At 46.3% G+C, this 57671-nt stretch carries 47 protein-coding genes and 1 pseudogene (2 of these 48 cut by a window edge); 29 read left to right on the forward strand and 19 right to left on the reverse strand.

The features are described 5' to 3' along the window. The 4 genes from ACFS7Z_RS01780 to ACFS7Z_RS01795 form a co-directional block, all read left to right on the forward strand. Positions 1-2243 carry the 3' portion of a M4 family metallopeptidase gene (locus ACFS7Z_RS01780; RefSeq protein ID WP_377479958.1) on the forward strand. The gene continues 871 nt to the left of window position 1, outside the view, so 2243 of the gene's 3114 nt are visible here — the last part of the coding sequence; its start codon lies off the left edge, out of view; its stop codon occupies positions 2241-2243. Between the two features lie 285 nt (positions 2244-2528). Next, complete coding sequence (locus ACFS7Z_RS01785; protein ID WP_377479961.1) at positions 2529-3371, forward strand: prephenate dehydrogenase; 843 nt, start codon at positions 2529-2531, stop codon at positions 3369-3371. 99 nt (positions 3372-3470) lie between these two features. Beyond that, complete coding sequence (locus ACFS7Z_RS01790) at positions 3471-4187, forward strand: 3-ketoacyl-ACP reductase (protein ID WP_377479964.1); 717 nt, start codon at positions 3471-3473, stop codon at positions 4185-4187. Positions 4188-4654: 467 nt separating this feature from the next. Beyond that, on the forward strand, positions 4655-5569 hold the full coding sequence (locus ACFS7Z_RS01795; protein ID WP_377479968.1) for a YsnF/AvaK domain-containing protein: 915 nt from the start codon (positions 4655-4657) through the stop codon (positions 5567-5569). A gap of 103 nt (positions 5570-5672) precedes the next feature. Here ACFS7Z_RS01795 and ACFS7Z_RS01800 read toward each other — a convergent pair. Both ACFS7Z_RS01800 and ACFS7Z_RS01805 read right to left on the reverse strand, forming a co-directional pair. After that, positions 5673-5831 (reverse strand): annotated as a pseudogene (locus ACFS7Z_RS01800) (SelT/SelW/SelH family protein); the annotation flags it as partial. Positions 5832-5894: 63 nt separating this feature from the next. Next, entirely contained in the window at positions 5895-8438 is a 2544-nt protein-coding gene (locus ACFS7Z_RS01805) for a family 20 glycosylhydrolase (protein WP_377479970.1), read from the reverse strand. A 399-nt stretch (positions 8439-8837) separates the two neighbouring features. Between ACFS7Z_RS01805 and ACFS7Z_RS01810 the strand changes: the two genes are divergently transcribed. Then, complete coding sequence (locus ACFS7Z_RS01810) at positions 8838-10010, forward strand: Gfo/Idh/MocA family protein (RefSeq protein WP_377479973.1); 1173 nt, start codon at positions 8838-8840, stop codon at positions 10008-10010. A 78-nt stretch (positions 10011-10088) separates the two neighbouring features. Here the strand turns inward: ACFS7Z_RS01810 and ACFS7Z_RS01815 are convergent, their stop codons facing one another. The 3 genes from ACFS7Z_RS01815 to ACFS7Z_RS01825 form a co-directional block, all read right to left on the reverse strand. Next, positions 10089-10853 carry an MBL fold metallo-hydrolase gene (locus ACFS7Z_RS01815; RefSeq protein ID WP_377479976.1) on the reverse strand — a complete coding sequence of 255 codons (765 nt, stop codon included), beginning with the start codon at positions 10851-10853 and terminating at the stop codon, positions 10089-10091. A gap of 185 nt (positions 10854-11038) precedes the next feature. Beyond that, a complete protein-coding gene (locus tag ACFS7Z_RS01820; protein ID WP_377479979.1) occupies positions 11039-12391 on the reverse strand; it encodes a hypothetical protein in 1353 nt (450 codons plus the stop codon). Between the two features lie 53 nt (positions 12392-12444). Then, on the reverse strand, positions 12445-13239 hold the full coding sequence (locus ACFS7Z_RS01825) for a thymidylate synthase (RefSeq protein ID WP_377479982.1): 795 nt from the start codon (positions 13237-13239) through the stop codon (positions 12445-12447). 193 nt (positions 13240-13432) lie between these two features. Between ACFS7Z_RS01825 and ACFS7Z_RS01830 the strand changes: the two genes are divergently transcribed. The 4 genes from ACFS7Z_RS01830 to ACFS7Z_RS01845 all read left to right on the forward strand — a co-directional run bounded on the left by ACFS7Z_RS01830 (position 13433) and on the right by ACFS7Z_RS01845 (position 19133). Then, on the forward strand, positions 13433-15688 hold the full coding sequence (locus ACFS7Z_RS01830; RefSeq protein WP_377479985.1) for an efflux RND transporter permease subunit: 2256 nt from the start codon (positions 13433-13435) through the stop codon (positions 15686-15688). Positions 15689-15750: 62 nt separating this feature from the next. Continuing rightward, on the forward strand, positions 15751-16323 hold the full coding sequence (locus ACFS7Z_RS01835; protein WP_377479988.1) for a hypothetical protein: 573 nt from the start codon (positions 15751-15753) through the stop codon (positions 16321-16323). A gap of 208 nt (positions 16324-16531) precedes the next feature. Beyond that, the gene (locus tag ACFS7Z_RS01840) at positions 16532-18475 is read left to right on the forward strand and encodes an AAA domain-containing protein (RefSeq protein WP_377479991.1); all 1944 of its coding nucleotides are present in this window, start codon (positions 16532-16534) and stop codon (positions 18473-18475) included. A 145-nt stretch (positions 18476-18620) separates the two neighbouring features. After that, positions 18621-19133, forward strand: coding sequence for an FKBP-type peptidyl-prolyl cis-trans isomerase (locus tag ACFS7Z_RS01845; RefSeq protein ID WP_377479995.1), 513 nt, complete (start codon positions 18621-18623; stop codon positions 19131-19133). An 86-nt stretch (positions 19134-19219) separates the two neighbouring features. Here the strand turns inward: ACFS7Z_RS01845 and ACFS7Z_RS01850 are convergent, their stop codons facing one another. Continuing rightward, positions 19220-19804: an acyl carrier protein phosphodiesterase gene (locus tag ACFS7Z_RS01850; protein WP_377479998.1), complete on the reverse strand. Its 585-nt coding sequence runs from the start codon at positions 19802-19804 to the stop codon at positions 19220-19222. A gap of 147 nt (positions 19805-19951) precedes the next feature. Here ACFS7Z_RS01850 and ACFS7Z_RS01855 point away from each other — a divergent pair, with 147 nt between their 5' ends. Together ACFS7Z_RS01855 and ACFS7Z_RS01860 are read left to right on the forward strand one after the other, a co-directional pair. Continuing rightward, positions 19952-20452: a pyridoxamine 5'-phosphate oxidase family protein gene (locus ACFS7Z_RS01855; protein WP_377480001.1), complete on the forward strand. Its 501-nt coding sequence runs from the start codon at positions 19952-19954 to the stop codon at positions 20450-20452. Positions 20453-20632: 180 nt separating this feature from the next. After that, the gene (locus ACFS7Z_RS01860; RefSeq protein ID WP_377480003.1) at positions 20633-21373 is read left to right on the forward strand and encodes a spheroidene monooxygenase; all 741 of its coding nucleotides are present in this window, start codon (positions 20633-20635) and stop codon (positions 21371-21373) included. An 11-nt stretch (positions 21374-21384) separates the two neighbouring features. On the opposite strand, the gene ACFS7Z_RS01865 is transcribed toward ACFS7Z_RS01860, so the two are convergent. Next, complete coding sequence (locus tag ACFS7Z_RS01865; RefSeq protein WP_377480005.1) at positions 21385-22095, reverse strand: DUF1003 domain-containing protein; 711 nt, start codon at positions 22093-22095, stop codon at positions 21385-21387. Positions 22096-22222: 127 nt separating this feature from the next. Continuing rightward, positions 22223-22882: a DsbA family protein gene (locus ACFS7Z_RS01870; RefSeq protein WP_377480008.1), complete on the reverse strand. Its 660-nt coding sequence runs from the start codon at positions 22880-22882 to the stop codon at positions 22223-22225. A 214-nt stretch (positions 22883-23096) separates the two neighbouring features. On the opposite strand from ACFS7Z_RS01870, the gene ACFS7Z_RS01875 reads away from it, so the two are divergent. Then, the gene (locus ACFS7Z_RS01875) at positions 23097-26060 is read left to right on the forward strand and encodes a leucine--tRNA ligase (protein ID WP_377480011.1); all 2964 of its coding nucleotides are present in this window, start codon (positions 23097-23099) and stop codon (positions 26058-26060) included. A 150-nt stretch (positions 26061-26210) separates the two neighbouring features. On the opposite strand, the gene ACFS7Z_RS01880 is transcribed toward ACFS7Z_RS01875, so the two are convergent. From ACFS7Z_RS01880 to ispG, 4 genes are all read right to left on the reverse strand, one after another. After that, positions 26211-26717: a MarR family winged helix-turn-helix transcriptional regulator gene (locus tag ACFS7Z_RS01880; protein WP_377480014.1), complete on the reverse strand. Its 507-nt coding sequence runs from the start codon at positions 26715-26717 to the stop codon at positions 26211-26213. Positions 26718-26934: 217 nt separating this feature from the next. Next, the gene (locus tag ACFS7Z_RS01885; protein ID WP_377480017.1) at positions 26935-27297 is read right to left on the reverse strand and encodes an MmcQ/YjbR family DNA-binding protein; all 363 of its coding nucleotides are present in this window, start codon (positions 27295-27297) and stop codon (positions 26935-26937) included. Positions 27298-27299: 2 nt separating this feature from the next. Next, complete coding sequence (locus ACFS7Z_RS01890; RefSeq protein WP_377480020.1) at positions 27300-27464, reverse strand: DUF6728 family protein; 165 nt, start codon at positions 27462-27464, stop codon at positions 27300-27302. A gap of 151 nt (positions 27465-27615) precedes the next feature. Next, positions 27616-29589, reverse strand: a complete 1974-nt coding sequence (ispG, locus tag ACFS7Z_RS01895) for a (E)-4-hydroxy-3-methylbut-2-enyl-diphosphate synthase (protein ID WP_377480024.1) — start codon at positions 29587-29589, stop codon at positions 27616-27618. A gap of 121 nt (positions 29590-29710) precedes the next feature. On the opposite strand from ispG, the gene ACFS7Z_RS01900 reads away from it, so the two are divergent. Next, positions 29711-30235 (forward strand): flavodoxin family protein, encoded by a 525-nt coding sequence (locus ACFS7Z_RS01900; protein ID WP_377480027.1) that lies wholly within the window; start codon positions 29711-29713, stop codon positions 30233-30235. Beyond that, on the forward strand, positions 30232-30609 hold the full coding sequence (locus ACFS7Z_RS01905; RefSeq protein WP_377480030.1) for a hypothetical protein: 378 nt from the start codon (positions 30232-30234) through the stop codon (positions 30607-30609). The genes ACFS7Z_RS01900 and ACFS7Z_RS01905 overlap by 4 nt, the downstream gene beginning before the upstream one ends. Before the next feature lie 129 nt (positions 30610-30738). Here the strand turns inward: ACFS7Z_RS01905 and ACFS7Z_RS01910 are convergent, their stop codons facing one another. Then, positions 30739-32931, reverse strand: a complete 2193-nt coding sequence (locus tag ACFS7Z_RS01910) for a glutamine synthetase III family protein (RefSeq protein WP_377480033.1) — start codon at positions 32929-32931, stop codon at positions 30739-30741. Positions 32932-33402: 471 nt separating this feature from the next. Here ACFS7Z_RS01910 and mtaB point away from each other — a divergent pair, with 471 nt between their 5' ends. Continuing rightward, a complete protein-coding gene (mtaB, locus tag ACFS7Z_RS01915) occupies positions 33403-34722 on the forward strand; it encodes a tRNA (N(6)-L-threonylcarbamoyladenosine(37)-C(2))-methylthiotransferase MtaB (RefSeq protein WP_377480036.1) in 1320 nt (439 codons plus the stop codon). Positions 34723-34791: 69 nt separating this feature from the next. After that, positions 34792-35397: an OmpH family outer membrane protein gene (locus ACFS7Z_RS01920; RefSeq protein WP_377480040.1), complete on the forward strand. Its 606-nt coding sequence runs from the start codon at positions 34792-34794 to the stop codon at positions 35395-35397. 75 nt (positions 35398-35472) lie between these two features. Here ACFS7Z_RS01920 and ACFS7Z_RS01925 read toward each other — a convergent pair whose 3' ends face one another. Further along, on the reverse strand, positions 35473-36714 hold the full coding sequence (locus tag ACFS7Z_RS01925; RefSeq protein WP_377480043.1) for an ABC transporter permease: 1242 nt from the start codon (positions 36712-36714) through the stop codon (positions 35473-35475). A gap of 132 nt (positions 36715-36846) precedes the next feature. On the opposite strand from ACFS7Z_RS01925, the gene ACFS7Z_RS01930 reads away from it, so the two are divergent. Next, the gene (locus ACFS7Z_RS01930; RefSeq protein ID WP_377480045.1) at positions 36847-38112 is read left to right on the forward strand and encodes an asparagine synthetase B; all 1266 of its coding nucleotides are present in this window, start codon (positions 36847-36849) and stop codon (positions 38110-38112) included. Positions 38113-38235: 123 nt separating this feature from the next. Here the strand turns inward: ACFS7Z_RS01930 and miaE are convergent, their stop codons facing one another. The 3 genes from miaE to lpxK all read right to left on the reverse strand — a co-directional run bounded on the left by miaE (position 38236) and on the right by lpxK (position 41997). Beyond that, positions 38236-38841 (reverse strand): tRNA-(ms[2]io[6]A)-hydroxylase, encoded by a 606-nt coding sequence (gene miaE / locus ACFS7Z_RS01935; protein WP_377480048.1) that lies wholly within the window; start codon positions 38839-38841, stop codon positions 38236-38238. A gap of 66 nt (positions 38842-38907) precedes the next feature. Then, the gene (locus tag ACFS7Z_RS01940) at positions 38908-40866 is read right to left on the reverse strand and encodes a putative porin (RefSeq protein WP_377480051.1); all 1959 of its coding nucleotides are present in this window, start codon (positions 40864-40866) and stop codon (positions 38908-38910) included. Between the two features lie 69 nt (positions 40867-40935). Next, complete coding sequence (gene lpxK / locus ACFS7Z_RS01945) at positions 40936-41997, reverse strand: tetraacyldisaccharide 4'-kinase (protein ID WP_377480054.1); 1062 nt, start codon at positions 41995-41997, stop codon at positions 40936-40938. Between the two features lie 71 nt (positions 41998-42068). Between lpxK and ACFS7Z_RS01950 the strand changes: the two genes are divergently transcribed. The 11 genes from ACFS7Z_RS01950 (at position 42069) to groL (ending at position 54415) form a co-directional block, all read left to right on the forward strand. Continuing rightward, positions 42069-43169 carry a Nif3-like dinuclear metal center hexameric protein gene (locus ACFS7Z_RS01950; protein ID WP_377480057.1) on the forward strand — a complete coding sequence of 367 codons (1101 nt, stop codon included), beginning with the start codon at positions 42069-42071 and terminating at the stop codon, positions 43167-43169. Between the two features lie 3 nt (positions 43170-43172). Next, on the forward strand, positions 43173-43904 hold the full coding sequence (locus ACFS7Z_RS01955; protein ID WP_377480061.1) for a zinc ribbon domain-containing protein: 732 nt from the start codon (positions 43173-43175) through the stop codon (positions 43902-43904). 46 nt (positions 43905-43950) lie between these two features. After that, positions 43951-45423, forward strand: coding sequence for a tetratricopeptide repeat protein (locus tag ACFS7Z_RS01960; RefSeq protein WP_377480063.1), 1473 nt, complete (start codon positions 43951-43953; stop codon positions 45421-45423). Positions 45424-45528: 105 nt separating this feature from the next. Next, the gene (locus tag ACFS7Z_RS01965) at positions 45529-46821 is read left to right on the forward strand and encodes an anthranilate synthase component I family protein (protein ID WP_377480067.1); all 1293 of its coding nucleotides are present in this window, start codon (positions 45529-45531) and stop codon (positions 46819-46821) included. Positions 46822-47040: 219 nt separating this feature from the next. Next, complete coding sequence (miaB, locus tag ACFS7Z_RS01970) at positions 47041-48471, forward strand: tRNA (N6-isopentenyl adenosine(37)-C2)-methylthiotransferase MiaB (RefSeq protein ID WP_377480070.1); 1431 nt, start codon at positions 47041-47043, stop codon at positions 48469-48471. Between the two features lie 88 nt (positions 48472-48559). Continuing rightward, a complete protein-coding gene (locus tag ACFS7Z_RS01975; protein WP_377480073.1) occupies positions 48560-49846 on the forward strand; it encodes a sigma-54 interaction domain-containing protein in 1287 nt (428 codons plus the stop codon). Continuing rightward, positions 49830-50357 (forward strand): LptE family protein, encoded by a 528-nt coding sequence (locus tag ACFS7Z_RS01980; protein WP_377480076.1) that lies wholly within the window; start codon positions 49830-49832, stop codon positions 50355-50357. The genes ACFS7Z_RS01975 and ACFS7Z_RS01980 overlap by 17 nt, the downstream gene beginning before the upstream one ends. A gap of 30 nt (positions 50358-50387) precedes the next feature. Next, positions 50388-51794 carry a hypothetical protein gene (locus ACFS7Z_RS01985; protein WP_377480079.1) on the forward strand — a complete coding sequence of 469 codons (1407 nt, stop codon included), beginning with the start codon at positions 50388-50390 and terminating at the stop codon, positions 51792-51794. Between the two features lies 1 nt (position 51795). After that, positions 51796-52194 (forward strand): preprotein translocase subunit SecG, encoded by a 399-nt coding sequence (gene secG / locus ACFS7Z_RS01990; RefSeq protein WP_377480082.1) that lies wholly within the window; start codon positions 51796-51798, stop codon positions 52192-52194. A gap of 255 nt (positions 52195-52449) precedes the next feature. Further along, positions 52450-52740 carry a co-chaperone GroES gene (gene groES / locus ACFS7Z_RS01995; RefSeq protein ID WP_377480085.1) on the forward strand — a complete coding sequence of 97 codons (291 nt, stop codon included), beginning with the start codon at positions 52450-52452 and terminating at the stop codon, positions 52738-52740. A gap of 40 nt (positions 52741-52780) precedes the next feature. Then, a complete protein-coding gene (gene groL / locus ACFS7Z_RS02000) occupies positions 52781-54415 on the forward strand; it encodes a chaperonin GroEL (RefSeq protein WP_377480088.1) in 1635 nt (544 codons plus the stop codon). A 207-nt stretch (positions 54416-54622) separates the two neighbouring features. Here groL and ACFS7Z_RS02005 read toward each other — a convergent pair whose 3' ends face one another. Both ACFS7Z_RS02005 and ACFS7Z_RS02010 read right to left on the reverse strand, forming a co-directional pair. Beyond that, positions 54623-55228, reverse strand: a complete 606-nt coding sequence (locus tag ACFS7Z_RS02005; protein ID WP_377480091.1) for a hypothetical protein — start codon at positions 55226-55228, stop codon at positions 54623-54625. A 305-nt stretch (positions 55229-55533) separates the two neighbouring features. Next, the gene (locus ACFS7Z_RS02010; protein WP_377480094.1) at positions 55534-56976 is read right to left on the reverse strand and encodes a peptide MFS transporter; all 1443 of its coding nucleotides are present in this window, start codon (positions 56974-56976) and stop codon (positions 55534-55536) included. A 591-nt stretch (positions 56977-57567) separates the two neighbouring features. Here ACFS7Z_RS02010 and pckA point away from each other — a divergent pair. Beyond that, a protein-coding gene (pckA, locus tag ACFS7Z_RS02015) for a phosphoenolpyruvate carboxykinase (ATP) (RefSeq protein ID WP_377480097.1) crosses the window boundary here: on the forward strand, positions 57568-57671 show its beginning. 1510 nt of this gene lie beyond the right edge of the window; 104 of the gene's 1614 nt are visible here — the first part of the coding sequence; its start codon is at positions 57568-57570; the stop codon falls past the right edge of the window.

The following is a 57671-nucleotide window of genomic DNA, read 5'->3' on the forward strand; positions in this document are numbered from 1 at the left end:
ACAACAGCTGGACAGACGGCGAATTTAACAACACGGCCAAAGACAATGCGGCGCTCGATGCACATTGGGCAGCCCAGAAAACGTACGATTACTTTAAAAACCGCCATAACCGCAACAGCTATGATAATGCCGGAGCAAAAATCAAAAGCTATGTGCACTATGACAAGAGTTATGAGAATGCTTTCTGGAACGGTTCTGTGATGACGTACGGCGACGGAGCAACGCGTTTCGACGCGCTGACCAGCCTGGATGTGGGAGCGCACGAAATTGGCCACGCTGTTTGCTCCAGCACGGCAAGCCTGGTTTACAGCAATGAGTCTGGGGCGCTGAATGAGGGCTTATCTGATATATGGGCAGCTGCTGTTGAGCAGTATGCGGCACCAACAAAGGCCACCTGGCTGATTGGGGAAGACATCGACAAGCAGCGCCCTGCACTCCGTTCTATGAGCGATCCGAATGCAGAAGGACAACCCGACACCTACAAAGGCACCCACTGGTACAGCGGCACAGAGGACAATGGCGGCGTGCACACAAACAGTGGTGTACTGAATTACTGGTTTTACCTGCTTTCAGTAGGCAAGTCTGGCACCAATGATCACGGCACTACTTTTAGTGTATCTGGTATAGGCATAACAGATGCAGCAAAGATAGTGTACCGTATGGAAACTGTTTACCTTACCTCTAACTCCGGTTATGCTGATGCCCGCACCTATTCTATACAGGCGGCAACTGATCTTTTCGGACAGGGTTCTAACCAGGTGCTCCAGGCTACTAATGCCTGGCACGCTGTGGGAGTAGGTGGCAAGTTTGGAGAGTTAACCTATTGTGCTTCTAAAGGTAAAAGCAATGCAGACGAGTGGATAGCCGGCGTAAAGGTGGGCAGTTTCAGCAATACTTCAACCGCGGCCGGTTATTCAGACTTCACAGGTAAAACCATCAGCCTCTCTGCAGGTGGCACCTATGCCTTTACCCTTACCCCCGGCTACACCGCCACTGCTTACAACGAATACTGGAAAGTATGGATAGACTATAACAAGGATGGCAATTTTGAGGATGCCGGCGAACTTGTGTATGATGCTGGAAAACTTAACGCAACAGCTGTATCCGGTAACATAACAGTTTCTTCTGCAGCATCCGGCACTACGCGGATGCGGGTTTCCATGAAGTATAATGGCGCGCAAACAGTCTGCGAAACGTTTAACTATGGGGAGGTAGAAGATTATGCCGTCAGCTTTACTGCTCCTGCTACTTGTGCAGTACCGGCAAGTTTAGCGGCTACAAATATTACGGCCTCATCGGCTTCTTTGTCCTGGGCAGCAGTTTCCGGCGCAAGCAGTTACAGTGTTCGATTCCGTATTGTGGGCACCACCACCTGGAGCTCCAGCACCTTGACCGGAACATCTGCAAACGCCACCGGATTGGCTGCGGCTAAGCAGTATGAATTCCAGGTGAGCAGTACCTGTTCCAGCGGCACATCTGCCTTCTCTGCCTCTAAAACCTTTACTACTGGCGCTGCCGTTGTAAGCTATTGCGCCTCTAAGGGTGGCAATGCCAGCTACGAATGGATAGATTTAGTAGAGTTTGGCGGGTTTAAGAACGTGACGGGCAACGACGGCGGGTATAAAGACTTCACCAGCCTTACTGCTAACGTGGCGCGCGGAAGCAGCAACACCATCTACATCAGTACCGGCTTCTCCAGCACTGCCTACACGGAATATTGGAAAGTATGGATCGATTTTAACCAGGATGGTGACTTTGAGGATGCCGGTGAAATGGTGGTAAGTGGTTCCTCTACCAGCAGCTCAACCTTAAGTGCTTCTGTTAATGTGCCTTCTGCCGCATTGTTAGGTAAAACGAGAATGCGGGTGTCCATGAAGTACAATGCTGCTCAGACAGCTTGTGAAAGCTTTGGCTACGGAGAGGTGGAAGATTATAGTGTGAACATCACGAACACATTTCAGGGTATTGTCGGTACACAGAGCCTAGAGGTAAAGTCTCTTGGCAATGAAGTGTCGCAGGATGTTGTTGTATACCCTAATCCTGCTGCCAGCCACATCTTTGTATCAACTCCTGCTAAAGAGGCAACTGTAAGCGTGTTGAGTATGACTGGTGCAGCCTTGCTGAAGGTGGAACTCCGCCACGGAAGTACTGACATCAATGTCTCATCCCTTCCGTCAGGCATATATTTACTGGAAGTACACGATGGACAGAAGCGACATTACCAGCGCATTGTAAAACAATAACATAGGGCTCTAAATTTTTAAAACCCCTGACTGGCACTGCTGGTCAGGGGTTTTAAGTTTTCAGGTGTTACACTTAATCACGTCCTTAAACCAGTATATAGCCCTCAGATACTGTCTTGTGTAAACCTAAAGGCAGAAGAATGTGCCCTACTGATTTTCATTTAAGACCCGATCAGGCTTTACTTTCAGAATTCGTTTCTACATTTGTGATTATTGATGTGTATTAACTACGGCAAACAATTAAGTGCTTACTTTACTGAATGCTTTGCCTCATTCCCTATCAGCATGATTGTTTGCGTCATCGGACTTGGCCTATTAGGTGGCTCTTTTGCCTTAGGTTTAAAAGCCAGGAAAACTCCTGTTACTATATTAGGTGTAGATAGTAATCCCTTACACGCCAGGCAAGCTTATAACAGAGGAATTGCTGATAAAATACTTTCCCTGGAAGAAGCTGTAATGCGCGCTGATCTGGTGGTGCTGGCCACACCGGTTAATGTTATACTGCACCAACTGCCTGCTGTACTGGACAAACTGCCTGCGAACGCCACTATCATTGACTTTGGTTCTACCAAGCAGCAACTCTGTGAAGCCGTGGCAGCGCATCCAAAGAGAAATCAGTTTGTAGCAACGCACCCTATTGCCGGGACAGAGTATTCGGGTCCTGAGGCCGCCTTTGCTTCTTTGCTCCATGGCAAAACCATGATCATCTGTGAAAAGGAAAAATCTCGTCCGGCCTCCCTTGCCCTTGTCGAAGCGCTTTGCCATTCCCTCACCATGCCGCTACGCTATATGCCGGCCGCTGAACACGATCTCCATTTTGCCTATGTCTCCCACCTGAGCCACATCAGCTCTTTTGCCCTCGGCTTAACGGTGCTGGATAAAGAGAAAAACCAAAAGAACATCTTTGATATGGCGGGAAGCGGTTTCTCTTCTACTGTACGCCTGGCCAAAAGCTCCCCACAGATGTGGGGGCCCATCTTCACCCAGAACCGTGAAAATGTATCGGAGGCACTGGCCGGCTATATTGCGCAACTGCAGCAGTTTAAAGAGGCAATTGATGCGCAGGATGAAGAGCTGACAAAGGCAATGATGGCTAAAGCCAACGACATTAGGAAGATTCTGGGATAAAGCTCCATTCTTTTTTACCCCCTGTGTCTTCAATATCTATTCCTTTTTATCTCCGTATATTTGTAGCTACAAACATTTATTTTTCAAAAATACTATATTATGGAATCATTAGCAGGAAAAGTAGCCCTTGTAACCGGAGCTGGTAAAGGCATAGGCAGGGCAATAGCTGTGGCTTTAGCCAAAGAAGGAGTACTTGTAGGGTTGCTTGCCCGCACCGAAAGCCAGTTAGAAGAAGTTGCCAACGAAGTGACCGCTGCAGGTGTGAAAGCAGCTGTGGTGACGGCCGATGTAGCCAGTATTGCAGCAGTGAACAGCGCAGTGGCGCAGGTAAAACAGGAATTAGGCACTATCGATATCCTGATAAATAATGCCGGCACTGCCACCTTCGGTAAGTTTTTGGAACTAGAGCCTGCAGAATGGGAGAAAAACATACAGGTAAATCTGATGGGCGTTTATTATACCACCCGTGCTGTATTGCCTGATATGATAGCGCGCGCTACTGGAGATATCATCAATATTTCTTCTACAGCAGGACAAAAAGGCTCGGCCGTTACAAGTGCCTATAGTGCCTCAAAATTTGCCGTAATGGGCCTATCAGAGTCTTTGATGCAGGAAGTTCGCAAACATAACATCCGCGTTAGCGCCCTTACGCCAAGCACAGTTGTAACAGATTTAGCACAGAACAACAATTTGATCAGCGGAGACCCTGAGCGGGTGATGCACCCGGAGGATTTGGCAGAGTTCATCATAGGACAGTTAAAGCTTAACCGGCGTGTCTTCATTAAGGAAGCCGGCCTTTGGTCTACAAATCCTTAACAGATTCAATTTTATAGTAAAGAAAAGAGCTGCATCCTTTAAAGGAGCGGCTCTTTTCTTTATACCCTATCATGTTTTTTTTCATAGCGATACTTCTTCCTGGTAAAAGTCTTAGACGCGGTAATTCGAGTCAAAATAAGTACTTGGAAGTAGGCTCATGTATGGGTATAGAATACAATTTAATTACTATCTGATAAGCCTGCCTGTGTATTATTTGTTAAACTATGAGAATTCATTAGAAGTTGAATTTTAGTAATATATGTTAAAACAAACAAAATCTGGAACATAACCTTTATTTCCTTACTATAATTGCTATATTCAGTTTTTTAGTAAATATTTTATTTCCAAACTATACCAGAACCTGTGCGTATGAATCATCATACAATTTTAACTAATCTAATATTGAGAACTGCCTGCACCTGCTGGCGTTCCCTATGAAAACATTTTTTTAACTTAAGAATAGAACCATGTCACATACAGTAGTAGGGGTTTTTGACACCTCACAGGAAGCACAAACAGCCTTACAACATTTAGTTAGCGGCGGCTTTGACAGAAGTAACATAGATATTGCACCTAATACTTCCGGAACAGATGGTACCGGAAGGGATAAGGATAAGGATGATGATAGCATAGGTTCTTTCTTCAGAAACCTTTTTGGTAGCGATGATGATCGTTCTGACCGTTACTCCAGTTATGCCCGCACAGGAGCAATAGTAACGGTACATGCTAAATCAGCACAGGAAGCCGATAGGGCTGCAGATATACTTGATGAGTATGGCGCCGTAAATCTTGACGAGCGTTCAACAGGGTATACAGCCGGAGCAACTGCAACGGATACTACCAGAACAGATACAACTAGAACAGATACTACCGGCAATGGAACCTCTATTCCGGTGATTGAAGAAGAAATGCACATTGGGAAGCGTACTATAGAAACAGGTGGTGTGCGTGTGCGCAGCAGGGTTATAGAACGTCCTATTGAAGAACATCTGCGCCTGCGTGAGGAGCATGTGCATGTTGAGCGTAACCCTGTTAACCGTGCTGCTACACCAGGTGACTTAAATTCCTTTAAAGAAGGAGAAATAGAAATGACAGAACATGCTGAAATACCTATGGTTGACAAAGAAGCCCGTGTGGTGGAAGAAGTAAACATAGGTATGGATGTGGAAGAGCACGATGAAGCTATCCGTGATACTGTTCGCAAAACGGATGTAGACATCGAAAAGCTTAGTGAAACTGAACTTAGAAACCGTCGCACAGACAGTGACAGTAATCTTAGTGACGATGAACTTAGACGCCGTCGCACAGATGGTGACAGTAACCTAAGTGACGATGAAATCAGACGTCGCCGCACTGACGGAGACACCTCTAGAGGCCTATAGAAATAGACAAATCATTATCATAAAAAAGGCGGAGACTATCAAAGTCTCCGCCTTTTTTGTTTAATCAGCTAAACTCACTAAACTGCCTAAAAACCAAATTGTTTCACTTTCTGTCACTGTGACCTAACGGCCTTTCCGGCGCTATCCGATCCCGAATCAACTGCTTCAGCTCTTTTGATTCTGGGAAGCGGCCTTGCTCCTTTCGGGAGTAAACCAACTCGCCATCCAGTCGCACATCAAAGACGCCTCCCGTGCCTGGAACAAGTGCTACTCGCCATTGGTATTTATCAACTGCTGACTATCAGAATGGTATCGACTGTATAGACTACTTATTTTCTACCGTTGTGACTCTGCCTGCTCTGCCTGTAGAATCGAAAACTGTTAGCTTGATGGTACCTTTTTCAGCAATTGGACCCGTGTACAGCTTGCTGCTTTTGGTTGGCTCTGATCCATTGGTCGTGTACCGCACTTCCATACCTGGCAGCTGTACATTGGCTACAACCTTCCTGTTCTCCACCTTTGCTCCTGCAGTTGGAATGCGGTAGTTGAAGCCTCCGGCATAATGGTTCAGGCGTGGCAACTCCCGCTTACCTAGAATATTCACGAACTCCGACCATGCCTGGTTATAAGCTGTCTCACCTTTCTTGGCATCTGTTTCTGTTGCCCAAACTGGGTCTGGTGCCCAGGCTCTTTCTACTAATCCCAGTAGCTTAGGCAGCAGCATGTACTCTAGTCGCTCCGGGGTTCTGATATGTTCCGTCCACAGAGGCGCCTGCAGGCCCACGATATTTTTCTTTCCTGCCTCCGTTAAGCGCTCCTTACCAGCAAATGCACCCGGCTTAATAGGATTGTTCTCCGTATCCACCTTCATGTTCTTCATATAATCATATGGGATGAAGTAGAAAGGCTTATCTACATCCAGATAACCGCCCCAGTTTAAACCAGGCTCCTCATATGCTTTCTGATAAGCCAGGTCAAGGTACATGTTGGTGACGTTCGTTAGCACCACTTTATAGCCGGCATTGGCTAGCCTGTAAGCCAAGTCTATGTTGCTGCCCAGGTTGTTCCAGACATCAGCATGAAAGTTTTCATTCGCAAAATCAGGGTTAGCAATATAAGTGGTCTTACCATTCTGTGTGACCTTTCTCATGCCAATCTCCTCCCAACCTGACAGGTACAGATTACGCTCCTTCAGCATATCGTTTACTTTCCCGAAGTAGTAGTACCAAAGGTCATCGGTGTTCTTTACTTTGGGGTTGGTGGCTATCAGCTTCTGCACTGACGGCGACTTCTCCCAAACCCCTGGTGGCACTTCATCCCCACCAAAGTGTATGGTTTTGATAGGCGCACCAGCCTCTTTGTACATCGCCAGAATCTCGTCTGTCACTTTCTCCAGGAAGGCATAGGTGGATGGCAATGAAACATCCATCACATTGTCATTGAAGTTCTGCACTGAGCGGTAAACTGATTTATCGTTCAGGTCACGGAGCAGGTATTTTTCAGCCTCTTCCTTTTTTCCTTCTTTCATCAGTCGCTCATAGCGCGCATCCATCGATTTAATAGCAGCACGGGCATGACCAGGTGTTTCTATTTCAGGGATCACCTTAATATGGCGGTCATCTGCATACTTCAGTATCTCCACAAAATCGTCCTTTGTATAGTAGCCGCTGCCGCTTGTGGCATCTACGTCTGGCCCTGAAGCATAAGAAGGCTGCAGGTTTTTCTTATCATCCAACGTATGGCCGCGCTTACTGCCGACTTGCGTCAGTTCAGGAAGTGCCGGTATTTCCAGGCGCCAGCCTTCATCTTCGTTTAGGTGAAAGTGCAGTACATTCAGTTTATAAAGCGCCATCAGGTCCAGCACCTTCAGCACCTCCTCCTTTGTCTGAAAATTACGCCCAACATCCAACATAAACGCCCTGTGCCCGAAGCGAGGTTCATCTTTTACATTAACACCTGTCAGGGTCACAGAACTTTGTTTTGTAGCCAGTGCTGAAGGCGGTATCAGCGTCTTCAGCGACTGTGTACCATAAAAAATACCGGCAGGCGTTGAAGCGGAAATCACTACCTCCTGCGGTGTCACCTGGAGCTCGTATGCTTCTTCTCCCAATCCCTGCTTTTTCTGAAGCCGGATGGCTTTTCCTGTGCCTGAAGTCTTAACGGCAGGCTTCTGCCCGAAAACAGTAGAAAGGTAATCAGCCAGTAAATTTGCTTCACGGCTGAAAGCGTTGTCAGTAATAACAGGTACAGCAGCAGTTAAAGAGAAGTTCTGCCCTGTTTCAGTGTATTGGGCCGGCGTTGGAAACACCTTCGTAAGCTTTTCTACCGGGATATCTTTGATTACTTTGTTCTGCTCATAAATTTCAGCTGGCTCTATCCACCCAATTTTATTCACAGACGGCTTCTTGTTTACTGATTCGCCTATGGCATATCCTTTTGCAGGATTATCACTCCAAACTAGGTAGAAGCCTTCCGGTGCTCTTGATTCATTTATCATCTGCCCGCCGGAAACTAATTCAATGCGTTTAGAGGCACCCGCAGCAAGGCTGCTGAAGCTGGCAGTAGGCACCATGCGGAGCAGATCGCCGTTGACATGCTCTATTTTGACTGGAGCATTCACCTCATTGGCTTTAAAAGAAGGGGAAGCATGGAAGTACAGGCTCCAGCCATTTGCCGGCAGTGGATCTTTGCCTGTGTTCTTGAGGGTGATCGCTGAAAGCGTCTGGTTTTTATTCTGGTACCCCTCCTCTACTACTTCCCAGGTCAGGTTCAACTCCTTCGGGTTCATCCTGTTTGTACCGGACTGGGCCAGTATAGTAAAGCAAATGAAGAAAGTACAAAATGCAATTAACAAGGTTCGTTTTATCATCTTATTTAAATAAATGGAACATAAGGGTTTCAAAAATAAGCCAGTAGCATTGGCTTTGTTAGATAACGTTTAATAATTAAAATGTATGTCAGCACCTTACAGCATGTATTAGAAAATACAGGTATACAGAATGCCTAAACTTTAAAATGCTCATTTATAAATATAATAATTTTTGGCTGATAAGAAAAGTTAGCTTCCTGAACAGCATGTGTAAGGTAACTTATAGGATTAGCTAAAAACTTTTAATTTCACTCGGTAGAACGAAGGAGTTATACAAATCATTTATGTTTTGGATGCTGCCTCATCTGTAGTATACTTTCCTTCTTCTTTTTCAGCTCAACCTTTTGCGGTGTTTTCCTTATAATTTGAAGACATCGATTTCAACTAGCTCCCATACTCATGAATAACAACGACATCCCCAGTTCGAACAACCGCAGAAAGTTTATAAGAGGTTTTTCCCTGGCATTAGGCACCACTGCTTTTGGTTTACCAATGCTCTCACTGAATGCATGTCAGTCGGGCAACTCCGGTAACCAGGAGCAGCCAGAGGAGGCTAACCAAGGTGGTGCAGAAAAGAAAAAGATGGGCATAGCACTTGTCGGGCTTGGTGGGTATAGCACAAACCAGTTGGCACCCGCTTTGCAGGAAACTGAAAACTGCTACCTGGCCGGTATTGTAACAGGAACACCTTCGAAGGCTGAGGAATGGAAAGCGAAGTACAACATTCCGGATAAGAACGTCTACAACTACGAAAATTTCGACCAAATAAAAGATAACCCGGATATAGATATTATTTACGTGGTGCTGCCGAACGGCATGCACGCGGAGTATACCATACGTGCTGCTAATGCGGGGAAGCACGTTATCTGCGAAAAGCCTATGGCCACCTCTGTAGAAGACTGCCAGCGTATGATTGACGCCTGTAATAAGAACAATGTTGGTCTTTCCATCGGTTACCGCCTACACTGGGAGCCTCACAACCTGCGTGTAATGGAACTTGGCCAGCAACAGGTGTTCGGTCCTGTCAAAAAAATAGAGACCGCTAATAGCTTCGTAATTGGTAACCCGGATGTGTGGCGGCTGGACAAGCAACTTGCCGGCGGAGGTCCTCTGATGGATATGGGTATTTACTGCGTGCAGGGCGCTGTGTATACTATGGGAGAGCCGCCTGTGGCCATAACAGCTAAATTTGGGGAAGTAACGAGGCCAGAGGTTTTTGATGAGGTAGAACAAACCATTATCTGGCAGATGCACTTTGCCAATGGAGCAGTGGCAGAGTGCCGTAGCAGTTACAACGAGAGCGCCGGCAGGCTGAGAGGCGAAGCAGAAAAGGGCTGGTGGGAGTTACAACCTGCCTACGGTTATTCTGGCATAGATGGCAAAACAAGCGAGGGCGACATGGATTATCCGCAGGTAAACCAGCAGGCCCTCCAGATGGATGGGCAGGCGCAGAGCTTTATGCAGAACGAAGAAACAAGAGTGCCGGGTGAGATGGGTATGCGGGACGTAAAAATTCTGATGGCCATTTACGAAGCGGCCAGAACAGGCAATAAAGTGCCCCTTAGCTGGTAAGGAAACATAAAAGCAGAAAGGACAGAAAGCAACTTTATGAGGTTTTCTGTCCTTTCTGCTTTTATACTTTAGGTGTAACTACTGCTTCGGATACCAGTCTTTCAGCCTCACCTCTACCTGCTTGTTCTTCGCGTTCACCTGATTCTTAAACGATTCTACATCGCTTAAGCCACCCTGGCCACGGTAGTGATATGGGTACACAATTTTTGGTTTGAAATACAGCACAGCATCAGCTGCCTGGTCTACATCCATGGTGTAGGGCAGGTTCATGGAGACAAAGGCAACATCTATGTTCTTCAGCGCCCGCATTTCGGGAATTCCTTCTGTATCGCCTGAAAGGTAGACGTTCTTTCCACCGAAGTTCAGGACATAGCCATTTCCCCTGCCCTTTACATGCCTGGAATCAGCGCTTTCCGGAAGGTTGTACATTGGTACGGCCGTTATAGGTATGTCTAACGCTGTAATGCTTTCGCCATTTCCTATAATCTTCAGCTGCCCCTTATACTTCTCCGGCAACTGATCTGCTACCGCCTGCGGCACTACCATCACGGCACCTTCTGTTTGCAGCGCATCCAGCGTTTCCTTGCTTAAATGGTCGCCATGAATATCCGTAATCAGGATCAAATCAGGCTTGGCAACTCCTGTAAAAGCCTCTGCTCCGCCTGTTGGATCAACATATATGGTTTTATTGTCCCAGTTCAACACGAGCGTGCCGTGCTGAACTGGCTGTATAGTAAGCTCGCCTTTATTGGTTTTCACCTGGTCTGGTGTATTACGCTGCTGTGCATTTGCCTGCAGTAGAGCGAAAGCGAAAAGAGTTGCCAGAATACTTTTTAATTTCATAGTCTTTCTTATTTGATAGCGAAGAGATATTTAGTTTTGGAAACTCAAGCTTTTGATAACAAGCTTTATTTCTTTGTCATGAAGAAGCTTATTTATTATACCTAGAGTAAAAAGATGGTATAACCCACATAAGCAGCAACGATCTTTAGGACGCAATGTTAGTGAGCGTGGTTTGACCACTGCTGTCAGGTTTTTACCCGAATGGTTGGAAACTTAGTAGGCATATCTTTGAAAATAATCTGGTAAATCCTTTCAATCCTGTCGGTATTAAAAGATTCTGTCACCTTACGTTCCTCTTTCCACCTTAGGTAAAACAGGAAGGACGGCTCCAGAATATAAAGTGTTTTTAGCTTCTGGCTCCACTCCAACAGCTCGAAGGCATACTTATTCTGGAGTTTGCTGAGCACTCCCAAGGTACTGTTAATGGAGGTGGCGGGAGGCGTGGTAAACTTCAGGCTGAGTTGCGCCAGCCGCTCATCTATCTCATGCCGCTGAAGCTTAAACGTTATTGGGTCAAGGGTGAATAATAGCAGCAGCAACTCATAAGAGTTATACTTTTGGCCACCTTTCCGAAATCCCCTGATAATAACATCATAAATATCTTTGAACACACTGAAATCCGTGTGCGCCACATTGTAAAGTGAGGTAGATAAATCGTCGATAGAAAAAACGGGTTTTGGCGCTCCCTTACTAATGTCGATCTCGGAAATCTTTTTATCAAAAAACATGCGGAGGCAACAGCTTTGGGTGATGATGGGCAGTCCCACACACTCCGTGGCAATGAACTCGACCAGCCGCTTTTGTATAGGAACGTTCAGGTAGCCGAAACCACTGGTGATGATTTGCTCTATGTCTTTGGTAAGCCAGGTGCCTACTTCTATATGGGCAATTCTACCTACCAGGTCTTTGTTGGAATAGGCTAGGTCAACAGCATGGTGAGTCGTACCCAACGCAATCACTGATACTTCTTCGTCTACAAAGGCTTTCCACTGCTGAAAAAGACTTTTCTTTACCTCATCTTTCAGATAATGGAAATCCTCAATCACCAGGATGTATGGCAGGTTCTTCAGCACCGGGATGAGGTGCTTCGGAGAAGGTTTTGAGATAATTTTTTCCCGGGCAACACTCTCGCTCACTTTATCTGAAATACCCAGACTCACCTCGCCTATCAGGTTAGCGAGCCAGGCCCATCCCATAGCGCCACCCACTTTTGTACTGCCGGTTAATTGTACATCCTCAGAAGCTGCTGTTGTTGTAATCCGGTCGAAATTCACATCTTCCAATGCTTTCCTCCAGACATCATCTGTTGCCATCTGGTCATCGCAGCGCACGATCAGTGGCACCTTGTGTATATCGGCCAGGACTTTCTGGTACAGCGTAGACTTTCCGGTTTTAGACGGACCCGTAATCAGGCACAGCTTACCAGACACATCCAGGTAGTCAGCCAGCAGTCTTTCATACTCGCCATCGTTCCTGCTTACATAGGTGATACTGGGGGTTCCTATGGTTTTGAATACATCTTTGATTTTGACTATCATACAGCACAAACCCTCACAAGTTAAACTAACCAAAGAAATATGATTTGCTGGTTTTATACTGCCACAGGCGCTTTAATGGCAGGATGCGGATTATAATTCACCAGCTCAAAATCGGCGTAAGTAAAGTCGAAAATATCCTTCACCTCCGGGTTTAGCCTCATGGTAGGCAGTTCACGCGGCTCACGGGTTAGTTGCAGCTGCGCTTGCTCCAGGTGGTTCAGGTAAAGGTGCGTATCGCCGCCTGTCCAGATAAACTCTCCCGGCTGCAGGCCTGTCACCTGTGCCATCATCAGGACTAGTAGTGCATAAGAGGCTATGTTAAAGGGCACTCCCAGGAAAACATCGGCAGAGCGCTGGTAAAGCTGGCACGACAGCTTACCTTCGGCTACATAAAATTGATAAAAAGCGTGGCAAGGGGGCAGCTTCATGTTTTCGATTTCAGCTACATTCCAGGCACTCACAATGATGCGTCGGGAATCCGGGTTGTTCTTCAACTGGTTAACCACCTTTGTTATCTGGTCGATGTGGCGGCCATCCGGTGTTGGCCAACTGCGCCACTGCGAGCCGTAAACCGGGCCTAAGTCACCATTCTCATCTGCCCATTCATCCCAAATGCTTACGCCGTTTTCTTTGAGGTACTGGATGTTTGTATCTCCTTTCAGAAACCAGAGCAGCTCGTGGAGGATAGACTTCAGGTGCACCTTCTTCGTCGTCACCATCGGGAAACCATCCGCCAGGTTAAAGCGCATCTGGTAGCCAAATACGCTCAGTGTGCCCGTTCCGGTCCTGTCTTCTTTCTTCACCCCATTTTCCAGGATGTGCTGCATCAAGTCTAAATACTGCTTCATCTTTATATCGTATGTTTATTTTATGTCTGATGTTAAAGATAGGATGATTTGTTTAAATGCATAGCTGAATCCACCACAGAAATATCATGGCGAAAGGCAAAGCTCATTTTACCTGATTTACCTAAACAAAAAGAACAGCCTGTAGTTGTATCTTTGCAAATAGAAAACGCACAGGTAAAGCGCCTATATAAAGTTGAACTACAAAAGATTAAGCCTATATACCCTGCTGCTGATAGCCATCCTGACAGCATGCAGCATTTACTTCGCTACCCGCCTCCGCTTCGACTATAACTTCGACAACTTCTTCCCGAAAAGAGATCCGGATCTAGCCTATTACTTCAGCTTTCGGGACAAGTTCGGCAACGACAATGACTACCTGCTGATAGGACTGGATAATGAACCTAGCATCTTTGATCATGATTTTCTGACGCGGGTGGACAGCTTAACTGCTTTTATGCAGCGGCAGCCAAACGTGGAGGCGGTGCTCTCTCCCACTACCGTGAAAAGCCCGGTGATCGAGCAGTTCGGCTTCTTTGAGATTCCATACCTGCACGTAGATGAGCCGGACCGTTATGAGCAGGATTCCATCAACATCTATAATTCCAAAGAATTAGTTGGCACTTTGTTTTCTGAAGATGCCACCGCTGTTTCCCTGTTCATGCAGACAGCAGATGATTTGGGTAAAGGAGCCAGCGACACATTGATGACTTCGCTGTACTATAAACTGGAGCAACTGGGGCTAGACCAAAACCATGTTGCCGGTAAGGCGCTGGCGCAATCGGTGTTTGTGGAGAAGATGAAGATTGAGCTGGCTATCTTTATGTCAGCCTCAATCCTGCTCGTTATCCTGTTCCTCTGGATCACCTTCAGGACCGGCTGGGGCGTCATTGTGCCGCTGATTGTGGTGCTGCTGTCCGTGCTCTGGGCGATGGGCGTAATGGGCTTATTTAATAAGCCGCTGGATGTGATGACGATGCTTTTGCCCACCATTTTGTTTGTTGTGGGTATGTCGGATGTCATTCACATATTTTCCAGGTACCTCACCGAAATAGGACATGGTCTGGAGAAAGTGCCGGCGCTCAAAATTACTGTCAAAGAGGTGGGCCTGGCTACTTTTCTGACGTCGCTCACTACGGCTATCGGTTTCCTGACCCTACTGACCACTGCCATTGTGCCTATCCGAGACTTTGGCCTTTATACTGCCATTGCCATTTTCCTGGCTTTTGTACTAGCCTTTACTTTGCTTCCGGCTATGCTTCTTCTGATGAAGAAGCCCAAGCCGGTGCCGGAAAACAGGTTCAGTTTTTCATGGCCTATGCTGTTGCGCCGCATGTTGCGCTTTGTGCTGGTGCACCCAAAGGGGATTCTTTCAACCAGCGCAGCCATTGTTGTCATTAGCCTGATAGGTATTACCCAGGTGAAGGTAGATACTACTTTTTTAGAGGATTTAGGGGATGATGATCCTATCCTGCAGGATTTCCAGTACTTTGAGCAGAAGTTCTCCGGTGTGCGGCCATTTGAGTTGCACCTGATAGCTGCAGAAGGACGTAGCATGTATGATTTGGAAGTGCTGCAGGAAGTAGAGGAACTGGAGCAGTATCTGAATAACACCTATGGCCTTAACTTTGTGACTTCGCCCGCCACTGTTGTAAAAACTATCAACAGGGCTCAAAACGGCGGACTGCAAGAGTACTATATGCTACCGGAAAGCAAGCGGGAAATGCAGACTATTAAGCGGCGGTTGCAGGCTTTCCAGGGCCGGAGCGAGTTACGTGGTGTCGTAACGGAAGATGCCAGGGAAGGACGCTTGTCCGGGAAGATGACCGATATTGGCAGTGCAGCAGCCACTGTATTGAACGACTCCCTTCGCAGCTTCATGGAGCAGAAGATAAACAGCGAGCTTTTAAGCACCCGCCTGACCGGCAGCTCCATACTCCTGGACAAGAATAATGAATATGTAACTAAAAACATGATGCAGGGGCTTCTCATTGCTTTTGGGGTAATAGCCATTATAGTAGGATTGATTTTCCGCTCCCTGCGTATGGTACTAATCTCGCTGGTGCCCAATATAATTCCTTTGCTGATGATTGGAGGGCTCATTGGCTTTTTAGGCATCAACCTAAACGTATCCATCTCCATCATTTTCACCATAGCCTTTGGTATAGCCGTGGATGATACGATTCACTTTCTGAGCAAGCTCAAGCTGGAGCTGATGGCTGGAAAGTCTTTGCCTTATGCTATTAAAAGAACCTTTATCTCTGCGGGCAAAGCGATTATTATTACCTCCTGCATATTGTCTGCTGGCTTCCTGACGCTGGTTGTCTCTACTTTTGATGCTACCTTCTATGTAGGGCTTTTCGTGAGCCTGACGCTTGTGTTTGCTGTTATTGCAGACCTCTATCTTTTGCCTGTGCTTATACTGCTTTTTTACAAGGCTCCACAAAAATAAATTGGCGCTTATCCAATAAGCTAGCCATATTTGCGTCTTATTTGTGAGAAATGTCAGGAGCGATGATGAAAAAAATATTGGCAATGGCCGCACTCTGCCTCTGGTTTGCAGGTGCACAGGCCCAGGAGCAGGACAAGCTGACTGAACTGATGAGTGAAAGGGAGCAGCTGGTGCTGGAATATCAGTTCTACAACCAGCAGAACAGTAATTTCTGGGGTAAAAAATCAAAAAAGGACCTCCTTAGCATCATCGAGACACTTAAGAAAATCATCAACACCGATTCAGAACTAATTGGTGCTATCAAGGAAGCAAGCATCCGGAAGGTAGCAGAAAGTACGGTAGAGATTCAGCGTGAAGGCAAGATAACTGTACAGGACCAGCGCATAGTCAGTGCACAGATAGCTGAATTACAGGGTCAGATTAAAACGCTGCAATCTAACATCAAGAAGCGCGAGCGCGTGATAAAAGACCTTGAAGTACAGGTGGCAGAGTCTTCTGAGTTGCGCTATGGCAAAGATAAAGTGATAACGGTACTGGCAGGAGCTTCCTTTGTTCTGCTTCTTTATGCTGTGTTTCTGCAGGTGCGGCTCAACCGTTCCACTACAAAAGTACGTAAGAAGAAAGCAGCAAAATAAAACAGCAGATTAGATGCCGGTGAACAGTAGGCTTTCATCAGATTTATCTACTCAACAGGAATTTTTAGAAGTATAAATTTTGTTCTATACCTGCTGCATATGAATGTGGTGCAGCCCGGGCAAATCAATTTAAATCGCCTGGGTCTTTTAGAAAAATTAAATTCCGAAAGGCTGGAGCATAAACGCCAGCCTTTCTTTTTTGATATACATGAGCGAAATATTATATGAACTGAAGCAGGTACAGGAACTGCTGAAGATAGAACAGGAAGAGGATCGCCAGCAATATAAAATAAAAAGCCTCAAAAGTACTATTGCTGAACGCAAGGCCATGGGATTTTGCTGGTACCCGGTAACGATAACAAAAGAGGAAATTGGCTTTGGCAATAAGGTGGTGCTGGAGCTGGAACGCACGAAAGACCGCGACCAGCTGCATCTTTTCCAGACAGGTAAATCAGCGGCCATTTTCAGTAATTACGGGGAGCGCCAGAACCTGAACGGTGTTATTGTTGGTTTAAGGCGAAACAAGGTGCTGCTGGCTACAAATAAAGAAGATTTGCCTGATTGGATTGACGATGGCCGCCTTGGTATCGATCTCACCTTTGATGAGATGAGCTACCGTGAGATGGAAATCGCCATGAAGAAGACGATTGAAGCTTATAAGACGCGCCACGCGGAGCTTCGGGATATTCTTTTAGGTGATACGCCACCACAGTTCACGGATGTGCAAACGGAAGACATACCTTCGCTAAATCCATCGCAGAATGAAGCAGTGCGGAAAATCATGCAGGCAAAGGATGTAGCCATTATCCATGGCCCTCCGGGTACGGGTAAAACGACGACGCTTGTGCAGGCTATTTTAAAAACGCTGGAGACACAGCAGCGCCTGCTTGTAACGGCGCCTTCCAATACCGCTGTGGATTTGCTTACAGAAAAACTGGCGCTGGAAGGCGTGAACGTCATTCGTATAGGTAATCCTTCGCGGGTATCGGATGTGTTACTGGAGCACACTTTGGATGCCCAGATAATGGAGCACCGTTCATACAAAAGCCTGAAGGATTATCGTAAGACGGCAGAAGAGTATAAGCGAATGGCGTACCAGTTCAAGCGCAAGTTTGGCCATGAAGAGCGGGCGCAGCGCCAGTTCTTCAAAGCTGAAAGCAAGCGTTTACTGGATGAGGCAGACCGCGTGGAAGAATACATCACAGAAGACCTCCTGAACAATGTGCAGGTGATAACGTGTACGCTGGTTGGCGCAGCCAACAGAGCCATACGCCACCTGGAGTACGACACTGTCTTTATAGATGAGGCTGCACAGGCGCTGGAGCCGGCCTGCTGGATTCCGATTAGCCGAGCGAAGCGGGTAGTATTAGCAGGTGACCATTGCCAGTTACCTCCCACGGTAAAATCCTTTGAGGCCGAGAAAGGGGGACTGGGCAAGACCCTGTTTGAAAAATGCATTGAACGCCAGCCGGAGGTATCGGTGATGCTGAAAACGCAGTACCGCATGCACCACAACATCATGGAGTTCTCGAATCAGCAGTTTTACAATGGAGAACTGGAGGCGCATGAAAGCGTTAGGAACAGCGATCTGAACCAGTTTGACCCACAATTTGCGCCCGGACTTGCCGTAGAATTTGTGGATACAGCTGGCTGTGGGTATAACGAGGTGGAAACGCCGGAAAGCTCCAGTTCTGCCAACCCTGATGAAGCAAACCTGATGCTCAACCACCTGTCGCTGCTTCTGAAGGACTATGCTCCTTCAGCGGAAGATGCAGACCCTTTGCGCATCGGGGTAATAGCGCCTTATCGCGCGCAAATCAATTACCTGCAGGACCGCGTGGAGCATATGCCGGATCTGCATGAGCTAAAGCAAAAGCGACTGTTGTCAGTTGGTACGGTAGATAGTTTCCAGGGGCAGGAACGGGACATCATCTACATCAGCATGACGCGCAGCAACGACAGCGGCGAAATTGGCTTCCTGGCCGATATCAGGCGCATGAACGTAGCCATGACACGCGCCAAGAAAAAGCTTGTAATTGTGGGCGATAGCGCAACTTTGAGCCAGCATCCATACTATGCTGCGTTTCTTACGTACGTAGAAAGTATAAATTCCTACCGCAGCGCCTGGGAGTTAACCGAGTGCATGCCGTAAGACAGAAAAATAAAAAACAGGGGATATAAAGGTGAAGAAGGTAGGAATATAACTGTAGAGAGGCAGAATCTGCCTGATGATGTGGCTTTCTAACTCTTAGAATTTAAATAAGTTAATCACTACGATAACCTTCAAACGATATAGCATGAAGATTGAACAGAATAAAGTGGTCACGCTCACCTACGAGCTAAGAATACTGGATGAGAATGGTGAGCAGAACCTGATAGAAACGGCCACCGAAGAACAGCCGATGGTATTTATATACGGCATGAGTGGATTGCCTGAGCAGTTTGAAGAAAGCCTGCAGGGTTTAGATACCGGGGATTCTTTTGACTTCAAACTTGATACAGAAGATGGCTACGGTGAATACAACGATGAAGCTGTTGTAGAGCTTCCTAAAAATGTGTTCGAGGTCGACGGCTCAGTGCCAAACGATATGCTAGAGGAAGGTAACTACATACCAATGGCAGACAGCGAAGGCAACCAACTGCAGGGTCGTGTGCAGGAGGTTGGCGAAGATACCGTTACCATGGACTTTAACCATCCACTGGCAGGCAAAGAGTTATTCTTCAAAGGCACAGTAAAAGAAGTGCGTGACGCCACTAAAGAAGAACTCGACCATGGCCATGTACATGGTCCGGGCGGGCATCATCATTAATACATTTTTAAAAATGAAAAAAGGAGCAGCTGAAAGGTTGCTTCTTTTTTTCAATATCATTTATGTAGTTCTACCAGCAGTTACACTCATAATTCCCTTTTCGCTTCCTCCACAAACTGGACTAGCTCCGGGAAAAAAGCTTCGAATTCTGATGCATACAAATCGTAATTCAGCTGCAGCTCCTCTCCTGCTGTCTCCATACCTGATGCAAAAGTAGCCCGGCGGCTCAAACCAGTAAGAGCTTTCGTGATTCCCTCCAGTTGCGCATAAGATAAGAGCCAGTTCTGCTGCTGCATGTACGGGAACAGGTGCTTTACACGGGGCGGCAGCATGTCGTAGTGCCGCTGGATGAGCTCATAAACCTCTTTTGAAAAAGCTGACAGGGATTTAGGAGCATAATTGTGAAATCCGGAGGCCAGGAAATGGTCGTAGTACATATCGGCTATGACCGGGGCAAACTTCCGGTATTTCGGTCGTAAGCGCGCCTTCGTTTCAGCTACAATAGGATGCGTATCAGTGTAGTAATCTATGAGGCGATGCAACCGGATACCTTTGGCAATACCGGGAGAGTACCGCTCCATTTGCTTACCTTTTACAGAATCAGCAATAAAATTACCGATGAGCAGGGCTTCGTCTTCGCCGGATAAAAAAATGTGTGCTAAGAAATTCAACAGAGAAATGAGTATAGGCAAATAGAAACAACAGACAGTAGTCTATAATGTTTTAGCGCCTGTTTCTGGAGCCTAGTAGCAACTGGCACTTATGAACCCAAAGCCGCCATGCCCCGTAATCAAACAGGAAACCGAACATGTAAAACTATGAATAACAACCCAAATACAAAGGAAAATCTCAATAAACTAGTAGAACTGATAAAAGATATAAAGGTGGCCATGATGACGACAATGGAGGATGATGGATGTCTTCGTAGCCGGCCGATGCGTGCCACACAAGTAAATGCAGATGGCGAAATCTGGTTCTTTACCGGGTATGAGTCCGGCAAGTCACATGAAATTGCACACGATTCACACGTAAACCTGAGCTATGCCAAGCCAAGTGATGAACTCTATGTATCCATTTCAGGTAGAGCAAGAGTGCTGCGTGACAAGCAGAAAATAGATGAACTCTGGAATCCGTTTTTGAAGACATGGTTCCCGGAAGGAAAGGACGATCCAAATGTCGGCTTGATAAAAGTGACGATAGATAAGGCTGAATATTGGGATGCCCCTAACAGTGCTGTAGTACACCTTTATGGTGTAGTAAAAGCAGCCCTTACTGGAGAAAGCCCTGAAGCTGGCGAAAACAAGAAGATAAACCTATAGGTATCTCCGGTAGCATCTGATTTGTAACCAATTTAGAAGTACTGAAGGTAAATGGGCACCTGCTGAACAATACAGTTCTGCAGGTGTTTTTGTGTTACAACACTTGAACAATTTCTTAGCTGCTAAAGTAAAAAAGTCATTTTTGTATCTTTAACTCCACATACACCAAACTTAACAGCCTTGCCTGAATCATCACATACTCTACCTGCCAGGTTGACCACCCTCACCCTTTTTGGTATCCGGAAAGGAAATATTCGCTGGGGACTGGCGCAGATGGGTACCTCTAGCCCTCTATTGGAAAAAGTGCCAGGTTTGCAATTTTTTAAATTGCTAGGCAGCGGGCAAGGCAAAGGCTTTAGTTTGAAACCGAACTTCAGGCGCTACGGCTTATTTTGTACGTGGGAGAATGAAGCAGCCGCAGATGCTTTTTTGCTTCATTCAGACTTGATGCAGGAGTACCGGAAACATATTGATGAAACCTGGACGATCAAACTGCTTCCTTACCAGTCGCACGGGCAATGGGACAAACAGGAACCTTTCGCTCCCACGCTCTCAGATAAATACAATGAAGGACCTGTTGCTGTGCTTACCCGTGCCAGCATCAATTTAAGACGTTTGCCGAACTTCATTCGTTTTGGCCTGCGTACCAGCGCTGCCCTGGATAAGGCGGAAGGCCTGCTGTGCTCGATTGGATTAGGAGAGTTGCCTTTTATCCGCCAGGCTACTTTTAGTGTCTGGGATTCTATGGATGCCATGAAAAAATATGCTTATAAAGATCCACAGCACCAGGAGGTGATGCGGCGCACACGAGCCGAAAAGTGGTACAGCGAAGAACTTTTCGCACGTTTTAAACCTGTCAGCAGCAAGGGTACCTGGAACGGTACAGATCCGGTGAAAGGAGTTTTAGAGCAGGAAAAATAAGTGCTTTTAATCTATACCTTTGAACGGGACATAATATCCTCCAGCAGGTCTACCTGTATCTGCTGAATCTCCATCAGGCGCTGGTTCTGGTGCACTATCAGGTGGTCCACTTTCTCGTGGAGCATCCTTATTTCCAGCTCCGCTTTCAGGTTTACCTTATAATCATACTCGGAGCGCTGCCGATCTTTTGATTCTTTCCTGTTCTGGCTCATCATGATGATGGGTGCCTGTATGGCCGCCAGACAGGAAAGTATAAGGTTCAATAAAATGAAAGGGTATGGGTCAAACGGCCTCGTGGAAAGTACATAAACGTTGATCAGCATCCAGATCAGCAGGAAAGAAAAGAAAATAGAGATAAACCGCCAACTGCCGCCAAAGGAAGCAATATTGTCTGCCATCCGGTCACCTAAAGAAGTGTTTTCAGCTAGCTCGCCCTCAATATTACTGGTAACCAATTCCTGTTCACTGATGCTTTTGATTACCTCCTGCTCAACTGACGTCAGCTCTCCCATTTCCCGGATAAGCAGCTGCTCCAGGTACTTTCTCCTGTACACGCCCAACTGCTCCAGTGTGAGGTAAGACTTTTCATCAAAGTCAGGATGATCAGCCTTTATTAACTCATATATGTTCTTACGAATGCTGGAACCTATAACCAGGTGTCGCAGTGGGAGTTGCTTTTGAGTAATGTGGCAGACTCCTGTAGGCGTGTGGTGCTTTTTCATGGCGATGGAGCATTTCTTTGTTCTGAAATATAATCAGATTTTAGATGCTAACTCCATCGCTATTAATGTTTTAATTCCTACTAAGAAAAAATTTAGAGTGCGCTAAACTTAGCTGGTATAGAACCTGTTACTGCTGATTTATTTTCTCCAGTGCTTTCCGTAAATGTGCCACCATGCCATCATAGGTGCGGTAGCCACGGCTAAGCAGATGCACACTGGTTCCATTCAGCAGGTATAGGCTTGGGAAAGCGTTGGCCTGTAAATGCCGCGCTATAATAAAGTCCTGCTGGGTCTTCTCTTTCATCTCTTCAGAGTTAAATCTCTCCAGGAAAGCCTCCGCCTCAATATCAAACTTCCCGGCAATAGCAGCCAATACATTTTCGTTCGTCACATCCTGGTTTTTAGCATAGAAAGCACTTTGCACTTCCTCCAGCATCTCAAATTCAGCCTCTGGTTTCAGATAACGCACAGTAACTACAGCACGGCATCCAGGCTCTGTATCGTAGATAAATTTCTCCCGCTCGAAAAACGTATAATCTATAGGTTGCCCTGATACTTTCTCTACATCCTGCCAATGCTGCTCAATTGATGCCTTCATTTGCTCATCCAGTGGCTGCTCTGTTCCCGGCCTTAAGCCGCCCATCACCAGCTTAAACTGCATAGTATCTTCCTGCTCCGTTACAATCTTCTTTATGACTGGTGCAAAGCCGTAGCACCAAGAACACATTGGGTCCACCACGTAAATCAGGTGTAGTATATCGAGTAAGTCGTGTTTCTTCTCCATCATCTTCTTCCAAAATTTAACAAAGGTATACACAAATGTTAAACGGGTAAAAAGCTGAACTGATAACACAGTTGTCTCGAATGCAATTCATAGAAGAAGTTAGCATCAGCTCAGTGGCAGGCGTTTTTATCAATTATCAAGGAACGGTTCAACATTTGAGAGATTAAACAATTATCTTAGCGATTTAATAAAGACGCAACAAACACAGAGATAAACAATGTCCGAGTACAATTTTAACCAGATTGAGAAAAAGTGGCAGCGTTACTGGGAAGAGAACCATACCTTCAAAGCCACTCCCACAAGTGATAAACCGAAGTACTATGCCATGGATATGTTCCCATATCCGTCTGGCGCCGGCCTGCACGTAGGGCACCCACTTGGTTATATTGCCTCAGACATTGTGAGCCGCTATAAGCGCCTGACCGGCCACAACGTGCTCCACCCGATGGGCTTTGACTCATTTGGTCTTCCGGCAGAGCAATACGCCATACAAACCGGTCAGCATCCGGCCATCACAACAGAAGAGAATATTACCCGTTATGTGGAGCAGCTAAAGAACCTGGGGTTCTCTTTTGACTGGGATCTGGAGATTCGTACTTCTGACCCGGGCTATTATAAGTGGACGCAGTGGATTTTCATGCAGTTGTTTAACAGCTTCTATAACCACAACACAGACAAAGCAGAGCCTATTTCAGAACTTGTGCAGGAGTTTGAGCAGTATGGCAACAAGAATGTGAATGCTGCCTGCGACGAAGATACACCCGCTTTCTCTGCAGACGACTGGACAAAAATGGATGAGCAGGAGCAGTCGGAGATGCTGCTGAAATACCGACTCACCTATGTGGCCGAGGCAATCGTGAACTGGTGCCCTGCCCTTGGTACGGTACTGGCCAATGATGAAGTGGTGGGTGGTGTATCGGAGCGTGGCGGATACCCTGTAGAGCGCAAGCTGATGCGCCAATGGATGATGCGCATCACAGCCTATTCCGAGCGCCTGTTAAAGGGGCTGGAGGATATTGACTGGCCGGAGCCTGTGAAAGAGATGCAGCGAAATTGGATCGGAAAGTCTATTGGAGCTATTATGTCATTCCCTCTTGAAGGGATTGATGCTGAGATAAAAGTTTTCACCACCAGGCTTGATACAGTTTACGGCGCTACTTTTCTGGTGCTGGCCCCAGAGCATGAACTGGTAGAGCAGATAACTACTGAGGAGCAGCGCAAAACGGTAGAGGCCTATGTAAATGTAGCCAAAAACCGTTCGGAGCGTGAGCGGATGACTGACGTGAAGACTGTTTCAGGTGCCTTTACGGGAGCGTATGCCACCAACCCTTACAACAATGAAAAAATACCTGTTTTTATAGCCGATTATGTTTTAGCTGGCTACGGAACAGGTGCTGTAATGGCAGTTCCTTCAGGTGACCAGCGCGACTGGAATTTCGCCAAGCATTTTGACCTGCCTATTGTTCCCATTTCTGATGCTCAGAAGGATTTGGATGTACAGGCAGATGCTACAAAAGAGGGTCATTATATCAATTCTGAGATGATCAATGGCATGACTTACCAGGAGGCGATGCCTGTACTGGTGAAGTTCCTGGAGGAGAATGGCATTGGCAAAAGCAAAGTCAATTACAGAATGCGCGACGCAGTGTTTAGCCGCCAGCGCTACTGGGGAGAGCCGGTACCAGTTTATTTTAAGGACGGCATACCACACCTGCTGGATGAAAGCGAACTGCCACTGGAATTACCGAAAATAGATGCCTACCTGCCTACTGAAACAGGTGAGCCACCACTTGGTCGTGCCGTGGATTGGAAGTACCAGGACGAATACCCGTATGAACTGAGCACCATGCCAGGTTGGGCAGGCTCCAGCTGGTACTGGTACCGTTATATGGATCCGAAGAATGATGTAGCTTTTGCAGATAAAGACATCATCAAATACTGGCGGGATGTCGATCTATATATAGGCGGATCAGAACACGCCACAGGGCACCTCCTCTACTCCCGCTTCTGGAACAAGTTCCTGTTTGACATGGAATTGGTAGTGGAAGAAGAACCGTTCAAGAAGCTCATCAACCAGGGAATGATTCAGGGACGGTCAAATTTTGTTTACCGTGTTGCTTTTGGTTTTCATCATCTTATTGAAAAAGATTATAATTGGGATGATTTAGAGAAGGAAGTTCTTGCTCAATTTCCTAAAGTTTTGATTTCTAAATCATTTCATGAAAAATTTATGAATTCGAAGGATGGAGAACCAGATAATTCAGTAAGTAATTTAATAAAATCAAAAATCAAACATCTTGAGGAAGAATTAAAATTAAAATATGATTTTATAGGTGATTTTTTTCCTATTAGGTCATATCCAGTGCATGTTGATGTTAATTTGGTAGATAATGATGTATTAAAAGAGAATGAATTCGTGAAGTGGAGGCCTGGATATGAGAAAGTTATTTTGATCAATGAAGAAGACGGCAAGTACATCTGCGGCGTAGAAATCGAAAAGATGTCGAAGTCGAAGTATAACGTGGTGAACCCGGATGACATTGTTGAACGCTATGGTGCTGATACTTTGCGCATGTACGAGATGTTTTTGGGGCCGCTGGAGCAGTTTAAGCCATGGAACACCAACGGGATGGATGGAGTGAACAAGTTCCTGAAGCGTTTCTGGAAACTCTTCCACGACAACGCTGGCAACTGGGCTGTTTCTGATGCCGCACCTACTGCGGAAGAGCTGAAGTCGCTGCACAAGACGATTAAGAAAGTAGAGGAAGATATTGAGCGCTTCTCTTTCAACACCTCCGTTTCTACGTTCATGATATGTGTTAACGAACTGACGCAGCTTAAAACGAACAAGCACGCCATACTTGAGCCACTGACAATCATTCTTTCTCCTTACGCACCTCATATAACTGAAGAGCTTTGGGAGAAATTAGGTCACAAGGAGAGCATCAGTTATGCTTCGTTCCCGCAGTGGAAAGAGGAATATTTAGTGGAGAGCTCATTTGAGTACCCGGTTTCCATTAATGGTAAAATGCGGGCCAAAGTTACTTTTGCACTGGATACACCCCGGGAGGAAATGGAGAAAGCTGTGGTCAACGATGAGCAGGTAATTAAATTTATGGAAGGCAAAGCTCCTAAGAAGATCATCATCGTGCCAAGCAAAATCATCAATGTGGTAGTATAGTATCCACCAAACTCCTAGACAGATTAACCAAAGTCGCTAAGTCAATGCTTAGCGACTTTTTTCTGATAGATCTGCTGTTGCTGGAGGTAAAAAAAGGTGTAAGCAGAGGACATCTTCCACTGCTTACACCTTTTGATTTGCTTTAACTTGTTATGCTTCTGCGTTCACTTGATCAGAAGAATTCACTCTTTCTTCCGCCGTTTTCAACGACTCCCTGACTTTATAGAGCAGTGTAACAAGCGTTTTAGCTTCTTCCTCTGTCAGGCCGTGCATCATAGCATCTAATTCATGTAAATCTTTATCAATAGCTCCGATTATTTTCTGGCCTTCTTCTGATATAAGTATGTTAACCAGACGTTTGTCTGCCGTATTCTGCGTTACCTTCACTAATCCTTTGGTACCAAGACGGCTCACAAGGCGGGAGGCATCAGACATTTTGTCCAGCATCTTTTCACGAAGTACGGAAGTAGAAACCGGCTTAGGGTACTGGTCTCGTAAAATGCGCAGGGCGTTGTATTGTTGAGTCGTCAGGCCATGTCTTTTAAAAAAGCTTTCATAACCATTTGAAAGGAATCCGTACGTGTACAAAATACTTACGCTGGCTTTCTGCCACTCATTTCGAAAGGAGGCAATGCCTATTTCGTTCTCTAATATCATACAGTGTTTTAAGGTGAGTTTATCAAGTATAGCTAAAAAGTTTGAAAATTCATCGCCTTCTGTAGCGCACTTTATATAAAAAAAGACAGAAATATGACAAAAAGGGTTCCTACACGAAATAAACGTACATTTATTGTAATGTAGCTACATAATTTTTTTTTGGACTAGTGCGTCCTGTGTTAAATAAAAGAGCCACTCTGCAGTGGCTCTTTTATCTTTACTCAAATTTATGCTCTATTTCTTGCTTAACCTTCTTTGTCAGATTAGCCCACACCAGCGCGTAAGAATCATCAATCCACAAGAGAAGTAACTGATCGGGTAGCCCCGCCTGAGGCAAAACAGTATTCCAGTGCCGCTTGCTCAGATGATACCCACCACTTACCTGTGGATATTGCTCGCGTAATGTCACTGCCTTTTCAGGATCACACTTCAGGCTGATACCCTTCTGGTACTGCGAAATGCTGCACAAGGCAAACATTTTACCGCCAACCTTAAAAACGAGAGTATCTTCATCGAAAGGAAGTTCTTCCGTTGTGCCAGGCTTTGCTAAGCAGTAGGCTCTGAAGTCCTCAATGTTCAATATTACCAGTGCTTAATAATAAAGTAGATGATACACCCAAGGAACATCAGGATTGAAATCTTGTTGATGGTGTGCATCGCCCGCAGGTTAAAATTAGACTTACGGTTCGGATCTTTTTTGCGGAAGAAGTAGGTAGCTACCTCAGAGAAATCAAATAATCCCTTCATGTTATAACAGATTAAATTTTTTGAAACACGTATCGCAAAGGCTGTTATTTGTCTTTTGCGTTACTATTTAAGAACATATGGAGGCGGAAAAAGATTGCGATTTTAAACAGAAGTAGTAAATAAAATACACTTTATTTCTCCCCAAAAAGGCCTATTCTACTAGCTGCACAGGCTCAATCCATTTATCATCTTCCCGTATCAATTCAATGAGTTCATCCACGGCACGGTCAGCAGGAACAGCTTTTTTGATGACAGTCTGGCCACGGTAAAGGGCGATCTTATCCTTCCCTACTCCAACATATCCATAGTCTGCATCTGCCATTTCACCTGGTCCATTCACAATACAACCCATGATACCTATCTTAACTCCCTTCAGATGGTCGGTGCGTTTTCTTATCATGGCAGTTGTTTCCTGTAAATCGAAGAGCGTTCGGCCGCAGCTTGGGCAGGAAATGTACTCGGTCTTGCTCATGCGGGTACGGGCTGCCTGTAAAATGCCAAAACTCAGGCTGTTGTACTGGTCAATGGTTTGCAGCCACTCCCCTTTCTCCTGAGCAGGAAGAAATTCTGTACCCAACATTACACCATCCCCCAATCCATCGATGAGTAGGCCACCTACATCCGTGGCAGCATACAACTGTGTTTCATCGGGTGTCAGCTGGCCATAGGCACGCTTGATAATGCAAGGCGTCTGCACCCCATTATTCATCAGGCGGAAAAAACATTTACGCAGCTCCGGCATGGCGTGCGCATTGTTTGTTTGCAGCATCAGGACTGCTGTTTTATCCTGCTTCAAACGCTCCAAAAGCTCGCTTGACAGGTCTTGAAGCGTAAGCAGCACAAAATTTACCTTCTCATGCCGCTCAACTCCGCCTATATACTGCGCCGCATCCAGCAATGGATGGCGATCCTCTCTTTGCTCAGCAGTTAACCAGGTATCATAATTCACAATCTCCTTCAGGCCATTCGGTAGCATAAAGTTAATAGGGTTGTGTCCGGTATAGATAAAATCAGCGCCCAGATCATTCATATTGAACTTATCGAGCAGCATAGAGTACAGGTGGCCCACACATTTCAGATCAGCATATTGTACATCTGTCTGGCGGCTCAGATCAGCCACCACCCGCGGCACGTTAGTTCCTCCCAGGTTCTCTACCTCTACTGTCTCTCTTCGGTGATACTGAAACGGGTTGATAGGCACATTGCAAATTGGCTTCAGTGGTTGCGCTTTCTCTGCTCGATGAGTATATCGGTCAATCAGAGCTTTTGCTACAGGAGCTTCCGCCTCTGGCGCTTCTGTTAACGAAACACGCACTGTGTCTCCTAGCCCATCTTCCAGCAAAGTTCCTATACCCACAGCGGATTTAATCCGCCCGTCTTCGGCCTCTCCAGCCTCTGTTACACCAAGGTGTAGCGGGTATGGCTGCATGCCCTCCTCTTCCAGCTTCTGTACCAGCAGACGGTACGCCTGCACCATCACCTGCGTGTTAGAAGCCTTCATGGAGATAATAATTTCATAATAGCCTTCATCCTCACAAATACGCAGAAATTCCAAGGCACTTTCAACCATACCCAGTGGGGTGTCGCCGTAACGGCTCAGGATACGGTCAGACAGTGAACCATGATTTGTTCCGATGCGCATGGCAGTACCATGCTCTTTGCAGATGCGCACCAGCGGCACAAACCGTTCCCTGATACGGTCCAGCTCCGCCTGGTAAGAGGCATCATCGTATTCTATGACCTGGAACTTCTTCTTATCGGCATAATTGCCAGGATTCACCCGTACCTTTTCTACAATGCGAGCCGCTACCTCAGCAGCATTAGGCGTGAAGTGAATGTCAGCAATAAGCGGCACGTTATAACCACGCTTGGCTAACTCTTCCTTTATGTTTTTTAGGTTCTCTGCTTCCTTTATACTTGGCGCCGTAATACGTATGTATTCACAGCCTGCCTCTATCATACGAATGCACTGCTCCACAGAACCCATGGTGTCCATGGTATCCACAGTGGTCATCGACTGCACCCTAATCGGGTAATCGCCGCCCATTGGCAATCCGCCAATGTTTACCACGCGCGTTTTTCTGCGTTTATACTCTGTGAGGCTTGGGCAATAAGATTTGTTCATAAAGAATAATGCGACAGCTTGTCTCTTTAACTAAAGTTGCACCTGCTTTGTTCAAAGGCAAATTACGTAAATTTAATACCATTATTTTTTAACTGGTGCATGAAAGCAACAGTGTTTACATATGGATAACAAACCGGCCGTGATAATAGGTAGTGCCAGGCGCGACAGCGACACAAAAAAGCTGGTAGAAGTTCTTTTTCCTGAAAGTGACGTTAAAGTACTGGACCTGTTGGATTATAAGCTTGATGCATACAATTACTCAGGTGCGTACTCGACTGAAGATCAGTTCCTGCAAATAGTTGAAGAACTACTACCGCATCAGCAGCTGATTTTCGCGACACCCGTGTACTGGTATTCCATGAGCGGCTTGTTGAAGACCTTCTTCGATAGGTTAACAGACCTGGTAACAGTTCAGAAGACCATCGGACGGAAGCTGGCCGGTAAGGAAACATTTATGGTAGCAGTTGGCGCTGAAAATGAACTGCCCTTGGGATTTGAAAAACCCTTCGAGCTTACCTCTGATTACTTTGATATGACTTATAGAAAAGGATACTACTGCCAGACAAAAGAAATTCATATTCCTACAGAAGGCAGGGCTTTGTTTTTGAAAGAGATAAAAAGAACGCAGAAAATTTTAAAGACATGAACATGATACATATGAGTAGGTTTTTCCCGAAGAATATGCCTCAAAGACTACATGGGCTGCAAATCTGGGGTAAACTTCGGCAGGAACAAATGTCAGAAGCTGTTTCTATCACGAAAGATACAGTAACAGAATTTTTGAAACGACAAATAGAACGCGGTGACTGGAAAACAGTGCAGGAGGTGCTCCGGGGTAAACCGATGACAACAGCCGGAAAATTTCTGCTTGAAGAGTTACGAGACAGCGTGGTGTCGAAATTAATTTTCAGGCTTGGCCTACGCAAAGTCATAGCTGTGGGACTGGTCGTGGTGCTGCTACCACTTATCTTAGCAAAAGTAGCCGGCCAGTTGATAAGCAAGGTAAAGCAGACAAATTAAGTGAGCTACATACTATAATGATTGTTGTACTCTTTTACAGGTCTCCTGAAAGTGACTTAGCATGCTATTTGAAATAATAAAGGCACCCTTCTGAGGTGCCTTTATTATTTTATATGATAGAGAACCAGATTATCTGTTAAACATCAATTCTCTGTATTTCACCAGTGGCCAATCCTCATCGTCTACCATCAGCTCTAGCTTGTCCACGCTGTAACGGATAGTATCAAAGAATGGGAAAACTTCTTCCTGGTAATAGATAGCACGCTCACGGGCTTCTTCTATCTTGTTGGCTACTTTACGATGCTCAATCATCTCATCCACGTTCTTCTGGATTGTGGTGATGTGACGGGACATTTTCTTAATAGCATCTATGGTTGTGGCCGTAAATTCATCTTCCAGGCCTAGATCTTTCAGGCCCCTTACATTGTTTATTAACTTGTTTTGATAAGCAATAGCCGTAGGAATAACGTGGTTAACAGCAAGGTCACCTAACACACGTGCTTCGATTTGGATCTTTTTGATGTATTCTTCCAGAAGAATTTCATGACGGGCATTCAGCTCTACCTCAGTTAAAATCCCGTTTCTGCTGAACAGGTCTTTAACTTCTGCATGATGGTACACATCCAGGGCACGCGGCGTCGTTTTAACATTCGATAAGCCACGTTGGCTAGCCTCGTCTTCCCACTCCTGAGAATACCCGTTGCCCTCGAAGCGAACAGTTTTAGAGTCCACTACATACTCCCGCAGAACCTGGATGATGGCTATTTCCTTCTTCATACCCTGCCCATCAATAAGCTCATCCACAGACTTCCTGAATTCCAGCAGCTGGTCAGCCACAATGGTGTTCAGAACAGTCATCGGATTAGATACGTTGGCAGAAGAACCAACCGCACGGAATTCGAATTTATTACCTGTAAAGGCAAACGGTGAAGTACGGTTACGGTCTGTATTGTCCAGAAGAACCTCTGGGATCCGGTCAATGCCCAGTTTCAGGTACATGTTGTCGCCTTTCTCCATAGGGATTTTGGCAGTACGCTCCAGTTCATCCAGAACCGCTGTCAGCTGCTGGCCCACAAAAACAGACATAATAGCCGGAGGGGCCTCGTTTGCACCCAGTCGGTGGTCGTTATTTGCAGACGCAATACTGGCACGAAGTAAGTCAGCGTGCTTATGAACTGCTTTGATGGTATTGATAAAGAACGTCAGGAACTGCAGGTTTTCTTTCGGCTTTTTACCTGGCGCAAGAAGGTTCACACCTGTGTTCGTGCTCATAGCCCAGTTATTGTGCTTGCCGCTGCCGTTAACACCTTTAAAAGGCTTCTCATGCAACAGTACTTTAAAGCCATGACGGTCCGCCACACGATCCATAATGTCCATCAGCAACTGGTTGTGGTCGGCGGCAAGGCTGGCATCCTCGAAAGTAGGAGCACACTCAAACTGACCTGGCGCTACCTCGTTATGGCGTGTACGCAGCGGAATTCCCAGTCTGTGAGCAGCTTTTTCAAAATCAACCATATAGGCATGCACACGGCTTGGTATAGAACCGAAATAGTGGTCCTCCAGCTGCTGCCCTTTGGCAGGAGCATGCCCAAACAACGTACGGCCAGTCATTACCAAATCAGGACGAGCGGAATAAAGCGCTTTATCAACCAGGAAGTACTCCTGCTCTATACCAAGGGTAGTGTTTACTTTATAAACGTCTTTGTCGAAATACTGGCAAACAGGTACAGCCGCATCATTCAGAAACTTCAAAGACTTCAGCAGAGGTGTCTTGTAATCCAGTGCTTCGCCTGTATAAGAAACGAAAATAGTGGGGATACAAAGGGTTTTGGAGTTTGTACCCTCTATAACGAAAGCGGGTGATGATGGATCCCAGGCAGTGTATCCACGAGCTTCAAAAGTGTTACGGATACCGCCGCTTGGGAAAGATGAAGCATCGGGCTCCTGCTGAACCAGCGCGCTACCTTTGAAAGCTTCAATCGCATCACCATCGGAAGTCAGGTCAAAGAAAGAGTCGTGCTTTTCAGCAGTTGTACCAGTCAATGGCTGGAACCAGTGTGTGTAGTGTGTAGCACCTTTGCTCATGGCCCAGGACTTCATGCCTGCCGCAACAGCGTCAGCCAGGTTACGGTCTACTTTTTCACCAGCTTCAATAATACGGCGCAGGCGCTTGAAATTATCAGACGACATGGTAGCGCGCATCGCGTCGAAGCCGAACACATTCTCGCCGTAATAATTGGAAATGTCTGTGGAAGGTAAATTTACTTCACCTGTTTTACGCTGGTTTACCAGGTCCAACGCTTTAAATCGGAGTGTTGCCATGAGTTTTTGAGAGAATTTTGTTTTTAGGTGTAGCAAATATAGAGAGAAAATTCATTTTCCAAACTAATCCCTCTTGATTTTAGGGGTTTTAAATGAATATTAGTTAAAAACAGGACGATCAACCTCTGTATTTACAGGTTTCCTAAAAAAAACATGTTATTATAAGCATATACCCTATCTAAATCATTACCCTGCTCCTTCTTGCATCAATTATGGTATGCCTAACATTTTTTTATATTCTTTACCAATTTTTAATTTTAATGATAAAACAGTTGCAGATCCTTAATTTTGAGAATCTGGTAGTTTTCATACAAAACAATATATTTCTGTCTCCATTAAGCGCTCATATAACATAAAGCACAACATCAGGCCTTATCTTTAATCCATTCACGCTCAACCTTATAGCCTCAGCACTTTTGTAGAATTGATTGCAGCAATAAGGTAGAAATTTCATACCTTTGCAGCCTGATTATGAAAAAAGTAACTTTTTATACCTTAGGCTGTAAGCTGAATTATTCTGAAACCAGCACCATTGGGCGTATTTTCCAGGAGCGTGGTTTTGAGAAGGTGGAGTTCACGGATACCCCAGACATTTATGTCATCAACACGTGTTCTGTCACGGACAATGCAGATAAAAAGTGTCGTAAAATTGTGAAGGAGGCGCTGAAACATTCTCCAAACGCCTTTATCACCATTGTTGGATGCTATGCGCAGCTAAAGCCGAAGGAAATTTCTGAGATTCCGGGAGTGGATGCCGTATTAGGAGCAGCTGAGAAGTTTCAGTTAGTGGACATACTGGAGACATTCGAGAAGAAAGACAAAGCAGAGGTACATGCCAGTCCTATTTCAGAAGCAAATACATTTCATAACTCTTACTCTTTCGGCGACCGTACCCGCACTTTTCTGAAGGTACAGGACGGCTGCGATTATTCCTGCTCTTTCTGTACTATTCCCCTCGCGCGTGGCAACAGCCGCTCCGACAGCATCATTAATGTTGTTCGATCGGCTAACGAGATAGCCGCATCCGGTGTTAAGGAGATTGTGCTAACAGGCGTGAATACCGGGGACTTTGGAATACAGGACGGCCAGCGGGTAGAAACATTTTACGAGCTGGTTCAGGAACTGGATAAGGTAGAGAGAATTGAACGTTTCCGCATTTCATCTATAGAGCCAAACCTGCTGAAAGACGAAATAATAGCCTTTGTGGCGCAGAGCAACCGCTTTATGCCGCATTTCCATGTACCGCTGCAGTCAGGTTCAAATAACATACTGAAACTGATGCGCCGCCGTTACCAGCGGGAGCTGTATGCTGATCGTGTAGCCAGCATAAAGGACCTGATGCCGCACTGCTGCATTGGTGTAGATGTGATTGTTGGCTTTCCGGGGGAAACAGAGGAGGATTTTCTGGAAACTTATAATTTCCTGAACGATCTGGATGTGAGTTACCTGCACGTGTTCCCTTACTCAGAGCGTGAAAACACCCTAGCACCTGAAATGCCAGGCAAGGTAAGCACCAAAGACCGCAATCGCCGCGCCGATATGCTGCGCATCTTATCCGAGAAAAAGAAAAGAGCTTTCTATGAGCAGAATATCGGCCGCGAGTTTAACGTTTTATTTGAAGACGATGTGAAGGACGGCGTTATGGAGGGATGGACGGAAAACTATGTACGCGTTGCCGCGAAATATGACCCTGTACTGGTAAATGAAACGAAGCATGTTCGCCTGACACAGCTTAATGCAGCAGGGTTAATGGAGGCAGAAGAAACTTACCAGGAAGTACTGAAGCATTAGGTAAATGGTAAAGTTTAATGCTATATTTAAGCTGATAATTCTTTCAACAAATCAAAAACCAACGAAATAGTGAAAGTTCTAAAGATTTCCTTAGGCTTGGCAATGGCAGCTTCTTTTCTGGGAGCCTGCACAGAAGCGCCTAAAGTAGAAGGAGTAAACACCACCAGCGAGGCCGGTACAACTCCAGATATTGTTTATGTTAACTCTGATTCGCTTCTGACGAACTACGAGTATTTCAAAGACGTTCGTACCCGCCTGCAGGGCAAAGGCCAGAAAGCAGAGCAGAACCTTCGCTCACAGGCAGAAGCGTTCCAGAAGGAAGTTGAAAGATATCAGCAGACAGGCCAGAACATGAGCGCGCAGCAGCGGGCGCAAACAGAGCAGCGTCTGCAGCAAAAGCAGCAGCAACTACAGCAGTTGCAGCAATCGGCTGGTAACGATCTGGCTGGCGAAGAATCAGAGGAAATGAAGAAGATCTACGATCGTGTAGAAGAATACCTGAAGAAACTGAGCGAAGAAAAAGGCTACGAAATGGTACTGACTTACTCACGTGGCAACAGCGCTATTCTTTACAGCGACCCTTCCCGTGACATTACCACTGAAGTAGTGAACGCCCTGAACGAGGCATATACAACAGAGAAAGCGGCTGCTGATACAACAGCTACAAAGAAGTAAAAATAAATATACCTTAAACAAAAAACCCTCTCCTATTCAGGCAGAGGGTTTTTTGTTTCATTTCTAGGAAAATACTTATTCGTAACGGAGCGATTCTATAGGGTCCAGCTTAGAAGCCTTGAAGGCTGGATAGTACCCGGAAATTACGCCCACAATTACACATATCGCCATTCCGACTATCACCCAGATCCATGGTACTATAAAGCCACCTTCACCCATGAGGGAAGCAATGCCGTTACCCATGACAATGCCGAGCATTACGCCTACAAACCCACCTAATATACAAATCACAATCGCCTCTATCAGGAACTGCTGGCGTATCTGGAAAGCTGTAGCTCCTAACGCCTTGCGCACTCCTATTTCCCGGGTCCGCTCGTTCACAGATACCATCATGATGTTCATCAAACCAACCGATGCCCCCAGTAACGTAATAAATCCAATCAGGAAGCCCCCTATCTTCAGGTAGCCTGAAATTTCATCCAGGCTCCGCAATGCCGAATCGCTCCTTCTGATTTCAAAAGAATCCTCCTGTCCCAGTGCATCCTGCCTTATATTTCGCATAACGCCGGTTGCCTCGCCCATCACATAGTCCAACTCATCTGCCCTGTAGATAGCTGTTTTGATATCATAGTTTAGGGTTCCCTCGCCCGTTCGCGGTATCTGACGGCCTGTTTCCAGCGGAATGATTATACGACGGTCACCGCTGCCGCCCATACTGCTTCCCTTCTTTTCAAGCACACCTATTATTTTGAAGCGGCGGCCCAGAAACGAAATATAATTTCCGACTGCTTCTTGGTTCTTGAACAGGGTACTAACAATCTCATCACCAACTATAGCGACATTCGCTCCCTGCTCCTGCTCAAAGGTAGAGAAGTCCCGTCCCTTAGATAAGTTCAGGCTATTGTTGAGCATGTAATTTTCATCACCAGCAACAATATTCACATTGGGGTTTGTTTTTTCTGTTTCGCTTTTCACCACGGTGGCTCCTGAAACAAAAGCTGACAGGGATACGCGTGCATCAGCCGGCATTTGCTCCTTGTACATCACCGCCTGGTTGTAAGAAATTACGGGATACACTTTCTCGGCACGTCCCTGATCCATGCCTCTGTTATTCATACCGGCGCGGCGTATGTCAAAGGAATTAGCCCCAAGGCTGGAAAAGGTTTTCGTCAGCGAATACTTCATGCTGTCTACAGCCGTTAAGATACCAACCAAAGACATAATGCCGAAGGCGATGATCAGGCCTGTCAGAACGGTCCGAAGCAGGTTACCATGTATCGACCGGAGGCCCTCCAGAATGTTTTCTATCAGGTTCATATGCTTGGAAGATGTGCGCTTTGTTACTAATTTACGTTAAGTATACTATAAAGGCATTGCATCTAAGTTAATGCCATTAAATGACTTTGAAGTCGATATTATACCATAAACCTTATTTTAAAGACGAATCGCATGTTTTTCCGTACCACCACGCTTATTTTGTCGCTGTTTCTGCTTTCATTTTCCTCTATGGCCAGCACTATTCTGCTGCCAATGGACGAGACGCAGAAAGACCATTTAAAATCTTATGGCGTAGCTTATTGGGCATTGGGTAAAAATGTTTCGGTGGACTGGCTGCTGAATTACCGGGGCGGCAGTTTTGCCTTTCAGCATGCCCCGCAGCTGGAAAATGAACTCATTGTGAGGGGGGTCAGCTATAAGGTTATCTCAGACGCCCAATATAACAGCATTTTAACCGAAATAAGCAACCCAGAGGCAAATATGGATATTATGAAGCTGGAGAAAGTGCCTAAAATTGCGGTATACTCTCCTAAGTCAAAAATGCCCTGGGATGATGCCGTTACCTTGGTACTGACTTACGCTGAGATACCCTACGATGTGATTTATGACGAAGAAATAGTAAAAGGTGATTTGCCGAAGTATGACTGGCTGCACCTGCACCACGAGGATTTTACCGGCCAGTACGGAAAATTCTATGCCAGTTACCGCCACCACCCCTGGTACCAGGAGCAGCAGCGTGAACTGGAAGAGTCTGCTGCAAAGCTCGGGTTTAAGAAAGTGTCAGAGATGAAGCTGGGCGTGGTGAACCGTATCAAAGAATTCTGTGCCGGTGGTGGCTTTTTGTTTGCGATGTGCTCTGCTACCGATACCTATGATATTGCTTTGGCTGCTGAGGGAGTAGACATTGTGGAAGCCATGTTTGATGGTGACGGTGCTGACCCACAGGCACAGCAGAAACTTAACTTCGATAATACGCTTGCTTTCCGTGATTTCAGGATTTCACGCAACCCTTTGGAGTATGAGTACTCCAACATCGACGTGCAGCCACAGGAACGGTCGGTAACAGAGGCAAACGATTACTTTCAGCTATTCACATTTTCTGCCAAATGGGACCCGATTCCGACCATGCTGACTCAGAACCATGAGAAAACCATCAAAGGATTTATGGGGCAGACGACTGCTTTCAGAAGAAAGCTGGTAAAGCCTGAGGTGATTGTGATGGGCGAAAACAAAGAGCTGAATGAAATCCGGTACATGCACGGCACCTACGCAAGGGGCACTTGGACTTTTTATGGCGGCCACGACCCGGAAGATTACCAGCACCTGGTGGGAGAAGACCCTACTGATCTGGCCCTACACCCAAACTCTCCCGGCTACCGCCTCATTCTGAATAACATTCTCTTCCCGGCTGCTAAAAAGAAAAAGCAGAAAACCTGATTTCATTTATCGTTGCTCATTTACCAATTATTACTTCATACATTAGAAAGGTAAAAACAGGAAAGGCTGAAGATGTTTTCTTCAGCCTTTCCTGTTTTTGATAAATGATAATTGTAAAATGAATCAGTGCATCCGGTCGTGCCTGGGCTTCAGGTTACGGATGATGTCGGCTTCAATAGCCAAGAGTTCCTTCAGGCGGGCATCTACTACATCAGCAGGCATGTATTCTTTTGCCAGCTTCACGAAACTCACGTAATGGCCTGCTTCCGATACCATTAGTTCATAGTAAAACTGTTGCAGGCCTTCATCCGCAATATTTTTCCAGAGCAGTTTAAAGCGTTCACAGCTCCTGGCTTCAATCAGCGCATTCACCAGCAGGTGGTCCATTAGCTGGCGTTCCCGCTTATCGCCTTTCCGGATGTGCTTTGTCAGTTCTACCACGTACTCATCCGGCCGGTTGCGACCCAGGCTGTATCCACGCTTTTTCAGCTCGGCCAGTACCCTTTCAAAGTGACTCCACTCCTCAGCCACAAGGTCTGTCATCTCCTCCACCAGCTTTTCTTTGTCCGGGTACTTCACGATAAGCGATATACCCGAAGTAGCGGCTTTCTGCTCACAGTAAGCATGGTCAACCAGTATTTCTTCTATGTTTTTCTCCGCTATGTTTACCCATCGCGGATCGGTAGGCAGCTCCAGGCGAAGTATGGTTTTAGTTGATGAAGTTGACATACTATCAGTGAAATACAGGCTATTGAATTTAATAAGAAGTACTGAGGAACAGCAACAGGACTAATATTAATCGAAAAACATCCACTTAAGGCCGAAAGTAAAGCTGCGGCGCATTCCGGGATAATAAGGAGTCACAAAGTAAACCGGCTCCAGTAGGCCATCATTCACATGGCTCATCTTCAGGAAAAAGTTAACCGTTTTGATGTCAGCATTCAGAAACACCTCTATCACTGGGTAGCCCTGCACCTGGAAGTTGTTCTGCACATAGAACTGCTGCGTGACAGGCATATAGGCATCAGCATAGTAGCTGGATGCATAGGTAGCCTGCACCCCAAGCTGGCTGAAGAGCGCCTTTTTAAACAGGAATCCTTCAATGTAGGCCGTGGACTCCAGCAGCCAGTCCGGCACCCTTACCTTATCTGCTTCATCGGTATTGGTGTAGGCGACAAAACTCTTTATATGCACAGGCCCGAATCGGATATGGTGCGACACATCTGCACCCCATAGCCGCTGATCTCCACTCTGCTGCTGCGGTAAGGCGAACTGGTTGTAATAAATGTACCGTTTGATGTTCGTGAAATGAGCATTCAGTTTGATATACTGTCGCACCCCCAGCTTCCCTGCATAACCAATTCCGATGCGGTCAGTCACGGAGGTTTTAAAATCATTATCCCACTTAAAATGATTGCTGAGCATGTAGTCCTCTACACGTGTGGGAGAATATAGCGTTCGCTCCAGGGTAGCGAAAGCACCACCGATACGCGCCCGGCCTTTGATGCGATAATCAGAACCCAACTGGTATTCTGCCTCTCCGGTTAGTTCTGCCAGATTTTTGTAGATGAGCCTGATATCGCCCCCTATGAGTACCTGGTTGAAAGCATCCTTTTGTTCTATTGTATAATACTTTGTAGAATCTGTAGAGAGGGTGTCTTCGACACTATAGGCTAAGGTGGCATTACGCAACTTGGCGTAAGCATTATAGGAGGATAGCTTATAGTTGCCCGTTACACCAAACGTGTTCTGCAGTTCCTTATAATTGGTGATATCGTTCGTCCGTCTACGGGTATAATAGTAATCCCTGTAAATAGTGAAAGTAGTATCTAGTTTACCACTGTTAGCTGTTAAATAACTTTCCAGTGCTGGTCGGTATGCGGCAGGATTAGTATCCTCATACCTGTTCTCCTGCCTCCTGTAATCCAGCACATGGTATACCTTCAGGTTCTCTTTTGCCAGCCTGTAAATCTGCATGAGGTGGAAGTTGTTCCTGGTCTCTTCGTTCAGGGCGGTCGTGAGCTGCACCGGTGCCTCCCCAAACCTGGCGAGGATGGCAGGTAGCGAAGCATCTGCCTGCACAGCCGTATCCGGCAGTATACCTCCTGTCTCCACCTGCTCCACCTTCATGAATGTGAAATTAAAGAACAGGCTATAGTTTTCGTCTTTTGAGCGGTAATGGGAGAAAAGCTTAATTGCCTGGTTGTCCAAAAAGCTTCTTGATCTTCTGTCTCCGGCTGCCGGCCCTATCTGCTGGTTCGCTGTTACAATCTGGTAAGCGGCACCAGCATTCCAGCGGGGGGAAATATTGCGGGTGTGCAACCCTTCAAACACCTGCTCTCCCCTCGCTCCCTGCACATAATAAAGATGGGTATAAGGCGAACGTGTATTGAAATAATTGATTCTATAGGGGTCATAGGCATAGCGGTCGAAGATGTTTTTCCCAAGCCTCACTCCTATTTTTTGAGGAGGGGAGTAAAAAAGACGCTGTGCAGCAGTTCCTACGTTGCCCAGGTGCTGGTAAAAGGATGTGTCATTGAACCAGTACCGCTCGTTCTGTATGTTGTGCAGTAAGGTATCGATAGGCTCCTCAAGATAGCGCCCCCGCAGCACATCCTGCTCGTAGAGCTGCAGTGTCGTTTTTGGGCTATAGAAAAGCTTGGTTGTATCATCGATAATCTGAGAATAGGCAACCTGGCTCTGGAGAAGCAAGCCAAGAAAAGGAAGAATAAGGGCAACTATCTTGTTTTTCACGTCGCAAAATTAGCGAATTAATATTATTTCTGATGCTTCTGCCCTGCACCGGAGCCGTAAGCGATCGCTTTACTTGTCTGTCACGGCACAAAATTGCTGCACATGCCGTAGTACCAGCTGATCAAACTCCTCCTGCGCATGCAATAGCTTCACAACAACGGGAAGGTAAAAAACCGGCAGCTGCTTCGTTAGGGCTTCTAAACCAGGTCCTGCCAGTTTAACGGCATCTTTGCGTGTTGTTATTACTGTAGCCCCTGAGAGTTCCGGTTTCTGCAGCAATTGCTTCAGCTTTTGCAGGTCCTGCTCACTGTACGCATGGTGATCTGAGTATCCCACATGCTTCACCACCGTATGCCCCGCTGCTACCAGGTTTTCTACTAAAGGATTTGCATTGGCTATACCTGTCAGCAGCAGCACCTTTTGTGTAGGCGCAACTGATAAGCCGATGCCCACTGGTGCTCCATAAACAAACGTGGAGAAGAAGATTGGTGTATCCGGCGCGGCGTATTTTTCTATTTCTTTCCTGATTTTGCTTTGTTGCGCAGCACCCAATTTGCCTGGGCATTTACTAACAACAACAGCATCTGCCCTGGCGGCTCCCTGACGCGGCTCCCGCAGCAGCCCGGCAGGCAAAACAAAGTCTTTGTAGAAAGGCCTGTTAAAGTCAGTGAGAAGAATGTTCAGCGAAGGCTGTACCGGCCGGTGCTGCATCGCATCATCCAGAACCACTACTTCTACACGAGGCACCTGTTGTTGTAGTTGCTGTATCCCTTCTACCCGGTCTTCAGAAACAGCTACAGCTACACTTGGGAAGTCGCGGTGGTACTGGTATGGCTCATCGCCCAGAAGTGCTGCCGTGCTGGTTGCATCAGCAAGCAAAAAGCCTTTGCTCTGTCGCTTATACCCCCTGCTCAAAGTGGCTACTTTATATGACTGCAGCAGGCGAAGCAGGTACTCCACGTGTGGGGTTTTGCCCGTGCCTCCCACTGTCAGGTTTCCAACGGAGATAACAGGAAGCCCAAAACGTGTAGAAGGGAGTTTGCCTTTGTCGTAAAGGATGTTTCGGGTAACCGTTACGCCACCGTACAGCAGAGAGAAAGGCAAGAGCAGCAGTTTCAAATATTTCATCATTATTATGTAGCGAGTAAATTTAAAATTAATTTTAACGAGATGCCGACAAAGCAGGAACGAAATAGAAAACGATGACAAGAATAAAGGACATAACGAATCTACTGGAGAACCTGGCCCCCCTCCGGTACCAGGAAAGCTACGACAACGCAGGACTACAAACAGGAGATGCACAGGCAGAGGTTAAAGGTGTGCTCCTGACGCTGGACTGCACTGAGGAAGTGATTGAGGAAGCACTGCAAAAAGGCTGCAACTTCATTGTGGCGCATCACCCCGTTATATTTAAAGGACTTAAACAGCTGACGGGGGGCAACTATGTGGAACGGACCATCCTTAAAGCCATCCGGAACGATGTCGCTATTTATGCCAGTCATACTAATCTGGACAACGTGGTGCATGGGGTAAACACCAGGATAGCCGAAAAACTGGAACTGCAGCAGCAGCGAATACTTGTGAACAAGCCGCAGACCCTGATGCAGCTGGTGGCTTTTGTACCGGTAGAGAGCACAGAGGAAGTGCTGCAGGCGCTGCATACAGCGGGCGCCGGCAACATTGGCGAATACAGCAACTGCAGCTTCCAGGTAAGGGGTAAAGGCCGCTTCCAGCCATCAGAAAAGGCCAACCCTACGATAGGTGAACCAGGAAAACCAGAGGAAGTGCAGGAAAACCGCATAGAGGTTATTTTCCCGGCCAACCTGCAGAGCCGGGTAATGGCAGCCTTGCAAAAGGCACACCCCTACGAGGAAGTAGCACATTACCTATACGGCCTGGAGAACCAGAACCAGGAAGTAGGCATTGGGATAATCGGGGAATTGGCAGAAGAGATGGCTGAGGCAACCTTTCTAGCTTACCTGAAGGAAAAGATGCAACTCCAGGGCTTGCGGTACACCACTATTGGTGACAAAAGAATAAAGCGGGTGGCAGTATGCGGCGGTGCAGGAAGCTTCCTGATAAAAGATGCCATTCAGCAGGGTGCCGATGCCTTGGTCACAGGTGATGTGAAGTACCATGAATTCTTCGATGCGGAAAGTCAGCTGATGATTGCAGACATCGGGCATTATGAAAGTGAGGTATTTACAAAGGAGATTTTTTATGACGCTATTTCAAAAAAATTCTCTAATTTTGCAGTCTTAATATCAGAAGTAAACACAAACCCTGTCAGATACACTTTTTAATACATGGAAAGTACTGTAGCCAGCAAACTTGAAGCTCTTTTAAAGCTTCAGACCATCGATTCACAGCTTGATGAAATCAAAAGAGTAAGAGGAGACCTTCCTGAGGAAGTTCAGGATCTAGAAGATGAAATTGAAGGGTATGCGGTACGGGTTCGTAAGTTTGATGATGAAGTAGCCTTTCTGAATGATTCGATTGCGCAGCGCAAGCAGGCAACAAAAGACGCTGAAAGCCTGATTCGCAAATATGAGGAGCAGCAGCAAAACGTACGCAACAACCGTGAGTACGATGCTATAACAAAAGAGATAGAACTTCAGAAGCTGGAAATCCAGATAAACGAAAAGAAAACAAGAGAAGCACACTACCAGATTGAGCAGAAGATCGCAGAGATAGAAGGAACAAAGAACCGTCTGGAAGAGCGCCGCAAAGACCTGGAGAACAAAAAGAAGGAACTAAACCAGATAGTTGGAGAAAGCGAAGAGGAAGAAACACAATTGGAGAAGGAGCGCAATAATGCTGCTTCCAACATTGAAGACCGCCTGCTTAGCGCTTACACGCGTATCCGTGGCAACGTGCGCAACGGCCTGGCTGTTGTTACCGTGAAGCGTGATGCCTGCGGTGGTTGCTTTAACACAGTTCCACCTCAGCGGCAGGCAGACATTGCTGCTCAGAAGAAAGTGATTGTGTGTGAGCACTGTGGCCGTATCCTGGCTGGCGTAGAGCAGCGTGTATTCTAGTAAAAAAGCTTTGGGCTATAAACGCTTGAACATAAATATAAGAAGGATGGCTAAACCCCATCCTTTTTTTTTGCTGCTGTGCTGTTTCCTGGCTGTTAGAATAGCCTCAGCCTCCTCTGCTTTTACTCCTGCTTTAGGCAAAGCCTATGGGCAGATGCTGAAGCTCCAGGTGGATAATGGTCGTATCATTCTCAAGGCTGAGCTTCAGAAAGACCCCGGCAATGCAGCGGCTTTGATAATGGCCAATTATGCTGACTTCCTGGAGCTTTGTGTGCAGCAGGACCCGGAGAGGTATGTACTATTGCTACGGAATCAGGAGCAGAGGCTGGAGATAATAGAAAGTCATAAAAATAGAAACGCCTGGGACGATTATGCAGCAGCTGAAGTAAGAATGCATTTGGCCATGTCTAAGCTATTGTTTGGCAATCGATTGTCAGCAGCATGGGACTTTCGTAAGGCTTATGTGCAATACGCAGATAATGCCAGACGCTGGCCCAGTTTCGTTCCAAACAAAAAGAACCTGGGTGTGCTGCAAATTCTGCTGGGTTCTGTACCGGATCAGTACACGTGGTTCCTAAATATCATTGGCCTGGAAGGCAGCGTGAAAAGGGGCATGACTAACCTGACGGTTGCAGCGACCACTAAGAATCCGTTTCAGGAGGAGGCACAGCTTTTGCACGCGCTGGTGCTGCATTTGCTGGAACAGGAAGAGCCGGAACAGGCAGTAACACGAGCTACCTCCCTTGCCAGAGCTAACCCGGATAACCTGCTGTTCCATTTTGCTGCAATGCACCTGCTAAAGAAAACGAAGCAAAGCGACGCAGCCTTGTATATGTATCATAACAGACCCGTGGGCAAGGAGTACCTCCAGTTCCCTTTCCTGCACCATATGGCCGCTGACCTCTACCTGTTTCGTGGAGACTATGACACCTCCATTCAGAAAAACCAGTTGTTCCTGAAACAGCACAAGGGAAAGCATTATTTAAAAGCCACACTTTTTAAACTATATCTGGCTTACCTATTGTACGATCATACCCCGCAAGCGAAGTGGCACTTTAACAGAATAGCAGAAACTGGCATAGCCGAGACTGAGGAAGATAAGTATGCCGTCCGTTACGTAGAAGATGCTGAGGAACCTGTACTGCCCTTGCTACGGGCGCGCCTGCATGCTGATGGCGGCTATTACATTAAAGCACTACAGGACCTGAAACAAATGAAGCTTACGACTGCCTTGCCCTTACCAGTTCGGGCTGAATACTTCTACCGCAAAGGGAGGATTTATCACGGACTGGAGGATTTACAGGAAGCCATTGCTTTTTACAAAAAGACAATAGATGTCTCTGGCACCAGCGACTTATACTTTGCCCCGAATGCTTCGCTGCAACTAGGCTACATTTACCTGAATGCGAACGAACCTGCTAAAGCAAAGGCCTACTTTAAGCAAGCGCTGAGTTACAAGGGTCACCCGTACAAAAACAGCATCGATACCAAAGCGAAACTGGCACTTTCTGACCTGTAATTTTGAGGCGTGTGATGCGGGAAATTTAAATTCAAAGAGACGCCTTATGCAATGATCCATACTAGCCTGTAAGGGTATTGGATGATGATTCTACTACTGAATAAAATGTACGCTACAGAATTAAGGGCAGCTGATATAACCGTTTCGCTGGAGGAATTCCGGATGAAAGCATTGGCCTGGGCTAACCAGCATCCGCATGTAGCCTATTATACTTCAAATGAAATCCCTTACCCGCACCATGGCTTTGAGCACCTGCTGGCTGTGTCGTCTGGTGCTTCTGTACCTCTGGCTGAAATGAGCGCTTTTAAAAGCCTGCGACAGGAGCTACAGAAAGAAAATCAGCTTCTTTGCGGCTTTCTATCCTATGATTTGAAGAACCAGATTGAGAATCTGCAGAGCCAGCACCCCGATCATGTGGGCTTTCCCCTCCTGCATTTTTTCTCTCCAGACATACACCTGTACTTTAAACAGGACAGCATATGCATCTATAGTACAGAAGATAACATAGCATCATCTGTAGTTGCTATACAAGAAACTCCCGCTGCTTTACCTGCCACTCCTAAAGCTGTTGCTGTAAAGCAGCGGGTTACAAAAGAAAAGTACGTAGCAGCCGTTGAGCAAATACGGGAGCACATTCTGGAGGGTGATGTTTACGAGCTCAACTACTGCATAGAGTTCTATGCGGAGGATGTGGCACTTGCTCCTTTGCCGCTCTACCTGGCGCTCAACCATGCTTCCCCCACTCCTTTCTCAGGCTATTTAAAGTACCACGACAAGTACTTGCTGTGCGCCTCACCGGAACGTTTCCTGAAGAAAGAAGGCCAAAAGCTTATATCGCAGCCTATAAAAGGTACCACACGTCGCGGTGCAACGCCACAGGAAGATGCGCTGTTGCAGTACCAGTTGCGCCACAACGAGAAGGAACTTGCCGAGAACATGATGATAGTTGACTTGGTGCGGAATGATTTGGGCCACTCCTGCGCCACCGGAACTGTGCAGGTAGAGGAAATGTTCGGCATTTACGGTTTCCGGCAGGTTTCGCAGATGATTTCTACCATTGTAGGCAATCTGCGACCTGACAAGGACCTGGTAGATGCATTGACGGGTGCCTTTCCGATGGGCAGCATGACAGGGGCACCCAAGATCAGTGCGTTACAGCTCATAGAGGCTCTCGAGGCTACACGCAGGGGGCTGTACTCCGGCACTTTCGGGTTTATCAAATCGAACAACGACTGCGATTTCAATGTGGTCATTCGCAGCATTCAGTACAATGCCAGTAACAGATATCTTTCCTTCATGGTCGGGAGCGCCATCACCTATGATTCAGATCCGGAGCAGGAATTCGCCGAATGCCTTCTGAAGGCGAAGGCCATTTTGAAAGTGCTTGGGCAGGGTTGACGGCTGCACCTTCCATCCTGAACTGAGAATGATCTGATAGAGGATTAGCACAATGATGTTGGTTGTGGCATTAGTAAAGATGACTATAAAAAGTTTTCCTTATTCTGAGACACTTAATCAGGAATTAGTAATGCGTAATCCGCAATTAATAAATGTGCCTGTCATTCTGTCACGTTATTAGAGGAGATTATCTTATATTTGCAGTTGTAACTTTATAGTATGGATCCAATAGTAGATTTAGATTTCATAGATAACCGCACACCAGAGCAAGCTGCAGCCTGCGACACAAAGGTGACAGCGGAAACAAACACAGGAAAGGGACGCAAGTTATACATCGAGAGCTATGGCTGCCAGATGAATTTCTCCGATAGCGAAATTGTTTCCTCCATTATGTTTGAGCAAGGGTTTGATACCACCTCCGACATAGCACAGGCGGACCTTGTGTTCTTGAATACCTGCTCTATCCGGGAAAAAGCAGAACAGACAGTCCGCAACCGCTTAGGCCAGATAAATTACTTCAAGAAGAAGAAGCCGGCGATGATGGTAGGCGTGCTGGGATGTATGGCGGAGCGCCTGAAGAAATCGCTGCTGGAAGAAGAAAAGATAGTAGACCTTGTAGTAGGACCCGATGCTTACCGCGACCTTCCGAACCTGATTAGCGAAGTGGATGGCGGGCAGAAAGCGGTAAACGTGCTGCTGTCCCGTGAAGAAACGTATGCCGACATCAACCCCATCCGCCTGAACAGCAATGGGGTGAGTGCCTATATCTCCATTATGCGTGGCTGCGACAACATGTGCTCTTTCTGCGTGGTGCCGTTCACGCGTGGCCGTGAGCGTAGCCGCGATGCGCACTCCATTGTACGAGAAGCACAGGCGCTGATATACCAAGGTTACAAAGAAGTAACGCTGCTGGGCCAGAACGTGGATTCTTACAAATGGGTGTCAGAAGACGGCGCAGAAACAGTAAACTTTGCTCAGCTTCTGGAGAAAGTGGCGCTGTTAGACCACAACCTGCGTGTCAGGTTTTCGACATCGCATCCAAAAGATATCACAGATGAGGTATTGTACACCATCAAAAAGTACGATAACATCTGCAAATATATACACTTGCCAGCGCAAAGCGGTAATTCCCGTGTGCTGGAGTTGATGAACCGCACCTACGACCGTGACTGGTACCTGAACCGGGTGGATGCTATCCGGCGGATTTTAGGGCAGGAATGTGGCATTTCTTCGGACATGATAGCCGGCTTCTGCACCGAATCCGAAGAAGAGCACCAGGACACGCTCTCGCTCATGGACTATGTGCAGTATGACTACTCCTATATGTTCTTCTACTCTGAGCGCCCAGGCACACTGGCTGCGCGAAAATTAGAAGACGACATTCCGTTGGAAGTGAAGAAGCGACGCCTTGCAGAAATAATCGAGAAACAGCGCGAAACGTCCCTGAACCGCAACAAACTGGATGTGGGCAGAGTGCATAAAGTGCTGGTGGAAGGTTACTCTAAGAAATCTGATGAGCAGCTGAGTGGCCGTAACGACCAGAACAAGGTGGTCATCTTCGACAAGAAGCACTATAAAAAAGGTGATTACGTGAACGTGTTTGTACACGACTGTAGCGTCGGCACCCTTTTCGGGGAAGCAGTAGATTAGACATGGAGATGAAGACATGTGCTGAAGTGAGATTTTCTTCAGGCACATTCTCCATTTTCTGATAACCTAATCTTCAAATCAGAAATACATGCGCAACATTGATATTCAAAGTATAAAGCAGCGTTTTGGGATCATAGGAAACTCTCCCCTGCTCAACCATGCCATACAGGTGGCTGTGCAGGTGGCTCCTACTGATATGACGGTGCTGATAACGGGAGAAAGCGGTAGTGGTAAAGAGTCCTTCTCTAAGATCATACACCAGCTGAGCCCGCGGAAGCACGGTCAGTTCATTGCCATTAACTGCGGGGCCATACCCGAGGGCACCATTGATTCTGAGCTTTACGGGCATGAGAAAGGATCTTTTACAGGTGCTCAGGAAGCCCGCAAGGGTTATTTCGAAGTGACAGATGGTGGCACCATTTTCCTGGATGAGATTGGCGAAATGCCCCTAGGCACGCAGGCACGCCTGCTGCGGGTACTGGAAAACGGGGAGTTTATAAAAGTAGGATCCTCAAAGGTACAGAAAACAGATGTACGCGTAGTGGCTGCCACCAACGTGAACCTGATTCGGGCAGTAGAGAACGGCCGTTTCAGGGAAGACCTCTATTACCGCCTGAATACTGTTCCTATCACAGTTCCATCTTTACGTGAAAGAGGTGATGACATTTATTTGTTATTCAGAAAGTTTGCTGCTGATTTTTCTGAAAAGTACAAAGTCAAGCCGATTACCCTAACACCGGATGCTGTGCAGGAACTGGTGCGTTTCCCGTTCCCGGGCAACATTCGCCAGCTCAAGAATATGGTGGAGCAAATTTCAGTGCTGGAGTATGAAAGGGAAGTAGGTGCCCAGAAGCTCCGCACCTATCTGCCACAGGAGCAGGTAAAGAGCAACCTCCCGGCTGTGCTGGCAAAAGAGCAGTCGGGGGATCATAACTTTTCAGAGCGCGACCTGCTCTATAAGGTGCTGTTCGATATGCGGCGCGATGTGTCAGAGCTGAAAAAGCTGGTATTCGACATGATCACCCACCAGCCCAATGATGAGGAGTTGTTGAAAGAGCATAGCCACCTGTTCGAGAACATCGAGCAGCAGTATAACGGCAACGGACGTAGTTACCAGCCTCAGGAACCGGTACACAAGGAACCGTACTACTTACCCGTTAACAGAGCACAGGTACAGGAATATGAAGAGCAGAAAGTGGAGGATATTCCGCACGAGTATGAAGAAGAGAGCCTGTCGCTGGAAAACAAAGAGAAAGAACTTATCCTGAAGGCGCTGAAAAAGCACAACAACAAGCGGAAGTATGCAGCTCAGGATTTAGGTATTTCAGAGCGTACGCTGTACCGAAAATTAAAACAGTATGACATTGAAGATTAACCTGCACTGTATAAGCCTTGCTATACCCCTGCTACTCTTACTGTGCAGTGGCTGTGGTATTTATTCTTTCACCGGCACTACCATTTCTCCGGACATCAAAAGTATATCCATCCAGAACTTCGAGAACCTGACAGGGGAAGGACCTGCTAACCTGACACTGGTGGTAACAAACCAGTTTACCGACTACTACCGCCGCAACACCAACCTGACGGTGATGCAGTCGGAAGGAGATTTGCAGTTAGAGGGGCAGATAGTATCTTTCAATTACTCTCCTGCAGCCATTCAGCGGGAAGGACAGAATGACATTGCCGGGTTGAACCGCCTCACCTTAAGTGTGCAGGTCCGTTTTACAAATACGGTGCAACCGGACAAAGATTTTGACAGGACCTTTACCATTTCACAGGACTTTCCGCAGGACCTGGACATCACACAGCTTTCAACAGCGCAGATAGAGCAGCTGTCGGAGCGGTTGGTGACGGACGTTTTCAACAAAACAGTGGCAGATTGGTAATGAACCTTTTATTTTAGTAGCTTAGCCAGCATGAACAAGTCAGCATTCCTGGAACTGATCCAACAGGCAGCAAGCATCTCCGACCAGCAGACGGAAGAACTGGAGAAGATGGCTGCTACTTTCCCCTATTGCCAGACAGCCCATCTGTTGCTCGCAAAGTCTGCTCACGACAAAGGCAGCATGCTATCGACACAACGCCTGCGCCGGGCATCCGCCTATGCCACAAACCGGCAGGTGCTGAAGCGCATCATTTATACCTCCCCTGCCCCTCAGCCTGTATTTGAGGAGCCGGTTTCAGAGGAACAGCTTCTGCCTTCCCCTGAAACAGAGGCTTCTGTAGTTGAATCCGCTCCTGTAACACATCAGGCGGATGTCGTTAACACCGTTGTTGTTGAGGAAATTAGTGCCATAGAAGCAGTGTCAGAGGAGGCTTCTGCAAATGAAGTCATTGCTGAAGAAGCGGCAGCAAACTCAGAGGAGCCCTTAACAGAAGCAGGCAGGATAGTAGAGGAAGAAGAAGCGCTTGTATCATTAAGTGAGGATAATGCTGACGAACCTTTAGCAGCTGACACGCAGGAGGCAAATCAGGAAGCGGGTGAAAGCATTCCGTATGAGCTTGCCCAGTTACTCATCATCAACAGCCTGAATTCTTCATTTACAGACCTTCTGGCACAAAAGCCTGACATAGATACCCCTCGTGCAGTGGCAGAAGATAAAGAGCAGCAAAGCCATGTCTCTTTTCCTGATGATTTCAGAGAGGCGGATGAAGAACTGGCCCGGATCATAGCCGAAGAAAGTGCTGTTACGGCACAGAGTGTATATGTTTTGGATGAAGGCCTTTTGTCTGCAGCTGGTGAAGAAACCTCTTCCCTGGAAATAGTAACAACAGATCCGACGCATACTATATATGAAGACGATGCGCCTGTTGTCGAAGCACCTGAGGAGGCTCAACTCAACTACTCTTTCAGTGAAATAGGCAGAATGTATGCCGAGGACACCATTGGATACTGGATGTCGTCGAGCCGCATGGGAGAAGCGCTGCAGTTAAAAGATGAGGTAACGCGCCAGCAGCCGGAAGGCTTTCACCCGGAGCTGATACTGGAGTATACCAAAACGCACGTTCTGGAAGAGCAACCTGAGGAGCAGAAAGGTCCGTCCCTGCACCATCAACTGAATATAATTGATCAGTTCCTGAAGCTGAACCCGCGCCTGAAGACGATGAACAACCTCCGGATGAAGCAGGAACCGCAGGAAGATCTGTCGTTAAGGAACTCAAAGATCAAAAAAGGCATTGCATCAGAGAGCCTTGCCAATATCTTTCTGAAACAGGGAAAGGTAAAAAAGGCCATCAAAATATATGAGCAGCTCATTTTGAAAAATCCGGAAAAAAAGAGTTACTTTGCCGAACAGATAGAAAAATTACAAAACCTAAACTAAGATGTATATCGCCCTTATCAGTATCATTATCTTTATTTGCGTACTGCTGATATTAGTTGTACTTGCTCAAAACCCTAAAGGAGGCGGTCTTTCAAGCCAGTTTGGCGGCGGCGGTGCCAGCCAGCTGATGGGCGTGAAGCGCACAGGGGATCTGTTGGAGAAACTGACCTGGGGCTTCGCTATCGGACTGGTTGTACTGACATTGGGTACGCACATGATGGTGGATACTGCCGGTGATTCTGCTGTAAACAGAAGCGTAAACGAAGAGCGTGCCCGTCAGTCACAGCTTCCAGGCGGTCCTGCCGCGTTCCCTGGTGCTGCTGCAGCCGGAGAAGACAGCACTACTGTGATACCAGATGCAGCTGACATACCAGAGATGATTGATACAGCGAACCAATAAGTAAAAAGACACTATAAATAAAGAAAAGCCGATCGATTAGGTCGGCTTTTTTGTTTACTGCCAGTGCCACTACTGTCAGTAAATTTAGAATTAGTTCCCGTTTGTGACAGAATTTGACGGAAACCACTGTAAAAATGACGCTCTGAGGGGTAAAAATAGCTCAATATGGCAGTTTTAGAGTCTTGGCAAAGGAATTGATAGAGCAGTAGTGTTATTAACTCATTTCAAAACAATATAACCTAATAACAATAACATATGTCAATCAGCATTAAACCATTAGCAGACAGAGTAATCGTAGCTCCTGCTGCAGCAGAAGAGAAAACAAAATCAGGTATTATCATTCCTGACACTGCCAAAGAAAAACCACAGCGTGGTGAGGTAGTAGCCGTAGGCGAAGGCAAAACTTCTGAGCAGGGCGCCCTGCTGAAGCCACAGGTACAAGTTGGCGACCAGGTGTTGTATGGCAAGTACGCAGGCACAGAGATTTCCGTAGACGGTAGCGACTACCTGATCATGCGTGAGTCTGACATCCTGGCGGTTCTTTAATTTTTAAGATTTAATACGTATTCCAAAAGTAAGATAAACTATGGCTAAGAACATCACATTTGATACAGAAGCCCGCACCAAGATAAAGTCCGGCGTTGACAAATTAGCAAATGCAGTGAAGGTGACATTAGGTCCTAAAGGACGTAATGTTATCATCGATAAAAAATTTGGTGCCCCAACTATCACAAAAGACGGTGTTTCAGTTGCGAAAGAAATTGAACTGAAAGACCCTATCGAAAACATGGGTGCCCAGCTTTTAAAAGAAATTGCCTCTAAAACGGCTGACCAGGCTGGTGATGGTACTACTACAGCTACTGTGCTGGCGCAGGCTATTTACACTGCCGGTATCAAGAACGTAGCGGCTGGTGCTAACCCAATGGACTTGAAGCGTGGTATTGATAAAGCCGTTCATGCGGTTGTTGATAACCTTCGCTCACAGTCGAAGAAAATTGAAAACTCTTCTGAAATCTCCCAGGTAGGTACAATCTCTGCCAACAACGACGCTGAAATCGGTAAAATGATTGCCGACGCAATGGACAAAGTTGGTAAAGACGGAGTAATAACTGTAGAAGAAGCAAAAGGTACTGAAACTGAGGTGAAAACTGTGGAAGGTATGCAGTTCGACCGCGGTTACCTGTCTCCTTACTTTGTGACAAACGCAGAGAAAATGGAAGCAGAGTTCGACAACCCTTACATCCTGATCTACGACAAGAAAGTGTCTACCATGAAAGAACTGCTTCCTGTATTGGAGCAAGTGGTTCAGACAGGTAAAGGCCTTGTTATCGTTTCTGAAGATGTAGACGGTGAAGCACTTGCTACCCTGGTAGTAAACAAACTGCGTGGCTCTCTTAAAATTGCCGCTGTTAAAGCTCCTGGCTTTGGCGACAGAAGAAAAGCAATGCTGGAAGACATCGCCATCCTGACAGGTGGTACTGTTATCTCTGAAGAGCGTGGCTATAAACTGGAAAATGCTACCTTGGAATATTTAGGCCAGGCAGAAAAAGTAATCATCGACAAAGACAACACGACACTTGTAAATGGTGCCGGCCAGAAAGATGATATCGTATCGCGCGTTAACCAGATCAAGTCTCAGATGGAGTCTACTACATCTGATTATGACAGAGAGAAACTGCAGGAGCGTCTTGCGAAGCTGTCTGGTGGTGTAGCTATTCTTTATATCGGTGCTTCTACTGAAGTAGAGATGAAAGAGAAGAAAGACCGCGTTGACGATGCCTTGCATGCAACGCGCGCTGCCGTTGAAGAAGGTATTGTAGCAGGTGGTGGCGTTGCCCTTATCCGCGCTATTGATGCCCTGAACAACATCGATGTATACAATGCTGACGAGCAGACAGGTGTGCAGATCATCAAGACTGCCCTTGAGTCTCCGCTGAGAACCATAGTTTACAATGCTGGTGGCGAAGGTTCAGTAGTGGTGCAGGCTGTTCGTGAAGGCAAAACTGACTTTGGTTACAATGCCCGCGACGACAAGTACGAGAACATGTTTGCTGCTGGTATCATCGACCCAACAAAAGTTACCCGTTTGGCTCTTGAGAACGCAGCTTCTATCGCAGGTCTGCTGTTAACTACCGAGTGTGTGGTTTCTGAAGATCCGGAAGAAGAAAAAGGTGCTCCAGCTATGCCAGGTGGCATGGGCGGAATGGGCGGCATGATGTAATCATCTCCCATAGTATAAATGAAATCCCTGAGTCTTTACTGGCTCAGGGATTTTTGCTTATATACCTTTGAATGTCATCTTAGCAACTATGCTAGGCACTGCTGCCAGTTTTATAGAATTTGCAGCGAGATATCTGGTGCTGTCATAGTATGCATGGCTTTTAACCTTTTTCCGTGGTGGCTTCTGGTTAATGCTTATACTTTAAAACTATAGAAATTCCTGAATGGCAATCGTAACATCATGCGGTGCTACCTCATCTCCTCCAAAATAAGGATAAAGTTTATATCCGTTCGCTGTTCCGCTACAGGCCCTGGGAAACTTAACCGACTTTCCATCCAACGTTAAAACATAAGCGCTATCCTCCAGGGTAATTTCATACACAGAAGCTTTACCTACTTTTACAAGACCAATAAAACCAGCCACCAATGCCTTATTATTGTATGTGTAACCATGCACTTCTAGCCGGTTTTTATACCAACGCCATCCAAAGCGCACACTATTGGAGTGGTGGCTGGTATTGCAATCAGCTAGGCCATAGAGTTTGTTCATGTCTCTCTGATTTGCAGTGTCCCGAAAAGCATATATTGCTGTACTGTCGAAGGTGGCAGTGAAACGCACCTTATTAACGTTGCGTTGCATAAACGGATTTTGCTCTGCGTGATGAGAACCCTCCTTGATGGTATAAATAGTAGAAATTGGTACCGAGTCCTGCTCCACTGGGGCCAGAGCATCAGGAATGATATGGCATGACTGAAATGCACAGCAAAACATAAATGCTGCTGCAAAACAACGATTCTTTAAAAAAAACAACATTTAAAAAAAGCTCTAGATTGTATTTATGTGAAAGAAAGAATGAATAAAGACTACTAAGTGATATTATGCCGGCTGTTATTGAACTGAATGCAAATTTGTTCAATAGAACAATACTAACCAAGCCGCATATACCAAAAGAGCATAGATATTAAAAAATTACAATTTGGTGCCTGCAAATATACAATGCGCTTCAGCACGAGAACGCATGAGAATCACACTCAGGTAAATAGTTGCAAGGGGTATAGAAATAAAAAGGCCTCAGAATCAAAGGAGATTCTGAGGCCTTTTTAATTTTAAAGAATTGCTTATTGAGCAGACTTTTCGAGTACTTGCCCGGTTTGTGCTTCTTCTTCTTCCGGTAACTGGTCTTCCAGGCCGTGCGTCAGCTTATTAATTTTGCGCGTGAGCACCATCAGCAGAATACCCAGAACAATGGTGAATGCGGCAATAAACATAAAGATCTCTAACTCTCCCAGGCGTTGTGCCCAGATACCTATCCAGGCGGCAACGTAATTACCAGCTCCGGTTACAGCAAAGTATAGACCCATCATAGAAGCAACGATGCGCTTTGGCGCTACCTTGGTAATAAATGAAAGCGACACAGGCGACAAGGCTAACTCACCTATAGTATGGAACAGGTAGGCAAATACAAGCCAATGCAGGGAAGATAAGTTATCAGCAGCTGCATTACGCTGTAAAGAGGCAAACACCATGAAGATAAAGCCTATGCCCAGAATGGATGTACCAAGACCCATTTTGAAAATGGATGGAGGATTCTTACCACGTTTCGCTAATTTAACCCAAATGGTAGCCACTACGCCACCAAGGGTAATGATAAAGAAGGCATTTAATCCCTGTAACCAACTGGCAGGAACTTCCCACCCAAATACAAAGCGGTCTGTGTACTGCAGTGCGTAGAGGTTCATCAGACCTCCAGCCTGCTCAAAGGCAGCCCAGAACACCAGTACGATAATGAAAGTCAGCAGAATCACGATGATTCTGTCCCACTCCTGCTTGTTAAAGCCAAGGAAGCCATGGGACGGTACAGCCTCATTTTTTGTAAAGATTCTGTCTTCGCTATCCTCCTTTGTTGTCTTGTTCCCAACACCCTTCAGGAACTTGCGACCCCAGATGAACACTATCTGCCCAAGCACCATACCAAAACCGGCAAGGCTGAAGCCGTAGTGCCAGCCGTACGTTTCTCCCACATACCCTACAATCAGGGAAGCAAGCAGGGCACCAAGGTTAATACCCATATAGAAGATGGTGAAACCGGAGTCACGACGGTTATCATTCTCGCGGTACAAGCCACCTACCATGGTCGAAATGTTTGGCTTCAGCAAGCCTGTACCAGCCACTATAAGGCACAACGCTGTGTAAAAAGCCCACTCAGGAGGGTACGCCATCAGCAAGTGTCCACAAACCAGCGTAAAGCCCCCAATGATTACTGCGTTCTTCTGCCCCAGGAATTTATCGGCCAGAATACCACCTGGTATCGACATCAGGTAAACCAATGCTGTGTATGTACCATATAGCTCGAGCGCTTCTACATTCGACCAGCCGTAGCCACCATTGGTCGTGGATACTAAAAACAGTACGAGAATACCGCGCATGCCATAGTAGCTGAACCGTTCCCACATTTCTGTAAAGAACAAAACCATGAGTCCTTTGGGATGGCCAAACAACTCGCTATGTGTATCTACAAAAGCAGGTGCTCTACCCCCTGGAATATTCCTTGATGTTGACATATAATGTGAATGAATTTGGAAAATGAAGTTTGTGGAAATGTTTTAAAAATACGATTCTATACACTGTAAAGCAAATCTGCCCCTTACGAGCCTGATTCCGCAGCAGTTGCCCCGGCGCCGGCAAGTATCTAGGTCTTCTATAGCTCATTCATGCACAGGAAGATAAACCACCAAGGCCATGTGGCGAGGCAGGTATAACGTGCTTTTTATAAAATAATTGCTTCTCTACTACCAGCCCGGCTTTGAAATGAAAGCCAACTGCGTGGGTACGTTTCAAATTTCAGCTATGGCAAGGGCTTTAAATAAACTATTTCCATACTTCTTGTATGAAAAGGACCTTAATATATACATTAAAATAAATATTTGTAGGCTGCTAAATAAACAGGCCTTTGTTTTTACTCAAAAGTATAGAAACACCTATACCCGACAGGGTAGTGCACGTACACTATATATAGTTGCGAAAGATAGTAAATTATGAAACTCATAATATTTAAATGAGTATTAGTTTTCATATTATGAATTTGATAATTATTGACTATTTTTGATACCTGCAAGTAATCACTCACTTAACACGAATCACTACCAAAACACATGAAAGAATCTGGAGATAATTCAAATGCAGCAAGTCTTGAATACTTGGGCATAAGAGAGGCTAAAGAGATTCTCTGGAACCTAAGTCCGGCAGAATTAGTGGA

The sequence above is a fragment of the Pontibacter toksunensis genome (assembly GCF_042686245.1).
In the GTDB taxonomy this organism is placed as follows: Bacteria; Bacteroidota; Bacteroidia; order Cytophagales; family Hymenobacteraceae; genus Pontibacter; species Pontibacter toksunensis.

Coding starts and splice junctions, on each gene's coding strand:
- ACFS7Z_RS01785 (WP_377479961.1), top strand. CDS start 2,529: ATGATTGTTTGCGTCATCGGACTTGGCCTATTAGGTGGCTCTTTTGCC.
- ACFS7Z_RS01790 (WP_377479964.1), top strand. CDS start 3,471: ATGGAATCATTAGCAGGAAAAGTAGCCCTTGTAACCGGAGCTGGTAAA.
- ACFS7Z_RS01795 (WP_377479968.1), top strand. CDS start 4,655: ATGTCACATACAGTAGTAGGGGTTTTTGACACCTCACAGGAAGCACAA.
- ACFS7Z_RS01805 (WP_377479970.1), bottom strand. CDS start 8,438: ATGATAAAACGAACCTTGTTAATTGCATTTTGTACTTTCTTCATTTGC.
- ACFS7Z_RS01810 (WP_377479973.1), top strand. CDS start 8,838: ATGAATAACAACGACATCCCCAGTTCGAACAACCGCAGAAAGTTTATA.
- ACFS7Z_RS01815 (WP_377479976.1), bottom strand. CDS start 10,853: ATGAAATTAAAAAGTATTCTGGCAACTCTTTTCGCTTTCGCTCTACTG.
- ACFS7Z_RS01820 (WP_377479979.1), bottom strand. CDS start 12,391: ATGATAGTCAAAATCAAAGATGTATTCAAAACCATAGGAACCCCCAGT.
- ACFS7Z_RS01825 (WP_377479982.1), bottom strand. CDS start 13,239: ATGAAGCAGTATTTAGACTTGATGCAGCACATCCTGGAAAATGGGGTG.
- ACFS7Z_RS01835 (WP_377479988.1), top strand. CDS start 15,751: ATGATGAAAAAAATATTGGCAATGGCCGCACTCTGCCTCTGGTTTGCA.
- ACFS7Z_RS01840 (WP_377479991.1), top strand. CDS start 16,532: ATGAGCGAAATATTATATGAACTGAAGCAGGTACAGGAACTGCTGAAG.
- ACFS7Z_RS01845 (WP_377479995.1), top strand. CDS start 18,621: ATGAAGATTGAACAGAATAAAGTGGTCACGCTCACCTACGAGCTAAGA.
- ACFS7Z_RS01855 (WP_377480001.1), top strand. CDS start 19,952: ATGAATAACAACCCAAATACAAAGGAAAATCTCAATAAACTAGTAGAA.
- ACFS7Z_RS01865 (WP_377480005.1), bottom strand. CDS start 22,095: ATGAAAAAGCACCACACGCCTACAGGAGTCTGCCACATTACTCAAAAG.
- ACFS7Z_RS01870 (WP_377480008.1), bottom strand. CDS start 22,882: ATGATGGAGAAGAAACACGACTTACTCGATATACTACACCTGATTTAC.
- ACFS7Z_RS01875 (WP_377480011.1), top strand. CDS start 23,097: ATGTCCGAGTACAATTTTAACCAGATTGAGAAAAAGTGGCAGCGTTAC.
- ACFS7Z_RS01880 (WP_377480014.1), bottom strand. CDS start 26,717: ATGATATTAGAGAACGAAATAGGCATTGCCTCCTTTCGAAATGAGTGG.
- ACFS7Z_RS01890 (WP_377480020.1), bottom strand. CDS start 27,464: ATGAAGGGATTATTTGATTTCTCTGAGGTAGCTACCTACTTCTTCCGC.
- ispG (WP_377480024.1), bottom strand. CDS start 29,589: ATGAACAAATCTTATTGCCCAAGCCTCACAGAGTATAAACGCAGAAAA.
- ACFS7Z_RS01900 (WP_377480027.1), top strand. CDS start 29,711: ATGGATAACAAACCGGCCGTGATAATAGGTAGTGCCAGGCGCGACAGC.
- ACFS7Z_RS01905 (WP_377480030.1), top strand. CDS start 30,232: ATGAACATGATACATATGAGTAGGTTTTTCCCGAAGAATATGCCTCAA.
- ACFS7Z_RS01910 (WP_377480033.1), bottom strand. CDS start 32,931: ATGGCAACACTCCGATTTAAAGCGTTGGACCTGGTAAACCAGCGTAAA.
- mtaB (WP_377480036.1), top strand. CDS start 33,403: ATGAAAAAAGTAACTTTTTATACCTTAGGCTGTAAGCTGAATTATTCT.
- ACFS7Z_RS01925 (WP_377480043.1), bottom strand. CDS start 36,714: ATGAACCTGATAGAAAACATTCTGGAGGGCCTCCGGTCGATACATGGT.
- ACFS7Z_RS01930 (WP_377480045.1), top strand. CDS start 36,847: ATGTTTTTCCGTACCACCACGCTTATTTTGTCGCTGTTTCTGCTTTCA.
- miaE (WP_377480048.1), bottom strand. CDS start 38,841: ATGTCAACTTCATCAACTAAAACCATACTTCGCCTGGAGCTGCCTACC.
- lpxK (WP_377480054.1), bottom strand. CDS start 41,997: ATGATGAAATATTTGAAACTGCTGCTCTTGCCTTTCTCTCTGCTGTAC.
- ACFS7Z_RS01950 (WP_377480057.1), top strand. CDS start 42,069: ATGACAAGAATAAAGGACATAACGAATCTACTGGAGAACCTGGCCCCC.
- ACFS7Z_RS01955 (WP_377480061.1), top strand. CDS start 43,173: ATGGAAAGTACTGTAGCCAGCAAACTTGAAGCTCTTTTAAAGCTTCAG.
- ACFS7Z_RS01960 (WP_377480063.1), top strand. CDS start 43,951: ATGGCTAAACCCCATCCTTTTTTTTTGCTGCTGTGCTGTTTCCTGGCT.
- ACFS7Z_RS01965 (WP_377480067.1), top strand. CDS start 45,529: ATGTACGCTACAGAATTAAGGGCAGCTGATATAACCGTTTCGCTGGAG.
- miaB (WP_377480070.1), top strand. CDS start 47,041: ATGGATCCAATAGTAGATTTAGATTTCATAGATAACCGCACACCAGAG.
- ACFS7Z_RS01975 (WP_377480073.1), top strand. CDS start 48,560: ATGCGCAACATTGATATTCAAAGTATAAAGCAGCGTTTTGGGATCATA.
- ACFS7Z_RS01980 (WP_377480076.1), top strand. CDS start 49,830: ATGACATTGAAGATTAACCTGCACTGTATAAGCCTTGCTATACCCCTG.
- ACFS7Z_RS01985 (WP_377480079.1), top strand. CDS start 50,388: ATGAACAAGTCAGCATTCCTGGAACTGATCCAACAGGCAGCAAGCATC.
- secG (WP_377480082.1), top strand. CDS start 51,796: ATGTATATCGCCCTTATCAGTATCATTATCTTTATTTGCGTACTGCTG.
- groES (WP_377480085.1), top strand. CDS start 52,450: ATGTCAATCAGCATTAAACCATTAGCAGACAGAGTAATCGTAGCTCCT.
- groL (WP_377480088.1), top strand. CDS start 52,781: ATGGCTAAGAACATCACATTTGATACAGAAGCCCGCACCAAGATAAAG.
- ACFS7Z_RS02005 (WP_377480091.1), bottom strand. CDS start 55,228: ATGTTGTTTTTTTTAAAGAATCGTTGTTTTGCAGCAGCATTTATGTTT.
- ACFS7Z_RS02010 (WP_377480094.1), bottom strand. CDS start 56,976: ATGTCAACATCAAGGAATATTCCAGGGGGTAGAGCACCTGCTTTTGTA.